Raw genomic sequence first — 57,468 nt, forward strand, 5'->3', positions numbered from 1 at the left:
CTTGGCCAGGATGGAGTCCGCCGTGCCCAGGTACTTTTGCCACTTGAGCTTGACCTTGCCGTCCACCCGGTGCGTTTCCCGGAGGTACCAGTAGGTTCTACCTTTAATGATTTTCTTGTATAAATGCGCCATATTGCATTGTGACAAATTAGGTTCTACATGTCAAGGCAAAAAGAAAGTATTCGTTAGAAAAATAACCGGTTGAATCAATGTATTGAAAGATTGGGGATAGGTTCTACAAGGGGGAGGGTTCAACGGATTGATTTTATTAAAAATAGCAGTTCATATTCCATTTAGCTCTGAAAGTCCTGTTTGGAAATGAAGGCAAAGGATAGGTGAATCGCCGGAGCAGGGCAAGCCCTGAAGCTACGGTCATTAGGTGATTCACCGGGACGCATAAACTTGCCGGACTTGAAAGGCTTGCCAGGCCGCCCTTATTGTCCTGGCGGACCCGGGCAATGTTTGCCCGGGCTGGCCGAAAAGGGGTGGTGCGTCTTTGCATCTTCGGGAAGGACGCTGGAGGATTTTGTTTCATTATTTACGCACAGCGTGTGCGGGGCATCGTTCAAGCGAATATCAAGCTGAAATAGCTTTAATTTCAATATCTTACAATATACACTCCCACGCAAAGCATGGGAACGAGCAAAATACATATCAAAGACACTGGGTCCCGGCTTGCGGGCGATCCTGAAATACGGATCGCCCTTGCCGGGATGACGGTCTTTTTTGCCCCCCTGCCACTCCATGGAAGATTGTTTTTCTCGTTCCTACGGTCCCCCACAGATTCTTCGGACCTTCCCCCCCTGGCGGACAGAAGGGACCATATTTGAAGGGCTTTCCACTCCAAAATCCCTGCGGCGTTCCACTTATCAGTCGTTTCCTGTGTTGGGTTTCGCGGAGCTCTACCCAACCTACGCCGCAGCAAGCAGAGCCGTAGGTTGGGTTAAGAAGTCCGGCTATGCGCTTCACCCCGGTTAAAACGGGCGTGGACTTCGAACCCAACATCAACCAGCCTGAGAGGAAGGAATCTACCCTAAGCAGCCTCTGTATGCACTCCCTCGAAAATCATTTGAACGAGCAAAGACGACGACGCTGGATTCCAGATTACTACACTCGGGAATGACAGGTTGGGAGATCAAACCCATGAGCGGGCGCAGCAAGCAATGCCCCTTCGAAGAACACAAAAACGCTGGGCTTCCGCGTTTGCGGGAATGACGATGATAAACTGCCCTGGCTTTGCGCGCAGCGCCATTTAAAAGTTTTGATCCAACTTTTTCAAAAGTTGGCCGCCGGAGGCACGCTTTTTAATTCATTTTCACCTGTCCGCCGCCGGAGGCACACTTTTTAATTCTTTTTCTTTGGATGGCATCTGAAGAGGAAGCAGGGGCTCGAAATCCGAGCCCCTGCTTTTTTATGACTGATTATCCGTAGTGAACGGACGCGCGTTGCTTGCAATCAGGACGCGCCGAGCAAGGGGGATCGGGGCGTCCAAGGCGCCGGGAAAACGGGATCAAGCGATTTCGGACAAAATGGGGGCAAATCATTTTATCCTGAAAACGCCCTAATCGATCCCGGGAATCGATAGGATCGAGCGGCCCGAGGGAGGGGAGGGCCGCCCCATCTTATCCGCTGACAACGTGAACTTCCCGGCTGCAACACTATCCGTCTTGTAAGGGGACGGGATGATCAGTCTTCCAGCACTCGCAGGCAGTCCTGAGGGAGGCGGAAGGTGCCCTTGCCTACGACGCTCACTTCCACAAGATCATCAGGATCGTTGATGGAAGCGTCGGGGTCCGTTATGATTCCATGGAGGCCGACAAAGCCGTCCATATACTGCTCCCAGCTTTCGTCCTTGGAGCATTGGAATATTTCCACTTTTTGTCCTTGTTTAAGGCTCATGGCGTTTCTCCGTGATTATGGGGGAGATTTTCAGAAACTGAATGGGCGCCGGTTTTCCGGGCGCAATTAACGCACAGATACATGGACGACACAGGAACGCCGCCCTGGCTGGCGCGGTTCTTGACGAATTCCAGATACCGTTCGGTTCCCAGGGGCTCCTTGCACATGGAGCATTGGACCAGGGGCGCCCGGTTCAAGCGGGTTCCGCACAGGCTCAGAACGCGCCAGCCGTCCTCGTCCCGGATCTGCATGGCGCCGTTGGGGCAGTTGGTTGCGCAGGCGCCGCACAGGATGCATTTTTCCTCAATTTTTCTAAAGTCCGTCTTTACGGGATGGTCGAAGTCAAAGTACCCGAGCTCCAGGGCGTTGACCTTCATTCTGTCCCGGCAGACTTCCACGCATTTGCCGCACCGCAGGCACACATCGCAGCGCAGGCAGCGTCTGGCCTCTTCCTTGGCCGCGGCTTCGTCAAAGCCCAGTTCCACCTGTTGAAAGGTGGTGCGGCGGCGATCCAAAAACAGCAAGGGCATTTCCGGCCGCTCCAGGGTCATTTTGGTTTCCGCCGAGGTTTGCAGGTGCGGAAGCATGCTTCTTCTCACCGGCACGGGCGGCGTTTTGGGCTGAGGCAGGCCGGAAAGATACCGGTCTATGCCCTGGGCCGCCCTCTTTCCGCCGCCGATGGCTTCGATGACGGTGGCCGGGCCGGTCACGGCGTCGCCCGCTGCAAAGACTCCGGGCATGGTTGTTTCCATGCTGACGCTGTTGACGCACAAGGTGTTCCTGTGGGTCCAGTCCACGGCCGTGAGGTCGGCCAGGCAGGAATCGTCCACTTTTTGGCCGATGGCGGCGATAATGGCGTCCGCCTCCATGACGAATTCGCTGCCCTCGATGGGCAGAGGCGCCATTCTGTCGGAGCCCGGCTTGGCGACCAACTCCGCCCTGAGGCATTTCAGCCCGGTTGCGCGGCCGTTTTCGCCAACCACCTCCACCGGAATGGTCAGGTAGGCGAAGTGGATGCCTTCCTGCTCCGCCTGCTCCACTTCCTCGTGATCCGCAGGCATGGCGTCTTTATCGCGCCGATAGGCGATGGTCACGCTGCGGGCGCCCAGGCGCAGGCTGGTTCTCGCCGCGTCGATGGCCACGTTCCCTCCGCCGACGACCACAACGTGCTTCCCCGGGGCATGCCTTTCACCCAGGGCCACGTCCTTTAAAAAGGCGATGGCGTCCCGGACTCCTTCAAAGTCCTTTTCGCCGGGAATGCTGAGGGAATAGGCCTCATGCGCGCCCACGGCCACGAAAAACGCCTCGTAGCCCTCTTCCTGCAAGCTGGCGAAGGTCACGTCGCGGCCGAACCGGGTGTTGAATTTGATTTCCACGCCCAATTCCTCGATCATGGCCACTTCCCGGTCGATCACCTCCCGGGGCAAACGATACCTGGGAATGCCCACCATGATCATGCCGCCGGCCACGGGCAGGTCTTCATAAACGGTTACCTGGTAGCCCATGACAGCCAGATAATAGGCGCAGGACATGCCGCCCGGGCCTGCGCCGATTACGGCGACTTTCCTGCCCTTGTCCGGAGCCTTGGGCGGATTGTTGTACGTGAGGGTGGAGAATGCCCGCTCCGCGGCGAATGCTTTAAGAGGCTTGATGGCCACGGGTTCGTCCATACGGCCCCTGACGCACATGAACTCGCAGGGGCGGGTGCAAACCAGGCCGCAAACCCAGGGAAAAGGGTTGTCCTTGCGGATGACGGATATGGCCTCGTCGTAACGGCCCATGCCGATCAGCGTAACGTAGGTCGGCACGTCAATGCCCGCCGGACAGGCCATCTGACAGGGGGCCGGCGCCAGGCGCACGCATTGGCCTGTGGGGCAGTTTTTGGTTTTTATATGGCTGGCAAAGGCTTCATGGTGCTCAAACAGGGCGCTTTTCAAATGCTGGCCCGTCTCGGAGCAGGAGGGATCGCCGTCCCATGCAGCCAGTTGCTCGGCCAGGCCTTCCAGGGCTTGCAGATGGTCCCGCCCCGCCCTGGCCCAGGCGATGTCCCGGATCAGTCCTAAAGCCTGCTCTGCAATGGTTCGGCATCGGGGATGGGACAAAACGCCCTTGTCCAGCCGTTCCCTTAATTCTATCAACGCCTCGCTCACCGGGCATGAGCCTGAATTCATAATCTTACTCCCTGAAGTGGATTCTCATCTGTCTTGTTTGCTGCAAACCGGTCCAACGTGAAATCAATCGCCCAACTCGGCTGCGGCCAGAGTCTTGGCGTAGTGCTGCCTTCTAACCGGTTCGATTTCATCCGCCTCGCCGAAATGCAGGCAGCCGGTAATGCACACGGTTACGCAAGCGGGCTGAAGGCCCTGGTCGATCCTGTCTATGCAGTAATCGCATTTGACCACCTTGCCCTTGCGTGCGGCCTTGTACCACTGGGGGGCGCCCCAGGGGCAGGCGGAGATGCAGGCTTTGCAGCCCACGCAAAGGGACTCGTCCACATACACGATTCCGTCGGATTCCCTGCGCTGCATGGCGCCGGTGGGGCATGCGGGAATGCACCAGGGCTTCTCGCAATGGTAGCACGGCATAAAAATATGGGAAGACCGGGCAAGATCTCCCGTCATGCGGGGCCCCACTTCCATTACCTGGCAAAGGCGGGGGCCGGGGGGCAGATCCTTGTTGGCCTTGCAAGCCACTTCACATGCGTGGCAGCCGATGCATTTTTTTGCTTCCTGGAGCAATACATACTTGCTCATACTTTCCTCCCAAAAATATTATGCTGGTGTAACTGTTACAAAGGTGTCGTGAAGCGCCGGGCTTCCGCCGATCTTATCCATGCGGCTTTCCTGAAGCGCCGCGTCCGAAGCGCCTTTTGAAAAACTCCGTTGAGACCTTTCAGCCTCGTGCCCAAAGCCATGCACCATAAACACAGCTTCCGGATGGATGCAATCGGTTACAAAGGCTTTGGAGACCGAGGCGCCCCGGCTGGAACGGATAGAGACTCTGCTTTCGTTCTCAATGCCCATTTCCTTGGCTTTGTCCTTATGAATCCAAACCGGATTCTCGCCCATGATTTCGTTCAGGTACACGTTATTTTGCGTGGACACGTGGGTGTGCAGGGCGGTCCTGCCGGTGATGAGCCTGAAGCTGCCCTGGTCCGGGCTGGGCATGGATTCGTAAGGCGGAAAAGAGGGAAATCCCGCATCCTCCAACAGGGAGGAAACAAATTCAATTTTCCCCGAAGGAGTTTTAATCTTCAGGCCGTCTTTCCTGTCCAAGAAAATGGGATCCTTGCAATAAGCCACAAAACCTTTGGCGTCGAAATCCTCCATGGTGAATCCCGTGGGCTCCAATTGCCATTTCACCAAATCCTCCATGGATTCGTAGGGGAAGTACTTGCCGATGCCCAGACGCTCTCCCAATTGCTTGAGAATCATGGCGCCTTCCCGGGTGTCGTATTTCGGCTCCACCGCCTTGCGCCGCAGGAACATCTGAGGCTTGGCGCCGTTGGCCTGCTGAATGCAATCCGTCCTTTCCAGGAAAATGGATTCCGGCAAAATAATGTCCGAGTACCAGGCTATGTCGCTGTAGTTAATGTCTATGGCGACGATGAGGTCCAGCTTGTCCAGCGCCTTTTTGGTCAGGGCGGTGTCGGGTATGGACATCAAAGGATCGAACCTGTATGCGATCAGGGCTTTGATAGGATAAGGATCTTCATTCAATATGGCGTGGGGCAGCATCTGCGGAGCCCCATGGTTTTTGTCGGGCAGGGGCAGGTCGGGCGTGCCCACCTTGTCAAAGCGGACCGGCTCCATGGGCGGGAAATCCTGCTCCGTCAATTTACGGGCCGCCTTGCCGCCCGCGTCGCCAGGCCCCTTTTTAAAGAAAAATCCCCCAGGGGTTTCAATGCTGCCCATGAGGGAATTCAAAATCATGATGGACCGGCGGAAATAAATCTCGTTTTCATGATGCGCGCCCCGGTAGCCGAAGTGAAAGACCACCTTGGGCATGTCCTTGCTGACTTCTCTGGCAAGAGCGGCAATGGATCGCGCCGGAATGCCGGTTTCCTTCTCAGCCCACTCCGGGGTGTAGGGTTGGACGAACTCACGAAGCTCCTCCAAGCCGGAAACCCAGCGATCCACGAACTCCTTGTTATACAATCCCTCTTTCAAAAGAACGTGAATAAGGGCGTAGTTAAGAGCCAAATCCGAGCCGGGACGAATCATCCAGTAGTGATCGGCCTTAACCGCCGTCTTGGTCACGCGGGGATCTATATAGGTGAGCTTGGCGCCGTTATCCATGGCCTGCAAAAGGGTGCGGACCTCCTTGACTGAAATGGATTCGAAAATGTTCCGGCCATACAACACAAAGCGCCTGGCGTTTTTGTAATCAATGCCCATTTGGGCGTCCGTATATCCGAACAGACTTCTGCAAGCCGTGTTAACCGAGCCTTTGCACAAGGAGTCGTGGGTGCAATGGTTGGGCGAGCCTAAAGCCTTGGTGAAGGTTTTGGAAACATGAGTCGCCAACTGGGTGCGCTCCGCCAGCACCAAGCTGCGGCCGCCGTATTGGTCGATCACGCCCCGGAGCTTTTCCGCAACATAATCCAGGGCCTCGTCCCAGCTTATGGGCTTCCAATTGCCCGAACCCCGCTCTCCTACGCGAATTAAAGGCGTTTGCAAGCGCTGGTCGTCATTCAGCAGCGCGGTTCCAGCGGCGCCTCTGGGGCACAAAGCGCCGTCAATCCCAGGCACGTGAGGATTCCCCTGAATAAACTTAACATGCCCGTTTTCCACATTCACTTTTATCGGGCAGCGCACGCTGCACATAAAACATAAGCTGTATACATCTTTTCCCATGACTCTCTCCTAAATCGTCGCTATCCACCAGGCCCCAGGACTTAAGGCCCGAGTTCAGCCAAATGCCGGAGAGCAACAGAGCAATAAGCGTACCAAGTATTTTGCCCCTCCCAAGAGGGCGAAAGCAGTCTCCATGCAACCATGCTCAACGATAAACTTCATATAATCAGATGATTACAATTCAGAAACAATTTAATATTACGCATACGCATTGCTCTCTTGTCTTTAGGCGCCATATTTTTCATGCACCCGGATATTTTTTTTGCTTATCCTTAACTAACTAAATTCTAAGGCTTTATTTATCTATGCATATTTTTTCAGGCGCCCCATCTCTCCAAATTGCGCCGCTCTCGCCTCCTTCAGTCCGCTGAATCAAAAATCCCCTTCAACCCCTGTAAGGTAAAAAAAATACATAAATACAGAGTGTTATCTATGGAGCATGAATCTCCTCTCATCCTTGGCACACCCCTTGCTCATCCTCACCGGAGCCCGGCGCTTCGGGCGAAATTTCATCATAAGACCCGAATGAAACGGGTGCAGAAGAAACGGAGGATTAAATGTTTCACAAAACGCAAAAGACATGGATGGTTTTGTTGCTTGTCCTGATCTTGGCGGCGGTGCTGATTCCTGCGACGGGAATGGCGGCGTCCCTGGAGGAAGCTATCGCCCAGGCCCCCAAGGGCGCAGAAGCGGGACAGATCGACATGCAAGCCGAGCCTGGATTTCTTGGAATTCCCGGAGCTCCGGCCCCCAGCCTGGTGATCGGCTTTCTGTGGGCTATCTGGGTGGGCTGGATTTTCTCCACGGTGGGCGCTTTCGGCGGCATCATGGCGGGCGTGGGCCACATTACGGTGTTCGGCCTGGCCGATTACGGCAAGGGCTTTAAAAAGACCGCTCCGGCCCTTAACAAGCTGATCACGGACAGCATCCGCGTGTCCAACCAATGGCTGGTGGGGTTGAGCGCCGCGGTTTCCAGCTTCAACTATTACAAGATGGGCCGTTTGGTGCTGCCTTTGGGCATCGCCCTGGCCATCGGCTCCGTGGCCGGCAGCGTGCTGGTGCCCTGGCTGACCGCAGGCAAGATCTCCCTGAAGGCCTACCTGGGCTACTTCGGCCTGATTGTCTTCGTCATCGGCGGGTTCCTGTTTTATGAAACCACCCCTCGCGGACAGTCCAAGAAAAAAGAAGCCAAGGCGGCGGCCGACGCGTTTGAAAAAAGCGCCATCAAGGGCGCTGAAAAATCCATGGACGCCTCTGACATGGGCGTCCAGGTGAAAAGCTGGAGCGCCAAAAAGGTGGAGTTTACATTCTACGGCGTGGAATTCTCCTTCAACCCCATCGTTCCCATTATCGGCGGCTTCTGCATTGCGGGTCTGGCCTCCTTCCTGGGAATCGGCGGCGGCTTTTTGTTCGTGCCCTTCCTGACCTCCATCGCCGGCCTGCCCATGTTCCTGGTCGCAGGAACTAGCGCCCTGACGGTGTTCGTTGGCATGGTTATCAGCATCTTCACCTACATGGTGGTTCAGGGCGTGACCATTTACTGGCCCCTCATCGGCGTGGAGCTGATCGGCATTTTCGTAGGTTCCATGATCGGCCCCCGGACCTCCAAATACATCCCGGACATCTGGCTGAAGCGCCTGTTTGTGGTCCTGGCCCTTTACGTGGGTCTGCGTTACACCACCAAGGGCTTCTTGGGATACAGCATTGTTCCTCCGTTCTGATCAAAAGCGCTATCGGCGGCCCGGGCCTATCCGGGCCGCCTCGACCCTTTTGATTTGAGCCGGCAACGCTGTTTTAACGTATAAAGGATTTTAAAAATGGAATGGCTTTATCAAGTATACCTCTTTCTGGATGGCTTCCTGATCGCCCCTTATAGAATCGTAGAGCCCCCCATCTTGGGCTTTTACCTGGGCACGGGCCTGCTGGCTTTGTACGCCGTTGTTCTGGGCGCCCTCACAAGCGAGGCCGCTATTTGGGCCAACGCCAGGAACCTGGAAGACCAAAGCCATGCCATGGTGCGCATGCACAACCTTTCCTTCAGGGCTTTGGCCGCCAAAAACAAAAAGGCCTTCAAGGCCGCCAACCACGAGGCTAACGACGCTTTCGGCAAGTACTTTTTTGCTTGGATGGCCAACGCCGCCGCTTCCCTGTGGCCCCTGGCCTTTGCATTGGGCTGGATGCAGTTGCGGTTTCAAGGCGTGCACTTTGCATTCCCCGGGCTTCCCATTGATCTCGGATTTGCCTTCCTGTTCCTGATTTGCTACATTTTAGCCAGCATCCTGTTTTCCAAGGTTAAAAAAAGGCTGCCGATTTTCGCCAAATCCGTTGCATTGTCAAAAATGGCCAGAGACCATGCCGATGAAATGGTTACCCTGGCCGATTTGCAGGCAAGCAAATAAACGCATAAGCCAGGCTAAAAACCGGATTCCCGGACCAGGAAAATGAAAAGAAAAGTCTTTTGGCTTGTATTTATTATAAGCCTTGTTTCGGCGTCCCCCGCGTGGGCCGTACAGGCTCACGGGGCGCCGGAAGGCTTGTATATCCACCAGTTCGCCCATGTTTTCTTTGCGGCGGCCATGGGGATATTCATGTATTGGCTAAAGGCTTCCGCCCTGACCACCCAGCCCGGCTGGCGCATGATTCGCTACTGCGCCCTGTTTCTGCTCCTCTGGAATATTGACGCGTTCGCCGCCCACTTTCTGGACGAAAATCTAGCCATCGTATCCTTTGAGCGCAACGGGCTGCTCCACATGAACCTAAGCTCTGAAACCCAAGGGCCTTTTCTGCCGGCGCTGTACTACTTTCTTAAAATGGACCACCTTTGGTGCGTGCCGGGCATGGTGTTTCTCTACCTGGGTCTGCGCAGGATTTTAGCGGACCAGCAGGCGAAGGAGTGAACGCCATGACCTTTCTCGTTCCATCCATGCCCGTGATCCTGATAGATTTTTTCGGGTCCATCGTCATGATCATTCTCAGTTTCATGTGTGTGGGCAAAGCCCAAAAACTTAGAGCCAGGGACGAACATAATATTGTCTGGACCTATCTTTTATGGCTTAGCTGGGGACTGGCGGTTTTCGCCGTATCCCGCTCCGGCGGACACATCATCAAACAATTACTGGTCATGTCCGGGCACACAGCCACGTGGGGGACATTGCGGCCGTACAGCGGCGCAATCAATACTTCCGTTTTTTTTGTCGCAGGCTCCGTGACCCTGTTTTTTGAGCGGGTTTTTCGAATCAATCGCCGTATTTTGGCCGATAAAGCCGAGCTTCAGGAATCCAAAGAGCAATTGTTGTACCTGAACCAGAACCTGGAAAACCTGGTCGCCGCCCGCACCCAGGCCTTGGCCTTGTCCGAGCATCGCTACCGCCGCATTTTTGAGGTTTCCAGAGACCTCATTCTGGTCACCAACCGAAACGGCGAGATCCTTGACTGCAATCCGGCCTCCAAAAAGGCTTTGAACTCCTTTGGAGACAATGACGCTGAGCATAAACCAAGCATTCAGCGCTCCTTTGACAACACCCGGCAATGGGACTCCATTCTCCAGGGCTTGGAGGAGAAAGGCTTTGTATTGAATGAAGAGGCGGTCCTGATGCGTCACGACGGCGCAACCATGCGGGTGCTCATTTCCGCCGGATTGGATCAGGGGGAGGACCAGACTCAGGACACCATCCATTTTCTGATCCGCGACATCGAGCAGAAAAAGCTCATGGAAGCCCGTATGGCGCAGGCCGACAAGCTGGCCTCCATCGGCGAACTTTCGTCAGGCATCGCCCATGAAATAAACAATCCCCTGGGAATCATCCTGGGCTACACCCAACTGCTTTTACGAAACGAAGATCCTGAAAACGAGCGCCACGCGGATTTGCGCATCATTGAAAAGCACGTCAAAAGCTGCAAGGTTATTGTGGAGGATCTGCTCAGCTTCGCCCGGGGCGGCGAAACCATGAAAGAGCCGACGGACCTGCACGAAGTGATTGACGAAGTCCTGCAATTTTTGCATCATGAACCCGGGCGGCAGGACCTGGCCATCGCCAAGGAGTACTCCCTGGACCTGCCCCTGGCCCACGTGGATAAAAAGAAAATCCGCCAGGTCATCATGAACCTGGTGATCAACGCCAGCCACGCCGTGGAAGGCCGGGGAAAAATCCTGCTGGCCACGGATTTCAACCCGGAAAAAGGGCTGGCGAGCATTTGGGTGAAGGACAACGGCCCGGGCATTCCCAAGCAAAACCTGGCCCGTATTTTCGATCCGTTTTTCACCACCAAGCCCACCGGCCAGGGCACAGGGCTTGGATTGAGCGTATCGTACGGCATCATCAAAAGCCACGGCGGGGACATCAGCGTGGAAAGCGCCCCCGGAGAAGGGGCGGCCTTTCACATCACCCTGCCGGTGGAACCGCTGGAATCGGACATTGAGGATTAATGGAAAGACGCCTGCTCATAGTGGATGACGAGCCCGACATGCTCCACCTGCTCAAACGCAGCCTTGAGCCGGACCTGAAATGCGCCGTGCAAACCGCCTCCTCCGGCCTGGAAGCCATGGAAATTCTGGGGCAGGAGCGGTTCGACCTCATTGTGGCGGACATAAAAATGCCCAAGATGGACGGCCTGGAGCTTTTGGAAAAGGTGCAGGCTCAATATCCGGACCAGACCATGGTCATGATGACCGGACACGGAAGCATCGACGTGGCCGTTCAGGCCATCCAAAAAGGCGCTTACGATTTTGTGACCAAACCCTTTGATCACGAGGCCCTGGTGGTCCGCCTGGAAAAAGCCCTGGAACGCAGCAGACTGATCGCGGAAAACCGACGCCTCGTCCGCTGGTGCGGCCAGCAGCGCGCCTTTGAAAACATGGTGGGCCAAAGCCCGGCCATGCAAACGGTGTTCGACACCATCAAGACCGTCTCCCAGACCGACATGACCGTGCTCATCACCGGCGAGTCCGGCACGGGCAAGGAGCTGGCCGCCCGGGCTATCCATTCCCTCAGCCCCCGGTCCTCCGGCCCTTTTGTGGCCATTAACTGCCCCACGGTGCCGGAAAACATCCTGGAAAGCGAGTTGTTCGGGTACAAAAAAGGCGCCTTCACCCACGCCTCGACCAGCCGTCAGGGTCTTTTTGAAGAAGCCAATGGCGGCACATTGTTCCTGGACGAAATCGGGGACGTGACGCCCTCCATCCAGACCAAGCTGCTGCGGGTTTTGCAGGAAAAGGAAATCAAGCCGTTGGGCTCCAACAAATCCCGTAAGGTGAACGTGCGCATTGTGGCCTCCACCAACCAGGATTTGCAAAAGCGCATTGACGAAGGCCTGTTCCGGGAGGATTTTTACTATCGCCTGGCCGTGGTGCCGGTGGTCATGCCGCCCTTGAGGGAGCGCAACGGAGACATTCCGCTCATCGCCGCCCATCTGGCGGCCAAGCATTGCAAGGATCTGGGCAAACTGCCTGTGACCTTGTCTCCGAACTTTGTAAGCTGGCTGGAAAATCAATCCTGGACGGGCAACGTGCGGGAGTTGGAAAACACCATCATCCAGGCCATTTTGTTTTCGGAAGAAGGAACGCTCGAGCCGCCCAAAACCGCGCCTGCTGCAACCCAGTCTCCATCCAGAATTTCCGTCCCCGACCTGTCCTCCCAATCCTACAAGGAAGCCAAGGAAAGCATCCTGGAGGCTTTTCACAGGAATTACCTGGGCGCCCTGCTCAAGGAAACCGGAGGCAACGTGACCCAGGCCGCCAGGAATTGCGGCATGGAGCGCCAGAATCTCCAGCAGATCCTCCGCCGCTACAACATCTCCGCCCAGGATTACCGGGATTAAGCACCGTTCTAAAGGCATTGCGGAACTGATTGGGCATTCCATCCGCGGGGCGTGAAATATGACCGCACCCCGCTAATCTTCCGCAATGGCCCTGGTTCCCCGTTTCCGGGGCAGCGAGTTCAGGGTACACGATCCTTATCTCAGCGCGCTTACTTGGATAAATCCGCGCTTTTGCCGAGATAAGATCATGTCCCTTATCTCCGGAAGATTCGAGACCTGCCACGGGCTCGGCAGGATCATTGACGGCATAACATTTTGATTTCTATAAACAATTACAGTTAAAAATGATTTTTTATAATAAACCTTCTCATCCCAGGTAATCTTTTTTTGAAAAACCAATAAGTTTCCGCTCACGCCTTCTTCGGATATATGAAATCCATTGGACCATTTTACAAAATAGCTGCACCCGATCCAAAATATCAGGCCCCCGATAACAAAATACAAGTCAATCACAGACAAAAGTTCAATAGGGAACTCCGAGAAGCGAGTCATCGCGACCATGACAACTGTAAACACGGAGTTTATCAGCAAGACTTATTTCAGAGAAAGCCTTACTGTGACGAAGTCTTTCATTATCAATCTCGTGGGTGTTTTTGAATATTCCAGAGCCCCTGACGCACAATTCGTAAAGGGGTCATCACCCGCTGTTTATCAATCCGGCGACTTGGTGCGTTTCATTTCGTCCACGCGCTGGTTGTAGAAGGCGATGACCTCCCGGCGGCGGAGCATGCCCAAAAGGATGCCGGCGTCGTTAACATCCACCACGGGTATGGCGTCGATGTTCTTGATGGTGAATTTTTTGAGGACCGAGTTGAGGTCGTCCTCGGGAGTGACGGTGATGATGTCGGATATGGCGATATCCTGCATAATCACAAGGGGTTCTATATGCTTCTCAAATAGGACAGAGCGCACGTCCGTGCTGGAGAATATGCCGGTCAGGCGCTTTTTTTCGTCCAAAACCGGGAAATAATGCTGCTTGGTGCCGGCGAAGAACTTCTTGAAATCCGAAAAATTCATCTGCTCGGGAATTCCCGGCGTTTCAATGATGGAGTCCTTCAAATCCTTGACCTTCATGGTCTGGAGGATGTCCACGAAAAAATCCCCGGCGTGCGCGGCCGATGCAATGGGGTTTTTCGGCTGCATGACGTAAATGGTCCACTTGCGCGAAACCAGATAGGACACGGTGCAGACCAAAAGGCTTGGCAGCAGCAGGTGGTAGGAGCTTGTCATTTCGGAGACGAAAATAATGGTGGATATGGGCGTGTTGGACACTCCCGTAAAAAAACCGGCCATGCCCACAATCACAAAGGCGCCGGGCTGGTCCACCCACCCCAATTGATGGAAGATCATGCCCACCACGCCGCCTATGGCCCCGCCGATGACCACCGAGGGGCCGAACACGCCGCCCGATCCTCCCGAGCCGATGGAAAACGAGGTGGTCAGGATTTTTCCGAAAGCCAGGATCAGCAAAAACCCGATGGTCGCCCTGGGATCGCCCGAGATGGCCCATTGGACGTATCCGTAGCCGAAGGCCAGGGTTTGGGGAAAGAAAAATCCTATGGCGCCCGTGCACAAACCGCCCAACACCGGCTTGAAATGATTGGGCAGGGCCATGCGTTTGAACACGCCGGTCACGCCGTAGAAGGATTTGACGTAAACCCAGCCGGCTGCCGCTACAATCAAAGCCAGCAGGGTGTATGGCAAAAGCTCCGCGGGATCGCGAAACACGAAATTAACAGGGGCTTTGAACAAGGAGCCCCAGCCATAGGTGAGGCAAAAGATGCAATAGGCAACCACGGAGGACAGCCCGGCGGGAAGAACCACTTCGCCTTCGATGTCCGGGTCCCGGTAAAGAACCTCGGCGGCGAACAAGGCGCCAGCCAACGGCGCCCGGAAGATGCTGCCTACGCCCGCGCCCATGCCGGCGGCCAGCATGATGCGCCGCTCCCGGTCCGAGAGTTTGAGCTTGGTAGCCAGGAAAGAGCCGAACCCGGCGCCGATCTGGGCGATGGGCCCTTCCCTTCCTCCCGAACCGCCTGTTGTGAGGGTGATGGCCGAGGCTAAAGTCTTGATGATGGGCACCCGCCCGCGGATGAAGCCGCCCTTGTTATGGTAGGCGTCTATGGCCGCGTCCGTGCCGTGTCCTTCGGATTCCGGGGCGAAGGTGTACACCAGCCAGCCGCTGAAAATGCCGCCGGCCGCCGGCAGGAGAAAGAGGATCCAACGGACCGGCTCTTTCACGCCCGGTCCGAACATGCGGTGGGACTCCCCGGCGGCGGCCGGAGGCCGGTACCCCGCCAGGGCGTCCAAAAAATATCGCATTCCCGCTTCGCATAAAAAATGAAACAGGATCGAGCCCAGTCCGGCCACTACGCCGATGGCCACGAACCGGGCCACCCATTTCATGGCGTAAGCGCCTTTGGGGTCCAGACGCGCCCCAAAGAATTTGCCGTCTTTGTTGGCCATAACGACCTTGGATTATCCTTTTTCCAAATCCTTGATTCCGGCCAGCACGATGTCGAAAAGCTCCTGCACGTCTTTTTCCTCCAGGCAGGAGAAGGCCACGCGCAAGTCCGTGGGACCGAGGGAAATCAGGCCTACGCCGTACTTGTCCAAAAGGTGCACGCGCAGGGTTTCCGCATCCACGGTTTTCAGCTTGAGGCACATGAAGTAGCCGGAGTTGAAAGGATACACGTCCCAGGCGCCGGCGAACTTGGGATCGTCCAACACCCTTTTGACCTCCACGGCGCGAGCCTGCAGGATATCCCTCTTTTGCTTGCGCTCTTCGTCGTAGGACTTGGATTCCATGGCCTTGAGCACAATGGACTGGGACAAATGCGAGGCGTTGGAAATGGAGCCGCGCACGGCGCCGGCGGTTTTCCGCTCCAAAGCGTTGTATACGGGCGCCGGGTCTCCGGGGATTTTCGTGCCGTAGGTGATGAATCCCACGCGCAGGCCCCAGACAAAGTCTTCCTTGGTGGCGCCGTCCAGTTTCACGGCGATGAGGTTTTCGCTGGCGTCGGCCAATTGGGCGAAAATGGATTCCTTGGCGCATGCGTCGTCATAGAACAGGCCGAAGTAGGCGTCGTCGGAGACGGCCAGGACAAAGGTTCCGGCTTCCGCAACTTCGGTCAAAATCTTGGCGATGGCTGCGGCTTCCTCCTTTGTCGGGGTGTAGCCCGAGGGGTTGTTGGGGAAGTTGAGCATGACCGTAATCTTATCGTTCTTGGCCGCTTCCTCCTTGACCTTGGCCTCAAAGGCCTCCAGGTTGAACCCGCCCTGATCGTTGAACAGGGTGTAATGGCTCAGGCGCACGCCGCGGCGCACGGAAAGAATCAGGTTATAGTTGCCCCAGAACTTGTCGGGCAGAACCAGCACGTCGCCTGCGTCCATCCACATATCGCCGAACACGCTGATGCCGTGGGTGATGGCCTGGGATACGATGGGCAGGCTGATGACCTTGCCTTGCAGGCTGGGGTTCTTTTGAAAAAGCAGCTTTTGCCAGGCCTGACGCAGCTCCGGGACGCCGAACGAAGGGGCGTACCTAAGAGCGGAGCGCGCGGGAATGCCGGTGACGGACTCCATAATGGAGGGGATATACATAGTCCGGCCTTCTTCCGTGGCAATGCCGATAGTTGCATTGAACTTATGGGCCTTTTCCTTGGCTTCGGCGCTTTGGGAAAGGATTCCCTTGGGGAAGAAAAGGTTTTTGCCGACGGAGCCGAGCATGGAAAGCACTTTGGGAGCGTTTTTTTCCAGGTCTTGGTTTAGTTCTGTTGCCAGGGGATTCATGGTTGATTTCCTTCTTTGTTTGTTTATGGTTACACGTCAAGGGCGTGGAACTAGTTTAAACCGGTATTTTGGCATGTACCCGGCCTTTTTTCAAGGATAAAACGGAATGCGCCCCTCCCCCCTTGGCGCCCGGTTGACGGATTACCCCTTCCTGGCGTACCATAAACCGGCCTGTCAGCCCCCCCTTTTTTCAAGGAATAACTATGAAAACCAACGACGATGAATTCTTCCGGGAAGCCGTGTCCAGAATTTGCGGGTCCGGCAATATTGAAAAAGCCCTCCAGGAATGCTTCTTCTTTTTAAAGAATTACATTCCCATGAACCAGGTGATCCTGAACATCTTTGACAACACCACCAACATGGCCGAGGCAGTGGTCAGGGTTTCCGACGACGGCATTTTATTGGACTCCATCATCATTCCCTACACCCGGCAGGTGAAAAAGGACATGGAAGCCTATACCAGACGCTCCAAAAGGGTGTGGATGGTCCGAAGGCTGGGGGACTACGAAGGCACCAGGCACATCGCGGAGAAATCCGGCACGGCGGACTTTCCCGGAGTCATCATGGATTTGGACCTGGACGGCCGGATCATCGGCAAACTGACCATCATCCACAGCAAGGAAACCCGGTTCTCCCAAGAGCATTTGCGGCTTCTGGAAATTCTGAACACGCCCTTTGCCTTCGCCCTGTCCCATCACCTTAAACAGCGTGAAATCCGCAGGCTCAAGGACATCGTCGAAGACAACCAGATGTACTACCAGGAGGAATTGAACCAGATTTCCGGCGGATTCGTCATCGGCGCGGACTCCGGCCTCAAACCGGTCATGGAAATGGTCCGGCGGGTGGCCCACCAGGACAGCCCGGTCCTTTTGATCGGAGAAACCGGGGTGGGCAAGGAGGTCATCGCCAAGGCTTTGCACCGGATTTCCCCCCGGAGCGACAAACCGTTTATCGGCGTCAACTGCGGCGCCATCCCCGAATCCCTCATGGACAGCGAGCTTTTCGGCCACGAAAAAGGCGCCTTCACCGGCGCCGCGGTCCGGAAAAGAGGCCGGTTCGAACGGGCGGACGGGGGCTCCATCTTTCTGGACGAAGTGGGGGAGTTGAAAAAAGAGGCCCAGGTGCGGCTGTTGCGGGTGCTCCAGGAAAAGGAAATCGAACGGGTGGGAGGTACGGAAACCCTGTCCATGGACATCCGGGTCATCGCCGCAACCCACCGCAATCTGGAGGAAATGATTCGGGACAAAATATTCCGGGAAGACCTCTATTTCCGCCTTAAGGTCTTCCCCATCTACATTCCGCCCCTCAGGGAAAGAATCCTGGACATCCCGGCCCTGGTATCCCATTTCATCCAGAAAAAATCCGTGGACATGAAGCTGGGCATACCCCCGTCCATCGCCCCGGGCCAGATAGACAAACTCATGGAATACCACTGGCCCGGCAACGTAAGGGAGCTGGAAAACGCCGTGGAACGGGCCCTTATCCTGTACAACGGGCAGCAGCTCCATTTTGACGGCCTGGAGGCCTCGGCCAGCGCCCCGCCGGCCAGCCCCCAGGAAGCCCCGGCGCCAGCCTCCCTGAACCTGGACGAAGCCATGGCCCGGCATATCACCCAGGCCTTAAAAAGCGCCCAGGGCAAAATCCACGGCCCGGGAGGCGCCGCCGAACTACTTGGGATCAACCCCATGACCCTCCGGCACCGCCTGAAAAAACTGGGCATTCCCTTTGGGCGCGCGGCCAGGGAGAACTACAGTCCTCCAAAGCCCTGACGCCAAGGCGCCTGCAAGCAACTGATCATATCCCGGGGTGAGTCCAAGAATGACGCTGGGTCTCGGCTTGCGGACGATCCTGAAAAGCGAGTCGCCCTTGCCGGGATGACGACTTTATAAAGGGGAAGGAGAGTTTTCGGGGCGCAAATCCATTTGTTGGGTTTCGCGCGTATGTTTCAGGCGTTAACCACTATTCCGGCTGGGGATGGACATCCTTCTTTGATAAAAGTTCGCAAACTCTACCCAACCTACCATTTTTATGGATAAAACTTAGGTTGGATAGAGCGCTTATACAGCTATTTGAAATAAAGAAAGTGCATCCCGCCTTAATCGATTTTAACATTTACGTCGCGGCCGCGAAACCCAACAACGCAGCACGGCTGCTACGGCCGCCATAATCCGTCATTCCCGTGACGGAAGGCGGAGGGATTGAGCTCTGGGAACATGACCCTATCTCTGTAAAAAGCCGAATTCTCAGGGCAATTTGGCTGAGATAAGGATCGTGTCCCCTCTAACTCCCCACTCCCGGAAGCGGGGACCCATCGTCCTTGAGGAAGGGTGGCTGAATATGGATAAAAAGTCATGAACGCGAATGAGCAAATTACTCGAGTGACCGTAACTTGGTATAAAGGTTTTGCAGCAAGTACGATTCAAGTATTAATGGACGCAAGCTCCTTGGCGTAGCGTATCTGCTTGTCCAGGTCGTACGCCCTTCTCACCACAACCTGATTGGTGGCGGGAGACCCGGCCGCATTGATGGTAAACGCCATGATGGTCCCTGCGGCGCGGGACGCCGCCAGATCCTGGATCAAGTGCAAAGCCCGCAGCCTTTCTTCCGTGGTGTATTTAGGATTGCCCCGCAAAGCCTTGTCCATGTACTTTCTTAACTCCGGGTTGTTCCAGTCCGCCTCCGTGGGCATGGTGGCGATCAGGCCGCCTGCAATATCGTGCAAATGCTCCATGTGCCGGCCCACTTTCGAACGGATGGCGCCCAAGCCGGAGTTGGCGATCAAAGGATCCGGCATCCACACACCGCTGGGATGGCGCTTGGCGTTCACCGCCGCCCCCAGGGCGCACCCGTACCCGGCTTCTCCGTCCATAATCATGCCGGTTATTTTTTCCTGGATGTGGGAAGCCCGGCCGCTCACGCCGTTGACGTCCGCGGCCAAAGCCGCCGCCCCGGCGAACATGTCGCAATGGCCGGCGCTGCAAGCGCACTTGGACTGGCGATGGAGGCACGCAAAATACATGGAAAGGTTTGCGGCCTGCTCCCATTCCCCGCACATAAATAGGTTTTCCTCGGGCACAAACACATTGTCAAAAATGGTCATGGCCTCCACGCCCAAGAACCGTGAACTCAGGGGGCTTTCCATGGACGTCTCCCGGGAGGGCCCCGGCGAAGGCCTGGCGATCATCTTGACGCCCTTTGCATCAATGGGCAGGGCGAAGGACACGGCAAAATCCTTGTCCTCTTTTCCCAGGGCCCGGCAGGGCGCCACAACAACAAATCGGGTGCAGGGTCCCATGGTGGTATGGAGTTTGACTCCGTTCACCACAACTCCGCCGGGCTTTCTCTCCACGATTCTCAGGTCCGTGGGCTCCGGCTGCCGGGAAGGTGGCAGGCTGCGGTCGCCCTTGGGGTCCATCATGCACCATGCAAAAGGAAGCCCGGTTTTATGAATTTTGATGATAAAATCCCTGTACCGGCTTAGGTAGTCCGTACCGTGCGCCGCGTCCACGTCGTGAATCATGGCCCAGGTGACTGAGAGCATATTGGAGCCGCAAGCGGAGCAAATCCGCCTGGAACTGACTTCACGAGTCAACTCCGCCTTGATAAACAGGTCCTCCTTTTCCTGCTGGATGTGCATGCCCAGCCGGGGAATATCCTCGCCGGATATGGGAGACCTGACCACCAGGCGGTCCTTTAGTTCTGGTTCGAACAGCAAATCGCACCCTGCCGCCAAATGGTGTACGGTCTGCCTAAGCAACGGGTGAGAGGCCACGTCCTCCACCCTTTCGCCCCGGATGTATATTTCGGGGGAAACTTCCTTAAAACTCTCGCGAAACTGCTCGCCGGTAAGAATTGCCATTGCATCCTCCTTTATGGAATTTTATACCAAGACAAATCAGCCTGATTCCTTGAATATTCCATAAAATAGAGCTAATTATAAAGGTGGATTTCAATAGTATAAAATTGCTATACTCTAAGTTGAAGAATCTTGCCGGAGGAGAACCAATGAACCGAACCGCCAGCCTCATAGAAACCCTCAAACAGTACCTCAAAGCCAGAGGAACCACCTACAAGGAGCTGGCTAATGATCTGAACCTGAGCGAGGCGGCCATAAAAAGGGCTTTCTCAAAAAATGCCTTTACACTAGAAAGGCTGGAGGAAATCTGCCGGATTCTGGATATTGATTTCTTCGACTTGGCCCTCATGAATAAGCAGAGTGAACAAAAAGCAGACAACATGCTGACCCTGGAACAGGAGCACATCCTGGCCCAGGACCTCAAACTGTCCTTCCTTCTTTATTTTCTGGTTAACGGCTGGCCCGTATCCCTCATCCGTGAGCAATACCAGTACTCGGAAGCCGAGGTGATCCAAATGCTTGCCAAACTGGAAAAAATAGGAGTGCTGGAGGTGCATCCCAACGACCGGGTGCGCGTGCAAATTAAATCAAACTTGTACTGGCAGCCTAACGGCCCCCTGAACGCCGTCTATCAACAGGCGTTCATGGACGATTTCCTGGACAGCCGATTCGGCAATTCAGGAGAATGCCTTGTGTTCAGCCCGGGGCAATTCTCCGAGGCGTCCCTGAAAATCATTCGAAAAAAAATAGACAATCTTATCAAGGAATACAATCAATTGGCTGAAATGGACTCGGCCCTTCCCATTCAAAACCGGCGCAGCACAGGCATGTTCATCGGCTTTCGCCCCTGGGTGTTCAGCCTCATCGCCGACTTGCGCCGTCCTAAGGAAAAGAAGAAGCCTGCCGGCGCATAGGAAACGCCCCGGCCTCCCCTCCTTTAGCCGGAAGAACGGAGGACTGCGCCCTCAAGATTAACACATGCGACAATAATTTCCGATAATTAACGTATAAGACAATTAAAACTAACACATATGTTAAACGATCCTGCATAACAGCGCCATCAACGCCCCAAATCATGATCCCCCTCCTGGCCTATACAATATATTCTGCATGCATTACCATTTGATTTCACAACATAAAAATAGCTAATTGAAAATTCTTCCGTGCAACAATCAACGTTCGGATGAATTTTTTACGGCACTGGCACGGCCCTTGCTCATTAGGAAGGACAAAACATCTCAAAGGAGGGGATCTCATGGGGAAAACCGTCGCCATTACAGGCGTGAACAGCTATTTTGCCTCCACGCTCCTGCCGCAACTGCAAGCCGACCCTGACGTGGAAAAAATCGTCGGAATCGACGTCACACCCTGGAGGGGCGGATTCAGCAAGGTGGAGTTCCATAGGGAGGATATCAGGAGCCAGGCCGTCGAGGACCTGTTCAAAGACGTGGATACGGTCTTTCACCTGGCTTTTGTGGTGAGCGAAATCCAGGACAAGAAAAAGACTTTTGACATCAATATTCAGGGCTCCAAAAACGTGTTCCAGGCCTGCGTGAAGAATCAGGTGCGCAAGGTGGTGTACACCTCCAGCAACACGGTGTACGGGGCGTACAAGGAAATCCCGCTCAACGTGGACGAGGAGCAGCCGGTCTACCGCAACAAGGAGAGCTACTACAACCAGAGCAAGGTGGACGTGGAGGCCTTCGCCCTGGATTTTTTCAAGGGTCATCCTGACATGGTATTCACCATCATCCGGGCGGCGCTCTTATTCGGGCCGCACACCAACAACATGTTTACGGACGTTTACAAAAGCAAAGTCACGGCCATGCCCCTGGGCAGCGTCGCCCACATCCATTACATTCACGAAGACGACCTGGGCGAGGCCCTGCACTTGGCTTTCACCCACGACTTGCCGGGCATTTACAACGTGGGCGCGGACGACGCCGTGTCCTCCTACTGGACCTTCAGAAAGGCCGGTCTCAAGGTCGTGCCCCTGCCTTTGTTCATGCTGAAGCCCATCGCGGACGCAGCATTCAAGCTGCGCATGCTGCCCGCCAGCTCCGGTTGGCTGGTGATCGCCAGCAACACCATATTTTCCAGCAACGCAAAATTCAAAAACGCAACGGGATGGAAGCCCAAATACACCTCGCGGGAAACCTTTCTCAGCTACCTGAAAGCCAACCAAAAAGTGAAGGAGGAAAAGCTCTCCCAGGCTTGGGTGGGCTTTTTATGGAAGCGAAATTACCTGCTGAAAGGCGCCATGGGGATTTTGAAAAATTCCATCCGCGCCACGAGCGTCCCGGGCATACGCAAAGTCATGCCTTGGATGGACGTGCAAAAAAACAGCTTCACCTACCTGCCTGTCAACGCAACCATGGAAGCCGCAAACGAGGTCATGCTGCCCCAGGTGGTCCACGATTATATTGATCAGGCCGACAACCTGATCATCATGACCAAGTGCGGATGCCGCTCCGCCCAAAACTGCCAGCATCACACTCACGAGGTCGGCTGCCTGTTCATGGGCGATACCACCCTGGAATTCCCCAAGGGAATCAGCCGCAAAGCCACCAGAGAAGAGGCGCACGCCCACGTGGAAAAGGCCATATCCGCCGGTTTGGTCCCCATGGCCGGCAAGGTGCGCGTGGACAACGACATCTTTTTGGTCAAGGACCGGCAGAAACTTCTGAGCGTGTGCTTTTGCTGCCATTGCTGCTGCATGATGACCTATTTCAAGCATATCCCGCCCGAACAGTTGGACCACGTCATGACGCCCGTGGAAGGCCTTTCCATGACGATTACGGACGACTGCAATGGCTGCGGCGCTTGCCTGGACACCTGCGGATTCGACGCCATCAAAATAGAAAACGGCAAGGCCGTCCAGACGGCCGCATGCCGCGGCTGCGGCCGCTGTGCGACCTATTGCCCCCTCGGCGCCGTGCACATTTCCTTGGACAATCCCAACGCCGTGGAAGACGTCAAAGCCCGGATTTCCCGTTACGTCAATGTCAAGTCCGCGTAACGGATTCAGGCCGACTTGCCAATATTCAGGCCACATGGATTTTTCGGGGCACGATCCTTATCTCAAAGGACATACCTGGAACGTGCATTGACAATGCAGAGATAAGGTCATGTCTCAAAAATCCTCAACCCCGCCCCAGCGAAACGGAGGAGTCGCCATGGAACCCTATATGTTCAAGCACAAGAAAAAAGGCCTTGGCATACACAACTGGATCAAGTCCAAAACCGCCATAAAGCCCGGGGAAAAGGGCATTTCCCAGGCCATTGTGTTCTTTAAGGCCGTAATCGCCGGAGGCAGGCTGACCCATTATCCCGTCCTTAGCTACCTGTACGAAAAAGCGATGTTCCTGCGCCCTTCCCGTAAGAAATTCACCAGCGGCGTGGCCCTGAACCTGAACGTGGATATCGCCGAAAATTCCAAGAATACCGCCATGCCCATCGAGTTGATCAAAAAGGCCGTGTCCGAAACCGCATACATCGCAATCATGCACCGCTGTTTTTGCCGATCCGCCCAGAACTGCAGCGACCATCCCCAGGATCTTGGCTGCATATTCATAGGAGAAGGCTCCAGGGCGGTGGTGGAAAAAGGCATCGCCCGAAAAGCCACCGTGGAGGAGGCCATGGAGCACATCGACCGGGCCGTTAAATCCGGCCTGGTGGGGCAATCCCTCTGGATCGAGGCCGAGCAATATCTCTGGGGCATCAAAGATGAAGACATGCACCGCTTTTTGGAGGTCTGCTTTTGCTGCCCCTGCTGCTGCACGGCCCTCAAATTGGCGAAAAACTCCCGGGACGATTTGCGGGACCGATTCCGCTCCATCGGCTGGAAAGCCGTGGTGGACGAAAACTCCCCAAAGGAGTGCGGCCGTTGCCAGGTGTGCACGACGGCGTGCCCTCTGGAAGCCGTAAGCAACACAAACGGCCGGGCCGAAATCCGGGAGGACCGGTGCATGGGATGCGGCATCTGCGCGGTCCAATGCCCCAACGACAAAATCCGCCTGCATGTCATGACGCCGCCCAAGGGGGATCTTAAGGATTACTTCTGGCAGCTTGACCTGGACCTTTAAACCATGAATCCGAAGTTCAACTCATAACAATAAAATATCAATGTAACTCAAGGAGCAATCAGCATGAGAGAAGCCGCCATAGTCGGGGCCGGCATGACGCCCTTCGGCAGACACCCGGAAAAAGGCATCAAGGACCTGGTTCGGGGCGCCGTGGAACTGGCCCTGGAAGACGCGGGCGTGGAGCCTGGAATATTGGAAGCCGCCTACGTGGGATCGGCCGCCCCCGGCCTCATGACCGGCCAGGAGCAGATCAAGGCCCAGGTTACGTTAAGCGCCATGGGGATCGACTCCATACCCATGTACAACGTGGAAAACGCCTGCGCCAGTTCGTCTTCCGCCCTGAACCTGGCCTGGACCGCCGTCAGCGCCGGAATATTCGACTGCGTTCTGGCCGTGGGATTCGAAAAGCTCTACGACGAAAACCGGCTCAAGTCCTACATGGCCTTGGGAACCGCCATGGATATTGAAATGGGCCAGAAATACATGGAGGATTTTCAGGAGAAGCTGGGTCTGACGGACAAGGTTTTTTCAGACGAAGCGGGCGCGAAAAAAAGCGTGTTCATGGACATGTACGCCTTTTATACCCGGCGTTACATGGAGCAGTACGGGCTGACCCAGGAGCATTTCGCCAAGATCGCGGTCAAATCACACAAGAACGGCGCGCTCAATCCCAACGCCCATTATCGCAAGGAGGTCACCCTGGATCAGGTGCTGAACTCCGGCGACGTGTCCTTTCCCCTGACCCGCATGATGTGCTCGCCCGTGTCTGACGGTTCGGCCGCGGTCATCGTGTGCAGCAAGGAGAAAGCCGCCCAAATCGCAAAAAAGCCCGTTTGGATCGAAGCCTCGGTCCTTGGCAGCGGCAAGCTGGGATATGACATGGACGACACTCTGACCCGGCGGGTGGGTTTGAAAGCCTTCAAAGCCGCCGGCATCACGCCCCAGGACGTGGACGTGATCGAAATCCACGACGCCACGTCGCCGTCGGAAATCATCGCGCTCATCGAATTGGGCGTCTGCCCGCCCCACGAAGCCCCCAAATGGATCGACGAGGGCTACATGGAGTTGGACGGCAAAATGCCCGTCAACACATCAGGCGGCCTGGCATCCAAGGGCCATCCCATCGGCGCCACGGGCCTGGCCCAGGTATACGAGGTGGTCAATCAACTGCGGGGAACCGCCGGAGAGCGCCAGGCGCAAAACAACCCAAAAATCGGAATGACCCAAAACGGCGGCGGAATTCTTGGGATAGACGGCGCCGCCATGGCTTTTCATATTTTAAAATCTTAAATATGGGGGTGCAAATATGGAACTTGGAGATCTGAATCGCGAATATTGGAACATGGACATCGAGACCAAGCTGAACACGCCTGAAATCAAGGAATTGCAGCTTGAAAAGCTCAAAAAGGCGCTCAAGTGGCAATACGAAAACACGCCGTTTAACCGGAAGCGCTTTGACAAGGCGGGCGTCAAGCCCGAGGACATTCAATCCTTTGAGGATTACGCCCAGGCCATTCCCGTGGCTGGTCAGGCGGATCTGCGGGAAATAATCCAGGAAGTGGGCCTGGACATGGACGCGCTCATGCGGGAGTTGTTCGGCCCGTCCCGCATGGACGACCTGTATTTGATCACCACCACCTCCGGCACCACGGGCATTCCCACGCCCTACCCTAATTTCCACGCGGGAATAAGGGAGATGAAGGAGCTTTTCCACAGGGTGGCATGGCGCATGGGCATGCGCCCCGGAGACCGGGTCGGCCTGTGCTTCGGCCTGTCCATGCACGCCGCGGGCACGCCCCAGATTTTATGGTTCCAGGATTTCCCCGGCATCACCATCGTACCCATCGGGGCCGAGGCCGGCACGGAGAAAATCCTCCAGTTCCTGAAGCTGTTCAAGGCCAACATCTTCACGGGAACGCCTTCCCTGGCCCTGCACCTGATCGAAAAATGCCCCGAGGTTCTGGGCCATCCGGTGAAGGATCTGGGCATCAAACTCATGATGCTGGGGGCAGAGCCGGGCGCAGGCATTCCGGAAGTCCGGCAAAAGCTGGAATCGGAATACGGCGCCAAGGTCTATGACGGCGGCGGCGGATACGGGTGCTCCTGCGACTACCCCATTTACCAGGGCATGCACTGGCTGGCCGATGACTTGTGCTACTATGAGTTGCTGGATCCCAAAACAGGGGCTTCCGTGCCCATGGAAAACGGCGCCACGGGCCTCATGGCGGCCACGTCTCTCAATCCCGCAGGCGCGGTGTGGTTTGACATGCGTTTCACCCTGAACGACATCCACCAGGTCTTCACCGATCCCTGCCCCTGCGGCAAAACCGGATTCCGGTATAAAATCGTAGGCCGGGCGGACGACATGCTTAAGGTCAAGGGCGTGCCAGTGTATCCGGCTTCCATTGAGGGCGTCATCCATTCCTTCCCCCAAGAGTTGACCGGCGCGTTCCGCATTGTCCTGGATGAGCCGCCCCCCAGGGTCGTTCCGCCGCTTAAGCTGAAAATCGAGTATACGGAAAACGTGCGCGAGGAAGAGCTTCCCTACCTGGAGGAAAAGGTCAGGGCCAAGATGAAATCCCTGCTTAAAGTCAATCCCGCCATCATGTGGCTGCAGCCCAACACCCTGGAAAGAGCGGTGAAGAAGACCCAGGTTTTGGAAAAAACCTACGAATAGGGAGGACCGAAACCATGTTGGAGAAGCACAAACACATCAGTTTTCCGCCCAAGACCGATTTTCCGGTTTTTCAGGTGGACGATGAAAAATGCATCGGCTGCGGGCGTTGCGTCAATTCCTGTCCGATCCAGCTATTGATGCTGAACAGCGACAAAAAAGCCCGGCCCAACGAACGCTACGATCACTTCCGGTGCATCTGCTGCCAGAACTGCGCGGCCTCCTGCCCCAATGACGCCATCACCATCCAGGGGGATTACCGGGTGCGCGAGGGTTTTTGGAAGAACGACAACCTGTTCGAGGGAGGCAAGACCTTTCCCGATCCCTTGTATTTTCGCAACGGCGCCAAGTATGAGGACTATGAAGATCAACTGACGGAAACGGAAAAGGTCATCTACAACCGCCGCAGCATCCGCTTATACAAGAAAAAAAAGGTGCCCAAGGAACTGGTGCACCGGGTCATCGAAGCGGGCAGGTTCGCGCCGTCGGCGGGAAATAACCAGCCCTGGAAGTTCGTGGCCATCACCAACCCGGACGTCATCGAGGAGATCGACCAGATCTGCAAAAAACGGGTGAAGCTATTCCCCCAAATGCTTATGCCCCGCCCTTGGGTGGATAAGCAGGTTCCGGGGGACAAAAACGCCAAGCCCAAAAAATGGCAGAAAACCCTCCACTACCTGCTCTCCCGCAAAACTCCGGGAGACGTGGATCAACGGGTCCTGGGCGGCATCAACACCATTTCGAGCGATCCCGAGTATCGGACCTTTTTCCGGGCGCCCGCCCTCATCATCCTGGCAAAGGACGTCAGGGGCATCGGCTCTCCGGACCTGGACCTGGGCATCTGCGGCCAAAACATGGTCCTGGCGGCCCATTCTCTGGGCCTGGGAACCTGCTGGGTCAGCCTCATCAAAGGGCTTACCTGGGACCATGGTTATGTTCGGAAGGTTTTAGGGCTGGAATACCCGTTCAAAATCCTGACCTCATTGACCCTGGGATATCCCGCAGGCCAGGTGGACAACATTGTTGCCAGGGAAAGGCAGCGGGTGAATTGGATCGAGTAGGGAAGCCCCCATGATCAGCCGTAGCCTCTCGGGCGGCTTTTGAATTTTGAGGGTACATAATCATTAGATATTGTTGGGTTTTGCAAGCTCCGCGCAACAAAACAATTGGGCATGATCTTGTCCCTATTCAAAAGCCTGCAACTAGGCGGCGGGAAAAAACTGCGCCAACGGCTTGGGCAGGGAATCGGGGGAAACGCTTTCCGCCTGATCGGTCATGTCCACGGAATTAAAGGTGTTGATGAACAGCACCGGCCCTTTGGTTTTGGGGGCCTCGTCCAGCACGGCCGCAAAGGTCTTGCCCGTATAGGTGGGGTCCAGTTTGATGCCTTCCAGGTCCCAGGCCATGCTCACGGCCCGCCGGCCCTGGAGCGTTTCATGGCCGTATCCCGGGCCGTATTGCCGGGAGTCGATTTCAAGGCTTCCTGCATTGGACCGGAATTCGGGAATTTTGGCGCCATGATATTTGAGCAGGGCGTGGGAACGCAAAGCCAGCCCCATCACCTTATTCCGGTTGGCCATGTATGTGGGCGTCACCCGCACCCCGTACACGCTGGTTTTCAGGCCGGCCAGAGAAAAGCCCAGGGTCAATCCGGCCAAAGTGCCGCAGGTGCCCGCCGCCACAAAGACCTTTTTTGGCCTGGGAAGGACCCCTTGGCTAACCTGGTCCGCGATTTCAAACCCGGCCTCCACATAGCCCAGGACGCCCCGGGAGTTGGAGCCGCCGGCCGGGATGTAATACCCGCCGGAATTCTGCACGCGGTGGGCGATGTAATACGACCAGACCGTTCCGGAAGCCCCGCCGCAGTAATCCATCTTGGCGCCCAGCGACGCAAAAAGACGCAGGTTTTGCAAAACATGCTCGTTCACCGGCTGATCCGTCAGCTTCAACACCACGTCCAGGCCCGCCTTTTTTCCGAACATGGCCGTGGCCAGCCCGTGATTGGTGCCTAAAGCCCCCATGGTAATCAATGCCTTGCTGCCCTTCTTCCGGGCGTGCGCCAGCAAAAACTCCAACTTGCGAACCTTGTTGCCTCCATAGATCGGAGAAGTGAGGTCGTCCCGTTTCACCCAGATATCAGCCCCGGCCTCCCGGCTTAAAGCATCCAGGCGCTCCACCGGCGTCGCCTGCTCCACCAGGGGAGTCCAAGGGATGGTTTTCTGCAGATTTTCGTGATGTTTGAACAACAGAGGAAGCTCTCTGTTCCGAGTTATTACAGGCATCTTGACCTCGCCGAATACGGTTTTTACATGGTATTTAGCTTTGAGTCTATAGCACAAGTGTTCGGCAATGTCAAATACCAGAGTATTAAAATCTTATAAGATACTGTATCTAATTAAAAAAAGGAAATAGCTCCAGGGCTTTAATCCAATTCCGTGGCGTCAAAAGCGGCGCCATGTCCGGGATATATTGTTTTCGCGCCCTTTTGCCGCAGCAAAGCCCAGCTTGTTTTCATGGCGTCCGGATCGTTTCCAAAAGGAGGAATGCGCCTTTTATAAAAACGCGGCATTTCGTTGTAGGCAAGATCGCCTACCATGGCGTGGCCGTCATGGGTCATGACGGAAATCGAGCCGGCGGTGTGGCCGGGCGTGGGCAGGACGTCCGCGTCAAAGCCCCAGGACGCTAAGGACATGGGCGACTCTATGGTTATATCCGGCCTGACGGCTTCAAATCCGGTCGCCCGCGCCAGCAGGCCCGGAAGCCGCCTGCCCAGACGAACGGCGGCCTTGGCAAAAGGAATGGTTCCGTCGGGGATCTGCCAGCGCCCACGCGCAAGGTCCCTGGCATCGGCCTCGTGCACGATCACCGGGCACCCGCTGCGCCTGACCATAGCGGCCAGGTTTCCCGCGTGGTCGAAATGCACGTGGGTGATGACAACCAGCCGGATCTCCTCAGGGGAGATGTCCAGGCGCTTCAATCGATTGAACAAAATCCGGTGCTTGCCGGGAAGGCCGGCGTCCACCATCAAGTATCCTTGCGTTCCTTTTAAAAGCCATACATTGGCGAAACCGGTGCGCAGCCTGATGATTTCCTGCATGATTGTATTCTCCGGAATATATAACGGGGTTGGAGGCCCTTGATTGGCTAAAAAAAGCACAGGTTATTTTTCATTGCAAGTCCAAAGGGCGGCCCCTCCCCGCAAAAAATAGAGGCCCCCCCCAGAAAAGCTCTAATTTCAAGAGCCCCCCACCAGAAAAAGGCTGAATCGCCCTCTGTTCGTCGCAAAAAATCTTGACAACTGAATATTTCCAAAATATATTCATTTTTAAACGCAGGGACGAATCCCGCTCCCCGCCCACTAAACACAGGACCCGACCGTGACCGGAAAAGAAAAAACCGAACTCCGAAAAACCCAAATCCTCCAAGCAGCCGCCAAGGTTTTCGCCGAAAAAGGCTTTCAGGAAGGGACCATTCCGGATGTGGCCAAAGAGTCGGGCGTTTCCGAAGCCTCCATTTACGAGTATTTCAGCAACAAGGAAAATCTTCTGTTTTCCATCCCCATGGAGGCCATGCAGCGTTTGAGCGAGAAGATTGATTTCCACCTTAAGCTGATTCGGGGCAGCGCGGAAAAGCTCCGGGCGATTTTATATCTTCAACTTCTTTTTTATATTGAAAACCGGGATTATGCAGCGGTTATCATGCTGATATTGAAGCAAAACCGCCGTTTTCTCGATACGGAGGCCCACCAGGCCATCCGCAAGCATTTAAAAACCGTGGACAAAGTGATCAGGGACGGCATGGAGTGCGGCGAGTTCCGGAACGACATGGATCCCTACCTCATTCGGTCCACCTGCCTGGGCAGCATGGAGCACGTGGTCACCAACTGGCTCATGCTCGGGCATCCCACGGACGAGGAGTTGTTGAAATGGGTGGATCCCATGCTGAACGCCCTTGTCCGGGGAGTGGGCGCGGGGAACGAACTGAACCAATGTCCCCTGAAGCACCTCATCGTCCCAGAGGACGTCGAGGCCTGACGACCAGCCCCCTCGTGTAGGAACGCCGACAATAATAATGGAGGGGCGGCATATTCCTAGTTGCAGCAAACACAAACTGGCGCGCCGAATCGCGGCCTGCCGCAATCCAAACGAGGTGAACCATGAGCGATGCAGTAAAAGCGCAAGAGTATTTTGGCAAGGAACATGACATGTTCCGCAAAGCCATCCGGGATTTTGTCAAAAAAGAGATCGTCCCCAATATTGACGAATGGGAAGAGCAGGGAGCCTTCCCCGTGGAGCTCTACAAGAAAGCGGCCGAACTGGGATACATCGGCCTGGGCTTTCCCGAAGAACTGGGAGGCCAGGGCGGGGATGTGTTTTTAACCATCGTCGCAGCCGAGGAGTTGATGCGTTCCGGCTCCGGCGGCTTTTCCGCCAGCCTGGGCTCCCTGGGCATCGCCCTGCCGCCCATTGTGGGCCACGGCACCCCTGAGCAGAAGGAAAAATTCGTCACGCCGGTCTTGAACGGGGATCGCATCGCCGCCCTGGGCGTGACCGAGCCTTCCGGCGGATCCGACGTGGCCAACCTGAAAACCACCGCCGTTCGGGACGGAGACCATTACGTGGTGAACGGAAGCAAGACCTTCATCACCAGCGGGACCAGGGCGCACCAGCTCACCACGGCGGTTCGCACCGGCGGAGACGGCCACAAGGGCATCAGCTTTTTGGTCATTGAGTCCGACACTCCGGGCTACTCCACCTCCCCGCCCATGAAAAAAATGGGCTGGTGGGCTTCCGACACGGCTGAAATCTACTTTGACAACTGCCGGGTGCCCGTTGAAAACCTCATCGGCGAGGAAAACAAGGGCTTCTACTACATTATGGAAAATTTCCAGACCGAGCGCCTGTCCCTGGCGGTCATGGCCAATGTCACCGCGCAGATGGCGCTGGAAGAGTGCGTCAAATACGTCAAACAGCGCGAGGTGTTCGGCAAGCCCCTGAACGCCTTCCAGGTGACCCGCCACAAACTGGTGGACATGGCCACGCTGATCGAAGCCAGCACCGAATTCACCTACCGGGTGGCCGCCAAGATGAACGGCGGGGTTCCCCAGATCAAGGAAGTTTCCATGGCAAAGAACTTCGCCTGCCAAGTCGCCGACAAGGTGACCTTTGATGCGGTTCAGATTTTCGGCGGCTACGGATACATGCGCGGACATCTGGTGGAAAGGCTTTACCGTGACAACCGCATCCTGTCCATTGGAGGGGGCGCCACGGAAATTATGAAGGAAATCATTTCCAATTTTATTATGTAACAAGGAGAGCGAAACCATGGGAAAATGGATGGACGGCTACCTGGAGAAACTGGAAGCCAAACGCCTGAAAAGTCAGCAAGGCGGGGGCCAGGATCGCCAGGAGGTGCAGCATTCCCTAAACAAGCTGACGGCTCGGGAAAGAATCGAGCTCTTGTTTGACAAAGGGACCTTTGACGAACTGGGCGCCCTGACCCGGGACGCCCGCCCGCCCCTGGACGGCAAAAAACGCCCCAGCCCGGGCGACGGCGTGGTCATGGGCGGGGGCCAAATCAACGGCCGCAACGCCCTGGCCTTTAGCCTGGACTTTACGGTCATGGCCGGCGGCCTTGGCAACGACGGCGTGTGGATGCTGGCGGACCTGGTGAAAAAAGCCGGGGAGAGGAACGTGCCCCTGATCGGCATGCTGGACTCCGCAGGCTCCCGGATCAGCGTCAAAGAGGGATACACCGGCCTTAACGGCCTTGGCCGTTTGTTCAAGTACATGTCTCAATATTCGGGCGTCAGCCCCCGGATCATGATGGTCCTGGGCCCCTGCACCGGCCCCCTTGCGGCTTTGCCGGTCATGGGCGACTTCCGGATTTTCAACGAAGAAAGCGCCTTTTTGTGGCTGGGCGGCGAAATGGAGTCCGACGAGGCGGGAACCGCGGAATTCCATATGGAGAAAAGCGGCCAGTGCGATTTTGTCGTGGACAGCGACGAAGACGCCATCGACAAAGCCAAGGAGCTTTTGACCTACATTCCCCAGAACTGCTGGGAAATGCCCCCTTTCCTGGATTCGGGCGACGACCCCGAACGCCGGGAGGAGGCCATCCTGGACGTCATGCCGGAAAACGTCAAGTTCACCTATGACGTGCACGAAATTATCGAATTGATCGTGGATAACGGCGAGTTTCTGGAAGTCCAGGAGGAGTACGCCACCCACCTGGTGACCGGCTTCGCCCGCATAGGCGGCTATCCCATAGGCATCGTGGCCAACAACCCGGACGAAATGAGCGGCGTCTTTGAAATCGACTCCGCCGACAAGTACGACCGGTTCATGAACTTCCTGGACTGCTTCAACATTCCCATTATCACCATGGTGGACTCCACGGCCTACGTGCCCGGCGATAAATGGGAGCGCCTGGGCATCATCCGCCACGGCGCCAAGAACCTGCATTCCTACTCCCACCTTACCACCCAAAAAATCACCGTGGTCCTGCGCCGCTCCTACGGCGGATCCAACATCGTCATGGGCTGCGCCCAGATGCACCCGGACGTGGTGTTCGGCTGGCCCTGCGGCGAGTTCGCCCCCACCGGGCCGGAATCCATTGTGGAAGCCATCTTCCATAAGGAGCTGGCGAAAGCCGAGGAAAAGGGCGGCAAGGAAAAACGTCAGGAATACTATGACATGCTCCTGGCTACGGTCAGGGAGCGGTTCAACATCATGCATCACTCCATGGACTGGACCTCTTATTATATGGTGGAGGAAGCCATCGACCCGCGGGACACCCGCGCCAAGATCTACCGCACCATCGTGGCCACCCTGGACAAGCATGAAGAGCTTCCTGAGAAGAAACGCTTCATCAAGCCGGCATAAAAGGAGAGAAACATGTCTGAACGAATGAACGAAGCAATTAACAGGCTTGCTGAAATACAAGAGCAAAACCTGCTGGGAGGCGGCCAGAAGCACGTTGACCGGCAGCACGCCCGGAACAAGATGACGGCCAGGGAGCGCATTGACGCCCTGCTGGATCCCGGCACATTTCTGGAAACCGGCTCCTGCGTAAACACCACCAGCGTCAGGATGGACGGCAGAACCACGGACGCCCCCTGCGACGGCGCCATTACCGGAACCGGCAAGGTGGACGGCAGGCTCATTGGCGTATACTCCAGCGATTTCACGGTCCTGGGCGGATCTCTGGGCGCCCAGCATTTGCAAAAATGCTCCGAATGGATCATCCAATGCACCAAGCTGGGCATTCCCATGGTCTGGCTGCTGGACTCTTCGGGAGGCCGCCTGGGCTACCAGGACGTCATGTTCGCCGGCATCGAGTGGTATTTCTGCACCATCTCCCGCAGTTCCGGCGTCGTGCCCCAGATCAACGTGCTCATGGGCCCCTGCATTGCAGGCCAGGCTTACGCCCCGACCCTGTGCGACTTCCTGCTCATGAGCCGGGAGACCGCCAACCTGTGGCTGGCCGGCCCCAGGCAGGCCAAGGCCGTCACGTCTGAGGAGATCGACAAGTCCGTGGGCAGCGCGGATTACCACGTAGCCCACTCCGGCACCTGCGACGTTGTCGGCGACAACGATGCGGAAACCATTGCAAAAACCAGGGAGCTGTTAAGCTATCTGCCTTCCAACTTCCGGGAAAAGCCTCCGGTCAAGGAAGCCCCCGCCGACTCCTTCTGTGACGTGGAAAAGCTCATGGAGCTGGTTCCGGACGATCTGTCCAAGACTTATGACATGCATGAAGTCATCAAGGTTTTGGTGGACGACGGCGATTTTTTTGAGGTCAAGGACCAATACGCCAAGAACCTCATCTGCTGCTTCGCCCGCATCGACGGCAAGCCCGTGGGCATAGTCGCCAACAACCCGGCCGAGCCCGGAAGCATCATGGAAATCAATTCCTGCGACAAATACTACCGTTTCCTCCAGGTGTTGGACGCCTTCAACATCCCCCTGGTGACTCTGGTGGACACCCCGCCTTACGTTCCGGGCGAGGAGCAGGAAGAAAAAGGCCTTTTACGCCACTTCGGCAAAATCGTGGATGTATACACCACCTCCACCATTCCCAAAATCAGCATTGTTCTGCGGGAAGCCTACGCCGACGCCGGCGCCATGATCATGGGCGTCTCCAAAGGCATGGGCGCTGACGCGGCCCTGGCATGGCCCATCGCCCAGTACGCCGTGGAAGCCTCGGAGCTGGATTACCGGGAAGTAGTCAAAGGCATGGAGGACGACGCCTACGAAGGCTACCTGAACTGGGGCCGGGAAAAAATCGACGTGTTCGACGTGGCCAGGGGCTTTACCACCCAGGTGGTGGACGAAATCATCCACCCCAAAGAAACCAGGAAAAGAATCATCCAATCTTTGGAGCTGTTCAAAAATAAAGAGGAAGAACTTCCCTTGAGGGCCAAGTGCCACGGCACAATGCCCTCGTAAAAGGGAAGCAAGGAACGGGGAGCGATAACCAGGCCGAGGCGAACCTCCCCGTTCCTTACCCTGGAATTCAGCCGCCGCCTAACCCCATGCCGGCGGATTCAGTGCAAACTTACTTGCATCGCAAGCGATAAAACTGTCAGGAGGCAACCATGGCAAAGAAAAAAGTCAAAGCAAAAATGTCCGGCGTTTTTTACAGAAGGCCCGCTCCCGAAGAACCCGCTTATTGCGAAGTGGGCGACGTGGTCAAGAAAAAACAGGTCCTGGCCCTGCTGGAAACCATGAAGGTCTTCCAGAAAGTCAAATCCACGGCGGACGGAAAGATCGTGGAAATCCTGGCTGAAAATGAACAGCCCCTGAAAGACGGGGATGTCATGTTCATCATCGAAACGGATTAATCCGCTTAAAAACATTTGGGGGGCATGTCCCCATTTCCCATCATTGGAGGGAGTACCGGGGACATGAACTTATCTCGGTATATTGAGATCAATTTTTTACACGGATTTTGAGATAAGTATCGTCCCCTGAACTTGGACTGACCTACTTAAACCGAAATCTGAGAGGCGACCATGTTTAAGAAAATTCTGGCGGCGAACCGGGGAGAGATCGCCCTGCGCGTAATCCGGGCATGCAAGGAGTTGGAAATCCCATGCGTGGCCGTGTATTCGGAAGCGGACGCGGAATCTCTGCACGTCCGGCTCGCGGACGAAAGCGTGTGCATCGGTCCCGCCATCAGCGCAAAAAGTTATTTAAGCATTGATAATATCATCCAGGCGGCCAAGGAAACCGGCGCCGACGCCATTCATCCCGGATACGGCTATTTGGCGGAAAAAAAGGAATTCGCCATCGCCTGCCAGGAAAACGGGATTACCTTCATCGGGCCCAAGCCAGACAACCTGGCTCTGGCCGGCGACAAAATCGCGGCGAAAACAGCCATGCAGAACGCCGGCGTTCCGGTTACGCCCAGCAGCCCGGGCGGCGTGGACACGGTGGCGGAAGCCAAGGAGTTCGCCAAGGAGATCGGCTATCCCATCATGGTCAAAGCCTCGGGCGGAGGCGGCGGCCGCGGCATTAAGATCTGCTACAACGACGAGGAAGTGGAAGAAGAATTTCCCATGGCCAAGATGGAAGGCCGCACCGCCTTCGGCAACGACGAAGTCTACGTGGAAAAATTCCTCACCAAGCCCCGGCACATCGAGTTCCAGATCCTGGCCGACAAACAGGGAAACGTCATCCATCTGGGAGAAAGGGAATGCTCCATCCAGCGGCGCTATCAAAAGCTGGTGGAAGAGTCCCCCTCCCCGGCCCTCACGCCCGAATTAAGGGCGGCCATGGGCCAGGCGGCCATCAACGCCGCCAAGGCCGTGGATTACGAAAACGCCGGAACCGTGGAATTCCTCCTGGACGGTGACATGAATTTCTACTTCATGGAAATCAACTCCCGCATCCAGGTGGAGCATCCGGTGACCGAGCTGGTCACGGGCGTGGACCTGGTCAAGGAGCAAATCCGGCTGGCCGCGGGCGGAACCCTGGATTACACCTTCGACGACCTGAACCTGCGCGGCTGGGCCATTGAATGCCGCATCAACGCGGAGGACCCGGACAAGTATTTCATGCCCAGCCCGGGAACCATCGAGGATTACAATCCGCCGGCGGGCTTCGGCGTCCGCCTGGACAGCCACCTGTACCAGGGCTACGAACTGCCGCCCTTTTACGACTCCCTGATCGGCAAACTGGTGGCCTTTGACCTGACCCGGGAAGGCGCCATCCAGGTAATGAAACGGGCTTTGAAAGAATTCATCATAGGCCCCATCAAGACGACCATCCCCCTGCATCTGATCATCATGGACGACGATGAGTTCAAGGCGGGAAATTTTGACACCAGCTTCATCACAAAGTACGTCCCGGAGGAAGATGACGACGATGATGATGATGATGATGACGACGATTATGATGATGACGACGATGATTAGGGCGCGTTAACCGAACCAGCAAGAGGCTGGACGACGTGGGGGTGCACGCTTATGCGGGAGAGAGCTTCGGCTTTCTCCCGTTTAACTGAAGTCACGATCTTAGGGGTAGGAAAAAAGCCTTCCTATGGGACTTCTTCATCGATAAAAGCAATCTTTTTAATAAAAATTGAGTGATCACATATCTTCCAGGGTCGCCCGCGCAACGAAATTGATAAACAAAAAATCACGGAAAGCACGGATGCCGCCGAAATTTCACTTCCGTATTTTTCCGCGTCTTCCGCGGCTATAATTATTTTTTTGTAAGTCCCAAAAGTTGCGTTACAGCGGGAAGCTGAGGCCGATGCTGATGTTCCCGTACCGGATCATGTCCACGTCCCCGAATCCCCAAAAATAGCAGGACTCCATCTGCAAGGAAAACTGATTGCCGGGAAACAGGATAATGCCCAGGCCGGCCTGGGCCGCGCCCCCGGAATTGCCGGACGTAAACCAGTCCCCTTCCTGCTCCTTGTTCTTGCTTTGCTTGACTTGCGACGCGAACAGGTTATGATTGCCGTAGGCCCATCCTCCGCCTGCAATGAAATAGGGCTTCCAGACCTCGCTGTCCAGACCCGGGGAGAGTTTGGCCACGAGCATGTACATATTTACGGAGCTTTCCAGCTCCAGGTATTGGGAAGTTTTCCAGGAAGGCGTGTCTCCGGCGACCTTGAAGTCAGGCAGCCAATGGAAATTGAACTCCGTTGCCAGGTATTTATTGTATCTGTATCCAACCTGTAGATAGGCGCCAAAGGTGTTGTCCGTGTTGTAATCCAGGTGGTAGGGATCGTCAATATTGAAGTTTTCAAAGGCGTATTGCGCCCCCAGCCCCAGATAATAAAAGTTGTCCGTCCTTATTTTGTCAGGCCAGTCCTCTTGGCGCAGATCGCCGGCCCACGCCCCGGCGGGCGCCAGCAGGCCCAAGGCCAGGACAAAAAGCAAAATCCATTTTTTCATGATTCCCCCCTCGTTGACAGCCCCTCCAGGCAAGGTCTGATTAAGCGGTTCAAGTTTGGTAGCGTGTAGCATATAACAATATAATTTTCAACGGCATTCGAATGCAAGGCGGGTTGGGCGTTCGCTTTAGGACGCGTCCTCGGTGGAAAAAATCTCCGGGGCGATTCCCCTGGCCTGCTGCTCCAATATTTTCAAGGCCATTGTTATCAGTTCTTCATTGGAATTCAGCCCGTAAATGGACTGCAGTTTGGGCAGCAATTCCAGGGTGTCTTTTTCAAAACCCAGGGTCAGGAACCGGCCTCCGGATTCCTCCAGTTGCCTCTTACTTTGCTCTTCCAAAAAAACCCGGGCCTGCTCTTTGATAAGATTGATGTTTGTACGCAGCGGCTGCAAAGGCGGCTTGGGCTTTTTGTCCGGCGGCAGGTATTTGATAAAGGCCCGGACAATCTGGGGCGGCGGCGGCTCCCCGAACTCTTCCATGAATGCGTTTTCCAGCTTGAGCAAGGATGGATCCGGACCGGTGATGACGGTTTTGGCCAAATCGATTTTCATTCCGCCATAGGGATCGGATTTCAAACTGTTACGGAGCTTGCGCTCCCTTGAAGTGACTTTCTTGCCCAAACCATTACTCCCTAGCCGGACCTGAGGCCGTCCAAAGCCCCTGCGTCCATGCTTTTCAACACAGGCTGCCGGCGCCGGAGGCGCCTCATAGATGCAGCAAAATGAAAAACATCATGATATTGACATCTTGAATAGAACGTCAACCAATAGAAAGAACAGTCTCCCCCCGCCCGCCTCTCTGGACGGTCTCTCAGGGGAGTTTAGACCCCCGTCTGATGTTTCCAAAGCAATAATGTTTAGGATATCACAGTTTATGCACAATTGGCAAGGCCGCCGGCGTGGGCTATCTCCCCGAAAAATCTTTTGTTCTTGATCCCGCAAGGCATTTTTACTAAACTGGCCTTTCAATTTTCTGCAGGAGATATCTTATGTGCGCCCAGGACAAATTGGATGATCAATTGACCATGGTGGACGGCATGCAGCAGGGCCAAACCGGTCAGCAGGAGCATACCGGCGCTCTGGACGACGCCCCAACCATGGTTGTGGAACCTTCCCCGGACACAATGGCCGGCCAGTCTCCCAGCGAACGCTTTGAAATTCTGGAGGAGTTGGGCCGGGGCGGTATGGGAGTGGTGTACAAGGCCCGGGATAAAAAGCTGGGCAGAATCATCGCCTTGAAATCCTTGAAGCCGGAAAGCACGGCCTCCAACAAGGCCGTGGAGCGCTTTTGGCGTGAGGCCAAAGCCATTGCCGCTTTGAGCCACTTCAACATCGTGGGGATCTACGACGTTCTGGAGCAGGGGCAGGCCTTGTGGATCGCCATGGAATTTTTACCTAACGGCAGCCTGAAAGACAAGGTTAAAAGCCAGGGCCCCTTGCCGCCCAAAGAAATTGCAAAGATCGGCCGTCAGCTTGCCGACGCCGTGGACCACGCCCACTCCCGGGGCATTTTTCACCGGGACATCAAGCCGGGCAACGTTCTGCTTTCCGAACGGGACACGCCCAAGCTGGGCGATTTCGGCCTTGCCCAGGAAATGAGCACCGCCGGCGACATGACCGTGGCCGGCGCCATGATGGGCACCATGTATTACGCCGCACCCGAACAAATGGCCAACGGCAGCAACGTGGACGCCCGCAGCGATATTTACAGCCTGGGGGCCACCCTTTATATGATCGCTACGGGCGAAGCGCCCCGGACCATCAGGCCGAACCGGATTCCCGAAGAAGTGCGGGGCATTATCTGCAAGTGCCTGGAAGAGCATCCGGACAAACGCTTTCAAAACGCCGCCGAATTGGCCAAAGCCTTTTCCACCGGAGAGTTCGCGGAGGCCCCGAAAAAAATCGGGCAGGCCTGCCCGGCGTGCGGCCACTTCAATCCCGAAACCCTGCGTTTTTGCCAAAAATGCGGAGGCGGGCTGGCCTCCTTATTCCGCAAATGCCCCAAATGCCGGGCCGAAAACCATATTAACGTGGAATATTGCGGAAAATGCGGCGAAAACATTCCCATGGCCTTCCTGGCCCTCAAGGCTAGAAAAGCCTCGGCCGACGGCCAGCCCCAGGCGGCCGCCAAAGCCTGGAAAGCCATCCTCGCCAAAGACCCGAAGCACCAGGAAGCCCGGGCCAACCTCATCCGGATTGTGGAAAACAACCGCAAAATCAAGGAAATGGCGAAGTTCGCCAAAGAGGCTTATAAACGGGGAGATAAGGAAAGCGCCTACAAGTGCTTCTGCCAGATTATAGAAATCGACCCCACCCTGGAAGAAGCCAAGAAAAAATGCGAAAGCATGAAGCCGGGCCTGGTCCAGCAACGCCTGGCCCGGGGCAGGACTTTTTTCTCCGCCAAAAAATACGAGCAGGCCTACAACCAGTTGCAGGGCGTCCTCGACCTGGATGAATTCAACCGGGAAGCCCTGGATCTGATGACTCAAGTCACGAGGTTCTACAAGCCCGCGGCGCCCAAGGTTCCCAAATCCGCCGTCCATGTTTCCATGGGATTGACCGGCTCCCGCAAGGTCAACAAAAAGGTGATGTCGTTCATTGCCATCAGTGTAGTGGTTCTGTTTATGACAATCATCATCAGCCTCTCCCGCAACGAGGACGGCAACTCCATGTTTGACGCCCAGGCGAAAAACGCGGCCGTCCAGGTGGACAAGGCGTTGAAGGCCGTTGTCGACACCCTGCCGGATCAGCCTGTCACCCTGGAATCCATTCTGTCCACAGGGGTGCAGTGGCCCCCGGCCGTCAGCGTCTCTGTTGACGACCCAGACCCTGAACATCCCAAAGTAATCGTGGTTCATGCAGCGGGTAAAAAGATGTTCATTGTGAACGGCACTGGCGAAATGAAGGAAGAGCCTTTTCAAATAGCACCCATCCAAACGCCTCGTCCGGCTGTGGATGAATAAGGCTTGTGATGTAAAATCGGGAATCAGGAGTTTAATATGCATTATAATCCGGGAGCTTGGCGCTTGGATGACGCCACCGTGGCCAGCTTGCTGAGCCGCGAGGATTTGGCGAGCCATTGGATTTTCGGACGGCAAATGACCGTTCACCCGGGTGAAGCCGCCCTTTGGATGAAGGACGGTAAAGTTGTGAAGGTCGCCTCCGAAGGGGAAAAAATGGTCTCCGGCGTCCTGGACCGGCTGAAAAGCCTGTTCTTTGCAGGAGGCCAGTTGACGGTCATCATGATGGACGTCACGGATATCACCCTGGATTTCCGGATCGGCGTGGACAAGGACATCGTCTTCGCCAACGACCCGGAGTTCTACGGCAAACTCCTGGACGCCTACGGGCGGAGCAATGAAAAAGAAGAAGACGTCACCACCCTGGTGGACCGCTACTCCAAGGATTTGGACTCGGAGCTGCAAAAACGCCAGGCCATCCTGACCCGGGACCGGGAAAGCGTGGCCTTTGACGTGCGGCTGACCTTTGCGCTTTTGCCGGAAAAGGGCCGGGATCTGTTCCCCCTGTTCGGCGCGAAAAACGCCCTGCAGCGCTATTATATCGAAAGCCTGGCGAGGCAGCAGTTGGAGGCCAAGCTCTTCGTCCCCACCTTGTCCCTGTATACGGGCGCTGAGCTGCGGCAAAACCTGGACATTTTGGCGGGAATCAATAAAAAGGCCCGCAAAAACCTGGAAGCATGGTTTTTGGAAAGGGGCATAAGCCTCAAGCGCCTGGCAATCAACCCCGCCCTGACCGGCGACGAACGCAAGGCCATTATCGCCAAGGAAAAAAAGGCCCTGGAGTCTGCAGCGGCGGACCGGCATCAGCACGATCTGGAAGAGCTGAACAGGGAGTTCGACCGGCTTGTTTTGCGTGAAAAACTGGCCGCCCAGGCCGTACAGGTCAAAGGCGAGACGGACAAGGAAAAGCAAAAAATCCTCCAGGCCACCTTTCTGGCCGACCAGGAAAAAAAGCTCTCCGCCGCACAAATGGCGGACCGGATCGAACGTATCCGCCTGGCCACCAAGCTGGAAGCCCAGAAAAAACTGAAGGAGCTTGCGGCTTTCGGCGTTAAGAAAAAATGGGAAATCGAAAAAGAGAAGATGGCGGCCGAGGCAGAGCTGGAAATGGATAAAATGCGGGTTCTGGCCGAGGAATACCGCAAAAATAAGGAACTGAAGGCGGAGCATAAACGCAAGGAACTGGAAATGCGCCAGGACGAAGCCAAAAAGGAACGGGAGCACGTGGAGCGGCTGCTGGAAATGGGCGCCCAACAAGGCGTGCTGACCGACGGCGCCATCCAGGAAGCCCTGCGCCAGCAAAGCATTCGCAAGGCCCTGGATCAGGGCGAGTCCGTTGGCCGGGCCTTTGGCGAGGCCCAAAATAGAGGGCTTCCCGGCCAGGAGGTTAAATCCCTGCCCGGCCAGCCTTCCATTTCCATTACAGGCCAGGGCCCCTTGCTGGTGAATACCGGCGGCCAAAACGGCGACGGATCGAAAGACCAAAGGGCGTTGCCGGACCCGGGCGGTTCCCGGTCCGCCGTCCCGGAGGCTTCCTACGTGGTTACCGTATGCCCCAAATGCGGAGAGGCCGTCCCTGACGGGTCGGCGTTCTGCGGCGTTTGCGGATATAAGCTGGACGAATAGGAGAACTGTATGGCCGCTTTTTCCCCGGTTAGGTTCGGGAAATATCTCTTGCTGGACCCCATTGCCGTCGGCGGCATGGCGGAGCTTTTTCGCGCCAAAATGATCGGGGACGCGGGTTTTGAAAAACTCATCGTGGTCAAAAAAATCCTGCCTCACCTGGTGCAGGAAAAGGAACTGGTGGAATCCTTTATTTACGAGGCCCGCTTGGCCGCGCACCTGCAGCACGAAAACATCATTCGGACCTACGATTTCGGCAGGATGCAGGACGATTACTTCATATCCATGGAGTTTTTGTTCGGCAAGAATCTCCGCTTCGTCCTGGAGCAGGCCAAGGCCAAACGCCTCTCCCTGGGAATGGGCAACATTCTCCACATCATGGCCCTGGTTTGCTCAGGCCTGGATTACGCGCACAGCTTGACGGATTTTGCGGGCAATGACCTTTCCATCGTGCATAGGGACATCAGCCCTCCCAATATTTTCATTACCTACGACGGCCACGTAAAGGTGGTGGATTTCGGCGTGGCCAAAGCCGCCAGCAAAAACTCCACCACCCAGCACGGGGTGATCAAAGGCAAGGTGGCATATATGTCGCCCGAGCAGGCCCTGGGCCAGGAGATCGACCACCGGTCCGACATTTTCGCCGTGGGCAGCATCCTGTATGAAATGGTCACGGGCAAAATGATGTACGAGGGCGAAACCATGCAGGTTTTGGCGAAGGCCCAAAAAGCGGAGTTCGAGCCCGCCGAAAACCTGGCCAACATCCCCAGAGGTCTGGCCATTGTGCTCAAACGGGCTTTGGCCAAGGACCGGGAGGAGCGCTACCAGACCTGCGGCGCCATGCAGGCGGGCCTGGAGGACGTCATGGTGGAATTGTCCGTGCGCCCGTCCCAACGCGGCCTGGCCAGCTACATCACCGCCCTGTTTGACGAGGAATTGCCCAAGGAACAAGCGCTCTTGCGTGAGGTGGCCGCAATCCAGGTCCAGGACGATCAACTGGTTCCCGTGGAAGAGGCCCCTCCGCCCAAGCAGCAGGAAGAGCCTTCCGAAAAAGTTCTGACGCTTAAAAAAGTCAGAAAGCCCGCCCCCACGGCTCCCTGCCCGTCCTGCGGCAAGCCCGCGGACCCGGACCTGGATTACTGCCCGTGGTGCGATGCGCCCATCAAGGGGGCGGCGCCTATCGCCCCGGCCCAGGCGACCATGGTTTCCTGCTTATCCTGCGGAAAGCCGGTCAAGGCCCATTACAAGGTTTGCAATTACTGCGGCGCCAATATGCAGGCGGGAGTCCCGGACAGGCCAGGGCAAAACCACCCGGCTGCGGGCGTCTCTCCAGGGCAGTCCGCCAACAAATTGCCGGTGGTGATCTACTTTAATGCAGGCAAGAAGATTGCGGAAAGAACCATGGATTTTCTGGAAATGGCTGTGGCCAACACCGGACCGGCGCCTGTCGAGGGGTTGAAGGTCGCCGTCCGGGGAACCCTCATCGCCCGCGTTCTGGAGGAAAAGCTGCCCTTCCCCCTGGAGCCGGGACGGCCTTACGCCCTGAACGTGCCCGGATTCCTGCCCCGTTGCGCGGGAAACGACTCCCTGCATCTTTCCGTGGAAGGACGCGGCAAGGACGGAGAGCCTTTTTTTTTACTGGGGACCATTCCCGTGGAAGTCTCGGCCAAAGACGAAGCCGCGCCCAACGTCAACGTAAACATCTCCGCCAAAGGCCCGTTGATTGTGGACCTGGAGGACGCCATTCCAGGGCTGACGGGCAAAAAGTCCAGGGAGGAGGATCCCTCCGCGCCCCAATGGATTCCCCTGGAGTTGCACCCGGACCTGGAGAAACAGGAAAGCGCCAGCCGGAAGTTTCCCCCGGCCTGCGTTTCCTCCCAGGCATGCGCTTTGGATGAGGCCGTGGCCTCCGCCATCCATGCAGTCAGCCCGGACGCAGCGCCCATGGCCGAATTCAGGTGCCCGGACGGCACGGTATACACCATCGTGCCCGGCGCTTCCTTGCTGCTGGGACGCAAGCGGGACATCAATCATGTTCCGGCCTTTTTATTCCCCGAAGAAGCCCACGAAGGGGAAAACGTCAAGGTCAGCCGCAATCATTGCCGGATTTTCGTCCGGAAAAACCGGGTTTTCATCCGGGACACCAGCTCCAACGGAACCTTTCTGGGCAAGGAGCGTCTTCCTTCCAAGGAAGACGTGATGCTCTCCACCGGAGAGTTGGTGGTGGTGGGCGGAGTCCTGGAAATGCGGGCGGATATTTTCACCAACGGCAAGGATATCATCGCCGTCAGGCTGAAACGCCAGAACAACAAAACCAACGAACGCTACATCCTGGCTCACGGACCGGTCCCCCTGGGGCCGGGGAGCGGCAACCCCATCCAGGTGGCGGGCGCCCCCAAGTTTTTAGGCGCCATCTATTACAATCCCCTGGCGGATAAATGGCTGTTCCGGCCTTTGGAGGGCTTTGCAGCCAACGGCAAGGACATGATCCTGCCGCCCAAAAAGGAGCTTTCCTTCGGCAAGGCCAAATGCCGGTTTAAAATTCTTCAGCAGGAATAAAGTCCCTGTTAATCGTTCGTTCTCGCCGGCCGCCTTCCCACCGAGCCTATATATATGGCGGCCAAAGCCAGAACGGCGCCAATAAGGCGCGCGGATCCTGCGGGAAGGTCGAAGAACAGGATGTCCCAGATAAAGGCCAGGGTGGGTTGAATCAGGATAACCAAGCCGGCCGTGGAGGCCGGGATTCCCGGCAGGCCCGTTGATATCAAAAGCCAGCCGATTGCCTGGGGGCCGATTCCGTAAACCACCAAAATCCAAAACCCGGTTGTCCCGCCTGTGGAAAACTCCGACCCCCTGAGCAGTGAGGTCGCCCCTACGAAAAAAGCCGTGGATAAAGAGAGCCAGGCCATGTTCGTGACCGCCGGGAGCTTGCCGGTCCGGCCTTGGCTGTTTCGCACCGCCAAAAGATACATGGAATACCAAAAGGCCGCGCCCAGGCCCCAGGCCACGCCGATAATCGTTTTTTGGGGCAAGGCTGAGACGTCCACGCCCACCAAAAGCCACAGGCCCGTAAAAGCCATGATAATGGAAGCCGCCAGGATGGGTGTGGCCTTTTCCTTGAAAAAAAGCACGCCCAACACCGCCAGGATTACGGCCTGGAAATTGGTGATGATGGTGGCCAGGCCCGGCCCCACATAGTTAATGCTGACATGCCAGAATTCCAGGTCCAGGGTGAACAGAATCCCGCACATGGCCATGATGGGGAGAAAGCCCTGGGCCTTCAAGGCTTTAAAGGGAGACTCCTTTCTGAAAATCGCCCAGGCCAGGAGGAACATTCCGCCGAAAAAGGTCCGGCCGAAGGAGCCTGCAGAGGGGGACGCCCCGGACAATTTAAACAGCACCGGCGAGAAGCTGATCATGACGCCGCCTGCAAAGACCTTTGCCATGGCGGCCAGTTCCGGGGATTTTTTTGGGGCGCCGCTGTTCACGAAGGCCTCCTGCACTTAGCCGATGGATTATTCCGGTTTCAAAACAATGTCGCCGTAATACGAAACAGCCTGATCGCCCGTGTTGTCCGAGTCGGTCATGATGGCGATTCCTGCGATGGTGGGCGGATCCTCGCCGAATGCGTTCCGGTAGTCTTCCAGGATGTTCCGCCGCTCCGAAACCCATTGGCCCAGATTTTCATCGCCGCTTTCCACGGCGATCATCTTCACCCTGTCGGAGAATGGATTGGGCGCAACCGTTCCCTTGGGCGCGTTGCTGGCCCAGATGTAATTGATGGCGCCGTGGGGCGGATATTCCCCGTATAGCACCTTGGCGGTTTTGTATTTGGCGCGATCCCAGAATCCCACTTTGGAGGGGTCGTATTTAAAGCTCACATAAACCCGAGCAGGATAGTCGTCCCCGCTTTTTTGGGTGACGTCCCCTTTTTCATACACGCCTGTCACCTTCCAGCGCCACTCCATGACGGGATACTGAGCCGGATCAATTTCCTTTTTGCAGATCATGCCGGATGAAGATCCCTTGCTTTCCGCCCGAACCACCACTGCGCCCTCGTCCTCCACCAGGGTGTATTGGGTGTGCTCCTCAATTTTAGGGAAGAACAAAGGCTCCCAACCCTGGGGAAAATCCCCGCCGGCCGAGGCCTTGGAAAAAAGGCCCAACTCCAGGGCCGGCAGGCTTGCAGCAAGCGTTCCGGCCAGTCCTGCGATAAAAAGGCCGAAAATCAAACTCATCCGAACAATATGTTTTTTTGTCAACATGGCTACGCCTTCCCGGCTGAAAAAATCAATCGTCCACATCCCCATTGCCGCCGGTGGAGCAATCCTCCAGCCCCTGGCGGTCAAGGATTTGAATCTCCCGCTTATCCACCTGAATCAAGCCCCGATCCTTGAGCCTGCCCAAAGACCGGGACAGGGTTTCGGGGATGGTCCCCAACAGGCTCGCCAGATGCGCCTTGGAAATATGCAGCACAACCAGGTCCAGGCTATTCTGCTCCGCAGCCATGTGCAAGATGTATCCGGCCACCCTGCCGTCCACTTCCTTTAAGGACAGGTTCTCCACCTGGACCGTAAACTCCCGCAGCCGCCGGGCCAACACCGCCAGCATATTCATGGCGATGGGCGGGCTTTGGTTGATCAACTCCACAATGCCCTTGCGGGAAAAATACAGGCATTTGGTTTTGATCAAAGCCTGGGCGTTGGCCGGATAGGAATCGCCGGAAAAAACCGGAACCTCGCCGAAAGGCTCACCCGGCCCGAATACATGGAAAATCTGCTCCTTGCCTTCGGGCGAAATCTTGTAAATCTTCACCTGCCCGTCCAGGGCCGCATAAAAGCCTTGGGCCTGATCCCCGTCGTAAAAGATAAACTGCCCCTTTTTAAAGGAGACTTCCGCGGCCATATTGCGGACGAGCCTGAGCTGATCCTCGTCCAGGCCGGCGAAGAACGGAATATGGGAAATGATTTCAAACACCTTATCCAGCGATTTGTCCAAGCCCAAAATTCACTCCCGCCAATATGAGAAAGTATCGGGCGCCTTTTCCCAGCGCCGTCCAGAACGTAAAGGCCAAAATATTCACGCGCAATATCCCTGCTACCACGGTAAGGGGGTCGCCCACAATAGGCGCCCATGCAAAAAACAAGGCGGGAGCGCCCCAGCGGGCAAAGACCTTTTCGGCCCGCATCAGGGGTTGGGACTCGTTGTCGACGTATTTTTTCAGGATAAAATTCCGGCCCCACCTGCCTGCATAATAGTTGACCAGGGCGCCCAGGGAATTGCCCGTGGTCGCGATGATAAATACCATGGCGGGGTCAAAGCCCGAGGCGGCCATGGCGGCAACGGCGGCTTCGGATCCCAAGGGAACCAGGGTGGCGGCCAAAAAGCTGACGACAAAAAGGCCTGCGTACCCGAATTGGATGAGTTGTAATTCGTTCATGGCCGCAAGCCTGTACTAGCAGGTAAGCATTTGGGACTGCGAAAAAAAGCCGCCTTTGGTTTTAGGGATGATCCAGCCAGGCGATGGTTTTTTCCAATAATTCGTCCTGGACGGATTGTTTGTCCCGGTCCGCGTTTTTAGGCAGTTTAAAAGAGTGGTCGCCGCCTTCCACGATTTCCAGGACCGGTTCCTTAGGGAGTTGGACGAGGTTTTTTTGCAGCGCGTCCAGGTCGCATAGGGAGTCCCGGGTTCCGGCGAAAAACAGGGTTGGAACGCTGATATCCTTAAAATGGGAGCTGCGGGGCTCTTCCTTTTTTCCCGGCGCGTGCAGGGGATAGCCGTAAAAAATCATGCGTTTGGGATCTATGTCGCCTGAGGCCTGAAGCTGGGAAGCCACCCGGCCGCCCATGGACTTGCCCGCAGCGATCATATTCTGAGGCCGGAAATTGGGATGGTTTTTCAGGTACTTGAATGCGGCGATCCAGGCCTTTTCCAGGGTTTTCTGGCCGTCTGGACGCTTTTTGCCTTCTTCGCGGTACGGGAAGTTAAAACGCATGACCAGATGCCCTTGTGCGGCAAGGCCCTCCGCCAAATTGGCCAGCATGGAGTGGTTCATGTCGTTCCCGGCGCCGTGAGCAAGCACCATGGCCCATTTTTCAGGCCTGAATCCGGCTTCCGGCGCGTTGATCACAACCGACACGGGTTTGGAGTCCGGGATTTGCATCTTTGCCTGGATTTCAATGACTGACACCGCCTACCTCCTGATTGTGAGATAATACGAGAAGAACAGCATCTTATTTATTCATTACAGGCCCCTGCTTGTCAATTCCGTAGAGGCTCAATGGCGTGAAAAAATGCAGGAAAGATAAAAATGGGGATTAAAAAGAGGTAGGCGCGTCGGCTTCCATATGCCCGGCCCAGGAGGAGTAAAAAGGCGGGGGGGCGACCAGGGACAAGGCCGCGTATTGAGATATGTTTTTCACCGGGGTAAGCTCCACCTTGAAGTCTGGGGGCAGCATCACGCTGTCTTTGGCCAAGGCACGGACCATCTGGGCGATGTTCTCCACATGCCAGGGATTTTTAATGGCTACGCCCTCGCCGATGCCTATAATCTTTAAGCCCAACAATTGGGCGGCGCTGACCGCGCAAAGGGCGACGGCATAAGCCGCCAGGTTTGCAATAAACATGGACAGGCCGTCCGTCCCGGCTCCGGCCAGCTCCATGACGGCCTCCGCGCTGACCGTCCGTCCATTTAGCTGAGATGTCCTGACCAGTTCAGTCAAATTCAGTTTTTCGCCGTCCATGAAGGAAGCGTTGCACTGGTTAAAAAACCGGCTCAGTTCTTCCAACTGGGAGTCGTCTTTGATGGAAAGCAATTTCCGCGCGCAGGTTTGAATCCCCCTGCCTGACGCGAAATTCTCGGCGCAGGCCGTTTTGCGTCCGGCGCTGCAACCGCACTTCTGCCAAAGCAGATTCGGGATAAACCCCATGGGAACATGGCCGATTTCCAAGGGAGCGGAGAAGCCGGGAACGCCGAAGCCGAACCCGGTTCCCAGGATGAAATAGCCGGTCTTTGCCGGAGGGATTTTCCGCTTGGCCTTATACCAGACGCCCTGGGCCGTCGCCGCGGCCGTTCCGTCATTAGCGGCCCGGACGGGGCAACCCTCATCATAGTAAGGCGCCGTTTCCGCGAAAACAGGGGCCTTTCCATCCCACACCAAAACCCCTTTTCCTCCGCCCGATTCCTGGGCGAAGCATAAGGGCGTGTTGCCGCCCAGGATGAAAATCTTTCCGCCCTGCTCCCACGTCCTGCCGCACAAACTCACGCCTTTGGCGGCGATCCTCCCGCCGTTCATGACCGATCCGGAATGCTGAAGAAAGGCGGCTTCCTGGTGTTCCAGATACAGCCTGACTCGTTTGCTTCGGGGTTGGACGTCCAAAAACACGTCGCAGGCGTATTGGGCCGGGACGTCTTCCATTTTTTCCGATATCAGAAGAAAAGGACTGTCAAAGCGTTGGTGGGCGACGACTTTTCCGGTTTTGTCGGCCAGGGAAAAATCCAGTTTGGTGCCGCCCACGTCCACGCCCAAGTAATAATCCATACTCCCCCAATTCGATGAATGGCCCTAAGGGAAAATCATCCCGCATTGGCCACGATCTGGGCCATGCCGTCGGGAACCTGTCGCCACCAGGCGGCCTGAGGAAGCGCCTCCGCGGGACTGAAGCGCTGCCCCATCAGGGGAACCGCCAAGCGCACCCCCTTGGCCTCGGCTGCGGCCGAAACCCGTTCTGCAGGCTCGTCCCAGGAGTGCAGGCTCAGGTTAAACTTGCCCCAATGGATGGGCATGAGCGTTTCGCCCTGCAAGTCCAGATGGGCCTGCACGGTCTGTTCGGGCGCCATGTGGATCAACGGCCAGTACGGGCTGTACGCTCCGCATTCTATCATGGTCAGGTCGAATGGGCCGAATTTTTCGCCGATCTCCTTAAATCCGTCGAAATATCCCGAATCCCCGCCGAAAAACACCCTATCCTTTTCGCCCTGGATCACCCAGGAGCACCACAAAGTCCGGTACGCGTCCAGCCCGGCCCTGCCGGAAAAATGCCGGGCGGGCATGGCCGTATAGGTTACGGGTCCGAAAGTGAAGCCCTGACGCCAGTCCAACTCCACGATGCGTTCCTTGTCAATTCCCCATCTTCCCAGATGAGCCGCCACGCCAAGAGGAACGAAAAACCTGGCGGTCCGGCCTTCCAGAGCCATGACGGCCCCGTAATCCAGATGATCGTAATGATCGTGGGAAATCACCACGGCGTCGATGGCGGGCAGATCTTCTATATTCAAAGGAAGCTCTTCGTTAAACTGCTTGGGGCCGGCGAAGGCCACAGGAGACGCCCTCTTGCCAAAAACCGGATCGGTGAGGATCACCTGGCCGTCCATCTCAATAAGCGCCGTGGAATGCCCCAGCCAGGTGACGCGCAACTCCTCCGGGGCGCCTTGGCCGATGGCCTTGGCATCCACCTTCACAAAGGGCAGAGGATGCTCAGGAACCCGGTTATTGTCCGTAAAGGCGAATTTCCAGAACGAAACCACGGATCCCCAAAATGACTCCTGGATGGGGGTTTCCAGAGGGTTGAAAAACTTTCCGTCCTTAAAATGGTCCGATTCCCTTGTCATAGTAAGCCCATCCCCTTCGCCCCTGGCCCCCAGTTGGGGCGCGCAGGCGTAAAAAGCCGCCGCCGATCCCAATAAAACCGTCAATACAAACAGCGCCCCCATGGTTCTCCTCTTCATGCCCATTCTCCGGGTTCATCCTTTATTGTTGAAAATTTAAACTACCCAGTGTAGTTTTATGGTAATATAACACGGAATCCGAGCAAGTAAACCTTTAAGTTTACTTTTTTGAGAAAATAAAATGAAACTGACGGAGAAAAAAAGAGCGGACATCCTGGAGGCGGCGGTGGCGGAGTTCAAGGCCGGGGGCTTTCAGGGAACGAGCATGGACCGCATAGCCTCCACGGCCAAGGTTTCCAAGCGGACGGTGTACAATCATTTTGCCAGCAAAAAGGAATTGTTCCGAGCCATCCTGGTGGAGCTGGTCAAACGGGGCGCCCAAGCCCCGGGCCAGGCTTACGACCCGGAGCGCCCATTGGATGAGCAGCTTTTTGAAATCGCCAATCAGGAACTGGCCTTGTTTTCCTCCCAGGATTTTATGGATCTGGCCCGGGTCACCCTGGCGGAATATATTTTAACGCCCGAACTGGCCCGCCGGGCCTTTGACGAGATGAACGACAAGGAACTGGGCGTGCATGCCTGGATTCGCCAGGCTGCTGAGGATGGGCGCTTGCGAGCGGCGGATCCTGAAATGGCGGCCCATCAGTTTTTGGGTTTGATCAAAACGTTTACAGTCTGGCCCCAGCTTGTGGGGGGGCAGCCCCTGCTTTCCTCCGGGGAGGCGGAACAGGTCATTCGCTCGGCCGTGGCCATGTTTTTGGATCATTACGGGGTTGAATAGGACCTATCTGTTTTCACGCAGAAAACGCCCTTTGGAAATGGCTTCCAAAGGGCTTTTTTTCGTAATATGCGGTCAGGTTCCGGATCACGCCATGACGGTTTCAAACGGCTCCGCCATGTTGTACCCGATGTCCAGGGCTTTTTGGTTCATCTCCAAAAAGCCTTTGGGGATGCGGGTTTCCAGCACTTTCATGATGGACTCCGGCTTGACGATGCGGATGATCCGGGCCACGGCGCCCAGCATGCACACGTTGTAGACGATGGGCTTGCCGATTTCATCCATAACGGCTTCGTACATGGGCAGCTGGATGGGAAGGGCGTCCACCTTTTTTTCCGTAGCCACATATTTGGGATCCGAAACCAGGATCCCCCCCGGCCTCAGAATCGGATAATTGAGGGAATACGCTTGCTGGGTCAGAGCCACCAGCAGATTGGGCTGCAGCACATTGGGGAAGAGGATTTCGGTCTTGGAAATAATCACGTCCGCGCGGGTGGATCCGCCCCGGGCCGCGGCCCCGTATTTTTGGGACTGCACCGCAGACATGCCTTCGTAGAGGGCTGCGGCTTCCGCAAGAATCACCGCGGCCGTGATAACGCCTTGTCCTCCTGAACCGGAAAACACAAGATTATGTCGTTGCATGTTATGCCCCTCCCTTTGCCCGTTCAATGATCTTGTCGTATTCGGCGCAATATTCAGGCAGGTTTTTTTCCACAAAAACGCCGCGCTCGATGAGGTCGGGATTTTCCTGCTTGGCCTTGGACCCGATGGGAGTGGTGATATCCTTGAACCGTTTGATCATATCCGGCGCTTCGCCCAGCTTGTTCTTCCTGCCGTAATAAGTGGGGCATTGGGTCATGATCTCCACCACGGAAAATCCGTCGTGCAGGATGGCGTCGTGAATCATCTTGGTGCATTCCTGGGCGTGGAAGGCCGTGGATCTGGCCACATAGGTGGCGCCGGCGGCCTTGGCGATCTCCACCACGTCAAAACTGCGGTCGATGCTGGCGTACGGGGCGGTGGTGGCCATGCCTCCGATCCCGGTGAGGGGTGAAAACTGGCCGCCCGTCATGCCGTAAATTTTATTGTTCATGACAATGGCGGTCATGCCGATGTTCCGGCGGGCGGCGTGAAGAAAGTGATTGCCGCCGATGGCCAAGGCGTCGCCGTCGCCCATGGGCACGATCACGTTCAGCTCGGGTTTGGAGAGCTTGACGCCCGTGGCAAAGGCCAAAGCCCGGCCGTGCAGGGTGTGCAGGCTGTGAAAGTCCACATACCCGGAAATCCGGGCCGAACATCCAATGCCCGAAACCATGACGATTTCGTTTTTGGAAAGGCCCAACTGCTCCACGGCCCTAAGCAGGCTGTTCAACACGGTTCCGTGGCCGCAGCCCGCGCACCACATATGAGGGAAAAAACGCTCGCGAATATAATCTTTAAGGGCCATGGCTTACACCCCCTTTCCCTGGATAAGACGGAGTATTTTTAAAATGTCCGGAGGCGTGATGTATTCGCCGTCCACCCGGTTGGCCAAAAACACGTTGTCCGGGCTGTCCACGGCCTTTTTCACTTCGTGAACGATCTGGCCGGTGTTCATCTCCACCACGATCACGGATTTCTTCCCGGCGCAGCAATGCTTCACCACGTCCGCCGGAAAGGGCCACAGGGTTTGAAGCTCCAAAAGCCCCAGCCTTTCGCCCCGCTGCCTCCGGTCCTTGACCACGTGGAGGGCGGACCTGGCCGAACAGCCGTAGCTCACCATAACCCTTTCCGCGTCGTCCAGGTAATACTCCTTGTAACGGGCCAGGACGTTCACCCGGTTTTCTATTTTGTCGATCAAGTGCCGGATCAGGTCATGGACCATTTTGGGATCGGAAGTGGGGAATCCCCACATGTCGTGATACAGGCCGGTGACGTTAAACCGGTGCACCCCGCCGAAATCGGACATGGGAAGGCGGCCGTCCTCCCTGGGCAGGTAGGGGTGATAGTTCACCCCTTCCCGCACATTAGTGCGCAGCCTTTCCACCAGGGGAAGCTCTCCGGGCTCGGGGATTTCCAGCTTTTCCCGCATGTGGCCCACGGTTTCGTCCAGCAGGAGAATCACCGGGGTCCGGTAGGTTTCGGCGATGTTGAAGGCTTCCACCGTCATTTCAAACACATCCTGGTGGCTGGATGCGGTCAGGGCCACGATGGAGTGGTCCCCGTGCACGCCCCAGCGCGCCTGCATGACGTCTCCCTGGCTGCCGTGGGTGGGCAGGCCCGTGGACGGCCCCCCGCGCATGACATTGACGATCACGCAGGGGATCTCCGCCATGATGGCGTATCCCAGCCCCTCCTGCATGAGGGAGAAGCCCGGCCCGCTGGTGGCGGTCATGACCTTATGGCCCGTGAGGGAGGCGCCTACTATGGCGCATATGGAGGAGATTTCGTCCTCCATCTGGATGAACTTGCCCCCGGCCGCGGGCAGGCGCATGGCCATGCCTTCCGTGATTTCACTGGACGGCGTGATGGGATACCCTGCGTAAAACTGCACTCCGGCGTATAGGGCGCCTTCCATGCACGCTTCATTTCCTTGTACGAATTTTACCTGTCTGCTCATTTTTCATCCTGCTCCGTGATGATTTCAATGGCAAGATCCGGGCAGCGCATCTCGCACAGTTTACAGGCGATGCAGTCCTCCGGCCTGACGGCTGCGGACTTTTCCTCTGCATCCATCTCCAGGACCTTTTTGGGGCAAAGCTCTACGCAGATGCCGCAGCCTTTGCACCAGTCTCTATTGATCCTGTGTTCCTTGAGTTTGGCTTTAGCCATGTGCCGCTCCCATGAATGGTGGTTGGTAAATCTTAATAATTATCTCTCTCAGGTAAATCCATATCACACCCCGCCTTGTCCTGGCAAATTTGATGGTGTGCATTTTTTGTTCCTTTTTTGGGCGTGCGGCCCGGGAATCCTGTTTTCGTCCGACCGTTTCAGCGCGTCATAATAAGGCTCCGCCTTGGGTTTTAATCAAAAAGGTTGCAATGGAGCCCGCCGCCCTGTATATTTTTTTCTCCAGATATAGTCAGGTAAGAGGGGTGCACAAACATTCATTAGAGTATTCGCCCAACCTTGGGGGCGGATAGGGGGAGCTGACTAGCAATGCATGAGATAAACAAAATACTATTTGTAACCGACCTTACGGCCAATGCAGCCCATGCCTACCAATACGCCTTGACCATGGCGGAGCGCTTCGGCGCCGCCATCGTGGTCATGCATGTGATGGAAGGCACGGCGTCCTTGAACGAAGAGGCCCTGGGCAAATGGATAGGCAAACGCCGCCTGGACGCTATGAAAGACAAGGCCAAGGAAGAGGCCAGGGACGCTTTGATCGGCAAAAAGCGTGAGCACGAAATCATGCAGGAAGCCCTGGAAAATTTCTGCACGGAAGTGGGGCAGGCCTGCCCCGATGATTCCAAAGTCACGTCGGACGCCATTGTCATCACGGAAGGCAGAGTGGTGGACGGCATTATCGATACGTGCAAAAAACAAGACTGCGACATGATTGTCATGGCCCATCCGGTCAGGAGAGTCATTGACGAACCTCTGTTCGGGGCCACCACCAGGGGGGTGCTGCGTAAAAGCATCAAACCGGTGCTGCTTGTTCCGCCCGAACAATAAACACGTCATTTTTTTGGAGGGTTTTATGGTCAGGACTGAAATCAGGCTGTTTTTAACAAACAAGCCCGGAGAGCTGGGGCGTTTATCCAACCTGTTGTCTGACAACGGCATCAATGTGGACGCCCTAACCATACAGGACGCCTCGGACTACGTGAAGGAGCTTTTCAAGGCCAGGGGCAAATCCATCCGCCGCATCGCTTCGGCGTCCAACTACAACTCCATGCAAAAGGATTCGGTGGAGTACGCCCTGATTCGCCTGGTTGTCAGCGACACGGACAAGGCCGTGGATCTGCTTTCCAGGGAGGAATACCTGTTTGACTTCATTCCGGTCATCGCCCTGGAAATGAAAAACAAGCCCGGAAGCCTGGCCGAGTTCGCCAACACCCTGGGGGAACAGGGAATCAACATCAATTACGTTTACGGATCAGCCGTTCCGGGCACGGGCAACGCCTTGTTTGTGTTCAGCCCCGAGGACATCGATCAGGCCATCAAGATTTTCAAGGAATAGCGGCTCAAAAAGACAAGTTGTTTGCCAGCGACCGAAATATAAAAAGGGCGGGGAGACGATCTCTCCGCCCTTATTGGTTGCGCAGAATGCTTGGAGATTTCCGGGAAGCGAGCTCATTGGAAACCGGGAGCCCGATAGTCAATTAAATGACAATCCGGCAGAATCCTAACGCCGCTTGCCGCCCCGGCAGCGCATGGGCACGGTCTTGCCGTCCCGCTCCTCATAGACCTGTATGGCGTGCACCCCGGCGCCCGAACTGCCCCCCAGAATAAAGGTCACCAAAAACACATGGCCTTCGGCGCAAATGGTTTTCACAAGCCATCCGTTGAGCTCCGAAGGCAGCTTGTCCTCGCTAAGGATTTGAATGTCGTCGGCGAAGGCGCAGCAACTGCCCGCCAAGTATAACAGCACGACAAGAAAAATGAGCATTCTCTTCATGAAATCACCCCCACTTGATTAAAATAATACGGGATTCCCCTAAGGCCCAGGATGGTGAGGCCATCTTGCATGAAAAACCCGTTTCTGTCAAGGCGCATGCCCGGCATTTGCATTTGCCCTTTCTAAAATCCTGACATGGCATAAAGCCTGCACTTTTCTTCCCTCACAAGCGAACAGCCGCCAAGGAGATTTTTTCATGACGCCGGGAGACATTCTGAAGAAGTGCCATTCCCTGGCCGTGGCCAAGACGCGGGAAATGGGAGAGGACTATGCGGAGCTGGTCTTTTTCCGGAAAGATCTGGATAAATGGAGCCAGGTCCTTTCCGAAAGCCTGGGGCCTGCGGCAAAGGGCGAAAACTGCACGCCTTCCAAGGAGCAGCAGGGAT

General features: G+C 56.1%; 49 protein-coding genes (1 of these 49 only partly in view). 25 read left to right on the top strand and 24 right to left on the bottom strand.

The window, feature by feature from the left end; genetic code table 11:
- Positions 1 to 434: 434 nt before the first annotated feature.
- The 5 genes from BUE18_RS27595 to BUE18_RS18560 form a co-directional block, all read right to left on the bottom strand.
- Positions 435 to 746 carry a hypothetical protein gene (locus BUE18_RS27595; protein ID WP_139264798.1) on the bottom strand — a complete coding sequence of 104 codons (312 nt, stop codon included), beginning with the start codon at positions 744 to 746 and terminating at the stop codon, positions 435 to 437.
- A gap of 940 nt (positions 747 to 1,686) precedes the next feature.
- A complete protein-coding gene (locus tag BUE18_RS18545; RefSeq protein WP_015947288.1) occupies positions 1,687 to 1,899 on the bottom strand; it encodes a hypothetical protein in 213 nt (70 codons plus the stop codon).
- The gene (locus tag BUE18_RS18550; RefSeq protein WP_073477679.1) at positions 1,896 to 4,070 is read right to left on the bottom strand and encodes an NAD(P)-binding protein; all 2,175 of its coding nucleotides are present in this window, start codon (positions 4,068 to 4,070) and stop codon (positions 1,896 to 1,898) included. The genes BUE18_RS18545 and BUE18_RS18550 overlap by 4 nt, the downstream gene beginning before the upstream one ends.
- 63 nt (positions 4,071 to 4,133) lie before the next feature.
- Positions 4,134 to 4,652 carry a 4Fe-4S dicluster domain-containing protein gene (locus BUE18_RS18555; protein ID WP_073477680.1) on the bottom strand — a complete coding sequence of 173 codons (519 nt, stop codon included), beginning with the start codon at positions 4,650 to 4,652 and terminating at the stop codon, positions 4,134 to 4,136.
- 18 nt (positions 4,653 to 4,670) lie between these two features.
- Positions 4,671 to 6,755 carry a molybdopterin-dependent oxidoreductase gene (locus BUE18_RS18560; protein ID WP_073477681.1) on the bottom strand — a complete coding sequence of 695 codons (2,085 nt, stop codon included), beginning with the start codon at positions 6,753 to 6,755 and terminating at the stop codon, positions 4,671 to 4,673.
- Positions 6,756 to 7,312: 557 nt separating this feature from the next.
- On the opposite strand from BUE18_RS18560, the gene BUE18_RS18565 reads away from it, so the two are divergent.
- The 5 genes from BUE18_RS18565 (at position 7,313) to BUE18_RS18585 (ending at position 12,572) form a co-directional block, all read left to right on the top strand.
- Positions 7,313 to 8,476, top strand: a complete 1,164-nt coding sequence (locus BUE18_RS18565; protein ID WP_073477682.1) for a sulfite exporter TauE/SafE family protein — start codon at positions 7,313 to 7,315, stop codon at positions 8,474 to 8,476.
- Positions 8,477 to 8,572: 96 nt separating this feature from the next.
- Positions 8,573 to 9,154 (top strand): hypothetical protein, encoded by a 582-nt coding sequence (locus tag BUE18_RS18570; RefSeq protein WP_073477683.1) that lies wholly within the window; start codon positions 8,573 to 8,575, stop codon positions 9,152 to 9,154.
- Positions 9,155 to 9,196: 42 nt separating this feature from the next.
- Positions 9,197 to 9,652, top strand: a complete 456-nt coding sequence (locus BUE18_RS18575; protein ID WP_073477684.1) for a hypothetical protein — start codon at positions 9,197 to 9,199, stop codon at positions 9,650 to 9,652.
- Between the two features lie 5 nt (positions 9,653 to 9,657).
- Positions 9,658 to 11,181, top strand: a complete 1,524-nt coding sequence (locus tag BUE18_RS18580) for a two-component system sensor histidine kinase NtrB (RefSeq protein ID WP_073477685.1) — start codon at positions 9,658 to 9,660, stop codon at positions 11,179 to 11,181.
- Positions 11,181 to 12,572: a sigma-54-dependent transcriptional regulator gene (locus BUE18_RS18585; RefSeq protein WP_073477686.1), complete on the top strand. Its 1,392-nt coding sequence runs from the start codon at positions 11,181 to 11,183 to the stop codon at positions 12,570 to 12,572. The genes BUE18_RS18580 and BUE18_RS18585 overlap by 1 nt, the downstream gene beginning before the upstream one ends.
- A gap of 651 nt (positions 12,573 to 13,223) precedes the next feature.
- Here BUE18_RS18585 and BUE18_RS18595 read toward each other — a convergent pair.
- Both BUE18_RS18595 and BUE18_RS18600 read right to left on the bottom strand, forming a co-directional pair.
- Positions 13,224 to 15,038 carry a chloride channel protein gene (locus tag BUE18_RS18595; protein ID WP_073477688.1) on the bottom strand — a complete coding sequence of 605 codons (1,815 nt, stop codon included), beginning with the start codon at positions 15,036 to 15,038 and terminating at the stop codon, positions 13,224 to 13,226.
- Positions 15,039 to 15,050: 12 nt separating this feature from the next.
- Positions 15,051 to 16,364 (bottom strand): aminotransferase class I/II-fold pyridoxal phosphate-dependent enzyme, encoded by a 1,314-nt coding sequence (locus BUE18_RS18600; RefSeq protein WP_073477689.1) that lies wholly within the window; start codon positions 16,362 to 16,364, stop codon positions 15,051 to 15,053.
- 203 nt (positions 16,365 to 16,567) lie between these two features.
- Here BUE18_RS18600 and BUE18_RS18605 point away from each other — a divergent pair, with 203 nt between their 5' ends.
- Positions 16,568 to 18,133, top strand: coding sequence for a sigma-54 interaction domain-containing protein (locus BUE18_RS18605; RefSeq protein ID WP_073477690.1), 1,566 nt, complete (start codon positions 16,568 to 16,570; stop codon positions 18,131 to 18,133).
- A gap of 650 nt (positions 18,134 to 18,783) precedes the next feature.
- On the opposite strand, the gene BUE18_RS18610 is transcribed toward BUE18_RS18605, so the two are convergent.
- Entirely contained in the window at positions 18,784 to 20,223 is a 1,440-nt protein-coding gene (locus BUE18_RS18610; protein ID WP_073477691.1) for a 4-hydroxyphenylacetate 3-hydroxylase N-terminal domain-containing protein, read from the bottom strand.
- Positions 20,224 to 20,369: 146 nt separating this feature from the next.
- On the opposite strand from BUE18_RS18610, the gene BUE18_RS18615 reads away from it, so the two are divergent.
- The 6 genes from BUE18_RS18615 (at position 20,370) to BUE18_RS18640 (ending at position 28,040) form a co-directional block, all read left to right on the top strand.
- Positions 20,370 to 21,134 carry a helix-turn-helix domain-containing protein gene (locus BUE18_RS18615; protein ID WP_073477692.1) on the top strand — a complete coding sequence of 255 codons (765 nt, stop codon included), beginning with the start codon at positions 20,370 to 20,372 and terminating at the stop codon, positions 21,132 to 21,134.
- A 341-nt stretch (positions 21,135 to 21,475) separates the two neighbouring features.
- A complete protein-coding gene (locus BUE18_RS18620) occupies positions 21,476 to 23,239 on the top strand; it encodes an NAD-dependent epimerase/dehydratase family protein (protein ID WP_073477693.1) in 1,764 nt (587 codons plus the stop codon).
- Between the two features lie 157 nt (positions 23,240 to 23,396).
- A complete protein-coding gene (locus BUE18_RS18625) occupies positions 23,397 to 24,305 on the top strand; it encodes a 4Fe-4S binding protein (RefSeq protein ID WP_073477694.1) in 909 nt (302 codons plus the stop codon).
- Positions 24,306 to 24,368: 63 nt separating this feature from the next.
- A complete protein-coding gene (locus tag BUE18_RS18630) occupies positions 24,369 to 25,595 on the top strand; it encodes a thiolase family protein (protein ID WP_073477695.1) in 1,227 nt (408 codons plus the stop codon).
- A gap of 16 nt (positions 25,596 to 25,611) precedes the next feature.
- A complete protein-coding gene (locus BUE18_RS18635; protein ID WP_073477696.1) occupies positions 25,612 to 26,982 on the top strand; it encodes a phenylacetate--CoA ligase family protein in 1,371 nt (456 codons plus the stop codon).
- A gap of 14 nt (positions 26,983 to 26,996) precedes the next feature.
- Positions 26,997 to 28,040 carry a nitroreductase family protein gene (locus tag BUE18_RS18640; RefSeq protein WP_073477697.1) on the top strand — a complete coding sequence of 348 codons (1,044 nt, stop codon included), beginning with the start codon at positions 26,997 to 26,999 and terminating at the stop codon, positions 28,038 to 28,040.
- A 141-nt stretch (positions 28,041 to 28,181) separates the two neighbouring features.
- On the opposite strand, the gene BUE18_RS18645 is transcribed toward BUE18_RS18640, so the two are convergent.
- Together BUE18_RS18645 and BUE18_RS18650 are read right to left on the bottom strand one after the other, a co-directional pair.
- Complete coding sequence (locus BUE18_RS18645) at positions 28,182 to 29,261, bottom strand: 1-aminocyclopropane-1-carboxylate deaminase/D-cysteine desulfhydrase (protein WP_083611134.1); 1,080 nt, start codon at positions 29,259 to 29,261, stop codon at positions 28,182 to 28,184.
- Positions 29,262 to 29,401: 140 nt separating this feature from the next.
- Positions 29,402 to 30,076, bottom strand: a complete 675-nt coding sequence (locus BUE18_RS18650) for an MBL fold metallo-hydrolase (RefSeq protein ID WP_073477699.1) — start codon at positions 30,074 to 30,076, stop codon at positions 29,402 to 29,404.
- Between the two features lie 280 nt (positions 30,077 to 30,356).
- On the opposite strand from BUE18_RS18650, the gene BUE18_RS18655 reads away from it, so the two are divergent.
- The 6 genes from BUE18_RS18655 to accC all read left to right on the top strand — a co-directional run bounded on the left by BUE18_RS18655 (position 30,357) and on the right by accC (position 37,399).
- Positions 30,357 to 31,013: a TetR/AcrR family transcriptional regulator gene (locus BUE18_RS18655; RefSeq protein ID WP_073477700.1), complete on the top strand. Its 657-nt coding sequence runs from the start codon at positions 30,357 to 30,359 to the stop codon at positions 31,011 to 31,013.
- A gap of 122 nt (positions 31,014 to 31,135) precedes the next feature.
- Entirely contained in the window at positions 31,136 to 32,287 is a 1,152-nt protein-coding gene (locus tag BUE18_RS18660; RefSeq protein WP_073477701.1) for an acyl-CoA dehydrogenase family protein, read from the top strand.
- Positions 32,288 to 32,303: 16 nt separating this feature from the next.
- Complete coding sequence (locus tag BUE18_RS18665) at positions 32,304 to 33,863, top strand: acyl-CoA carboxylase subunit beta (RefSeq protein WP_083611135.1); 1,560 nt, start codon at positions 32,304 to 32,306, stop codon at positions 33,861 to 33,863.
- A gap of 12 nt (positions 33,864 to 33,875) precedes the next feature.
- Positions 33,876 to 35,429: an acyl-CoA carboxylase subunit beta gene (locus tag BUE18_RS18670; RefSeq protein ID WP_073477702.1), complete on the top strand. Its 1,554-nt coding sequence runs from the start codon at positions 33,876 to 33,878 to the stop codon at positions 35,427 to 35,429.
- Positions 35,430 to 35,578: 149 nt separating this feature from the next.
- A complete protein-coding gene (locus tag BUE18_RS18675; protein WP_073477703.1) occupies positions 35,579 to 35,824 on the top strand; it encodes an acetyl-CoA carboxylase biotin carboxyl carrier protein in 246 nt (81 codons plus the stop codon).
- 171 nt (positions 35,825 to 35,995) lie between these two features.
- Entirely contained in the window at positions 35,996 to 37,399 is a 1,404-nt protein-coding gene (gene accC, locus BUE18_RS18680) for an acetyl-CoA carboxylase biotin carboxylase subunit (protein ID WP_073477704.1), read from the top strand.
- Positions 37,400 to 37,717: 318 nt separating this feature from the next.
- Here the strand turns inward: accC and BUE18_RS18685 are convergent, their stop codons facing one another.
- A complete protein-coding gene (locus BUE18_RS18685) occupies positions 37,718 to 38,389 on the bottom strand; it encodes an outer membrane beta-barrel protein (RefSeq protein ID WP_073477705.1) in 672 nt (223 codons plus the stop codon).
- Positions 38,390 to 38,515: 126 nt separating this feature from the next.
- Positions 38,516 to 39,010, bottom strand: coding sequence for a hypothetical protein (locus tag BUE18_RS18690; RefSeq protein WP_073477706.1), 495 nt, complete (start codon positions 39,008 to 39,010; stop codon positions 38,516 to 38,518).
- A 368-nt stretch (positions 39,011 to 39,378) separates the two neighbouring features.
- Here BUE18_RS18690 and BUE18_RS18695 point away from each other — a divergent pair, with 368 nt between their 5' ends.
- The 3 genes from BUE18_RS18695 to BUE18_RS18705 are packed head-to-tail and all read left to right on the top strand — an operon-like array spanning position 39,379 to position 45,591.
- Positions 39,379 to 41,352, top strand: a complete 1,974-nt coding sequence (locus BUE18_RS18695) for a serine/threonine-protein kinase (protein WP_073477707.1) — start codon at positions 39,379 to 39,381, stop codon at positions 41,350 to 41,352.
- Between the two features lie 36 nt (positions 41,353 to 41,388).
- Entirely contained in the window at positions 41,389 to 43,035 is a 1,647-nt protein-coding gene (locus BUE18_RS18700; RefSeq protein WP_073477708.1) for a zinc ribbon domain-containing protein, read from the top strand.
- A gap of 9 nt (positions 43,036 to 43,044) precedes the next feature.
- The gene (locus BUE18_RS18705; RefSeq protein ID WP_073477709.1) at positions 43,045 to 45,591 is read left to right on the top strand and encodes a protein kinase domain-containing protein; all 2,547 of its coding nucleotides are present in this window, start codon (positions 43,045 to 43,047) and stop codon (positions 45,589 to 45,591) included.
- Positions 45,592 to 45,599: 8 nt separating this feature from the next.
- Here the strand turns inward: BUE18_RS18705 and BUE18_RS18710 are convergent, their stop codons facing one another.
- The 7 genes from BUE18_RS18710 to BUE18_RS18740 all read right to left on the bottom strand — a co-directional run bounded on the left by BUE18_RS18710 (position 45,600) and on the right by BUE18_RS18740 (position 51,761).
- On the bottom strand, positions 45,600 to 46,520 hold the full coding sequence (locus BUE18_RS18710) for a DMT family transporter (RefSeq protein WP_083611137.1): 921 nt from the start codon (positions 46,518 to 46,520) through the stop codon (positions 45,600 to 45,602).
- A 27-nt stretch (positions 46,521 to 46,547) separates the two neighbouring features.
- Positions 46,548 to 47,297 (bottom strand): DUF3047 domain-containing protein, encoded by a 750-nt coding sequence (locus BUE18_RS18715; RefSeq protein ID WP_244549341.1) that lies wholly within the window; start codon positions 47,295 to 47,297, stop codon positions 46,548 to 46,550.
- 25 nt (positions 47,298 to 47,322) lie between these two features.
- Complete coding sequence (locus tag BUE18_RS18720; RefSeq protein ID WP_083611139.1) at positions 47,323 to 48,036, bottom strand: Crp/Fnr family transcriptional regulator; 714 nt, start codon at positions 48,034 to 48,036, stop codon at positions 47,323 to 47,325.
- Complete coding sequence (locus BUE18_RS18725) at positions 48,011 to 48,472, bottom strand: YqaA family protein (RefSeq protein ID WP_073477711.1); 462 nt, start codon at positions 48,470 to 48,472, stop codon at positions 48,011 to 48,013. The genes BUE18_RS18720 and BUE18_RS18725 overlap by 26 nt, the downstream gene beginning before the upstream one ends.
- 61 nt (positions 48,473 to 48,533) lie before the next feature.
- Positions 48,534 to 49,223 carry an alpha/beta hydrolase family protein gene (locus BUE18_RS18730; RefSeq protein WP_073477712.1) on the bottom strand — a complete coding sequence of 230 codons (690 nt, stop codon included), beginning with the start codon at positions 49,221 to 49,223 and terminating at the stop codon, positions 48,534 to 48,536.
- Between the two features lie 127 nt (positions 49,224 to 49,350).
- Positions 49,351 to 50,574, bottom strand: coding sequence for an ROK family protein (locus BUE18_RS18735; protein ID WP_073477713.1), 1,224 nt, complete (start codon positions 50,572 to 50,574; stop codon positions 49,351 to 49,353).
- Positions 50,575 to 50,609: 35 nt separating this feature from the next.
- The gene (locus tag BUE18_RS18740; protein WP_244549342.1) at positions 50,610 to 51,761 is read right to left on the bottom strand and encodes an MBL fold metallo-hydrolase; all 1,152 of its coding nucleotides are present in this window, start codon (positions 51,759 to 51,761) and stop codon (positions 50,610 to 50,612) included.
- A 121-nt stretch (positions 51,762 to 51,882) separates the two neighbouring features.
- Between BUE18_RS18740 and BUE18_RS18745 the strand changes: the two genes are divergently transcribed.
- Complete coding sequence (locus BUE18_RS18745) at positions 51,883 to 52,482, top strand: TetR/AcrR family transcriptional regulator (protein WP_073477715.1); 600 nt, start codon at positions 51,883 to 51,885, stop codon at positions 52,480 to 52,482.
- Positions 52,483 to 52,566: 84 nt separating this feature from the next.
- Here BUE18_RS18745 and BUE18_RS18750 read toward each other — a convergent pair whose 3' ends face one another.
- Genes BUE18_RS18750 through BUE18_RS18765 form a run of 4 tightly spaced genes read right to left on the bottom strand, consistent with a single transcriptional unit; the run spans position 52,567 to position 55,290 of the window.
- Positions 52,567 to 53,121: a 2-oxoacid:acceptor oxidoreductase family protein gene (locus BUE18_RS18750; RefSeq protein ID WP_073477716.1), complete on the bottom strand. Its 555-nt coding sequence runs from the start codon at positions 53,119 to 53,121 to the stop codon at positions 52,567 to 52,569.
- A 1-nt stretch (position 53,122) separates the two neighbouring features.
- Positions 53,123 to 53,926 carry a 2-oxoacid:ferredoxin oxidoreductase subunit beta gene (locus BUE18_RS18755; RefSeq protein WP_073477717.1) on the bottom strand — a complete coding sequence of 268 codons (804 nt, stop codon included), beginning with the start codon at positions 53,924 to 53,926 and terminating at the stop codon, positions 53,123 to 53,125.
- 3 nt (positions 53,927 to 53,929) lie between these two features.
- A complete protein-coding gene (locus tag BUE18_RS18760; protein ID WP_073477718.1) occupies positions 53,930 to 55,078 on the bottom strand; it encodes a 2-oxoacid:acceptor oxidoreductase subunit alpha in 1,149 nt (382 codons plus the stop codon).
- Complete coding sequence (locus BUE18_RS18765; protein WP_073477719.1) at positions 55,075 to 55,290, bottom strand: 4Fe-4S dicluster domain-containing protein; 216 nt, start codon at positions 55,288 to 55,290, stop codon at positions 55,075 to 55,077. The genes BUE18_RS18760 and BUE18_RS18765 overlap by 4 nt, the downstream gene beginning before the upstream one ends.
- 327 nt (positions 55,291 to 55,617) lie before the next feature.
- On the opposite strand from BUE18_RS18765, the gene BUE18_RS18770 reads away from it, so the two are divergent.
- Together BUE18_RS18770 and BUE18_RS18775 are read left to right on the top strand one after the other, a co-directional pair.
- Positions 55,618 to 56,136: a universal stress protein gene (locus BUE18_RS18770; RefSeq protein WP_073477720.1), complete on the top strand. Its 519-nt coding sequence runs from the start codon at positions 55,618 to 55,620 to the stop codon at positions 56,134 to 56,136.
- A gap of 25 nt (positions 56,137 to 56,161) precedes the next feature.
- The gene (locus BUE18_RS18775; RefSeq protein WP_073477721.1) at positions 56,162 to 56,644 is read left to right on the top strand and encodes an ACT domain-containing protein; all 483 of its coding nucleotides are present in this window, start codon (positions 56,162 to 56,164) and stop codon (positions 56,642 to 56,644) included.
- Between the two features lie 165 nt (positions 56,645 to 56,809).
- Here BUE18_RS18775 and BUE18_RS18780 read toward each other — a convergent pair whose 3' ends face one another.
- Positions 56,810 to 57,082: a hypothetical protein gene (locus BUE18_RS18780; RefSeq protein WP_073477722.1), complete on the bottom strand. Its 273-nt coding sequence runs from the start codon at positions 57,080 to 57,082 to the stop codon at positions 56,810 to 56,812.
- A gap of 196 nt (positions 57,083 to 57,278) precedes the next feature.
- On the opposite strand from BUE18_RS18780, the gene BUE18_RS18785 reads away from it, so the two are divergent.
- On the top strand, positions 57,279 to 57,468 hold the 5' portion of the coding sequence (locus BUE18_RS18785) for a hypothetical protein (protein WP_073477723.1). The gene runs 137 nt beyond the window's last position; the window shows 190 of its 327 coding nt (coding positions 1-190); the start codon lies at positions 57,279 to 57,281; its stop codon lies off the right edge, out of view.

The sequence above is a fragment of the Desulfatibacillum alkenivorans DSM 16219 genome (assembly GCF_900142135.1).
Classification (GTDB): Bacteria; Desulfobacterota; Desulfobacteria; order Desulfobacterales; family Desulfatibacillaceae; genus Desulfatibacillum; species Desulfatibacillum alkenivorans.

What these genes read in the sequence shown, in the direction of transcription:
- BUE18_RS27595 (WP_139264798.1), bottom strand. Translation starts at nt 746, where the DNA reads ATGGAGTGGCAGGGGGGCAAAAAAGACCGTCATCCCGGCAAGGGCGAT.
- BUE18_RS18545 (WP_015947288.1), bottom strand. Translation starts at nt 1,899, where the DNA reads ATGAGCCTTAAACAAGGACAAAAAGTGGAAATATTCCAATGCTCCAAG.
- BUE18_RS18550 (WP_073477679.1), bottom strand. Translation starts at nt 4,070, where the DNA reads ATGAATTCAGGCTCATGCCCGGTGAGCGAGGCGTTGATAGAATTAAGG.
- BUE18_RS18555 (WP_073477680.1), bottom strand. Translation starts at nt 4,652, where the DNA reads ATGAGCAAGTATGTATTGCTCCAGGAAGCAAAAAAATGCATCGGCTGC.
- BUE18_RS18560 (WP_073477681.1), bottom strand. Translation starts at nt 6,755, where the DNA reads ATGGGAAAAGATGTATACAGCTTATGTTTTATGTGCAGCGTGCGCTGC.
- BUE18_RS18565 (WP_073477682.1), top strand. Translation starts at nt 7,313, where the DNA reads ATGTTTCACAAAACGCAAAAGACATGGATGGTTTTGTTGCTTGTCCTG.
- BUE18_RS18570 (WP_073477683.1), top strand. Translation starts at nt 8,573, where the DNA reads ATGGAATGGCTTTATCAAGTATACCTCTTTCTGGATGGCTTCCTGATC.
- BUE18_RS18575 (WP_073477684.1), top strand. Translation starts at nt 9,197, where the DNA reads ATGAAAAGAAAAGTCTTTTGGCTTGTATTTATTATAAGCCTTGTTTCG.
- BUE18_RS18580 (WP_073477685.1), top strand. Translation starts at nt 9,658, where the DNA reads ATGACCTTTCTCGTTCCATCCATGCCCGTGATCCTGATAGATTTTTTC.
- BUE18_RS18585 (WP_073477686.1), top strand. Translation starts at nt 11,181, where the DNA reads ATGGAAAGACGCCTGCTCATAGTGGATGACGAGCCCGACATGCTCCAC.
- BUE18_RS18595 (WP_073477688.1), bottom strand. Translation starts at nt 15,038, where the DNA reads ATGGCCAACAAAGACGGCAAATTCTTTGGGGCGCGTCTGGACCCCAAA.
- BUE18_RS18600 (WP_073477689.1), bottom strand. Translation starts at nt 16,364, where the DNA reads ATGAATCCCCTGGCAACAGAACTAAACCAAGACCTGGAAAAAAACGCT.
- BUE18_RS18605 (WP_073477690.1), top strand. Translation starts at nt 16,568, where the DNA reads ATGAAAACCAACGACGATGAATTCTTCCGGGAAGCCGTGTCCAGAATT.
- BUE18_RS18610 (WP_073477691.1), bottom strand. Translation starts at nt 20,223, where the DNA reads ATGGCAATTCTTACCGGCGAGCAGTTTCGCGAGAGTTTTAAGGAAGTT.
- BUE18_RS18615 (WP_073477692.1), top strand. Translation starts at nt 20,370, where the DNA reads ATGAACCGAACCGCCAGCCTCATAGAAACCCTCAAACAGTACCTCAAA.
- BUE18_RS18620 (WP_073477693.1), top strand. Translation starts at nt 21,476, where the DNA reads ATGGGGAAAACCGTCGCCATTACAGGCGTGAACAGCTATTTTGCCTCC.
- BUE18_RS18625 (WP_073477694.1), top strand. Translation starts at nt 23,397, where the DNA reads ATGGAACCCTATATGTTCAAGCACAAGAAAAAAGGCCTTGGCATACAC.
- BUE18_RS18630 (WP_073477695.1), top strand. Translation starts at nt 24,369, where the DNA reads ATGAGAGAAGCCGCCATAGTCGGGGCCGGCATGACGCCCTTCGGCAGA.
- BUE18_RS18635 (WP_073477696.1), top strand. Translation starts at nt 25,612, where the DNA reads ATGGAACTTGGAGATCTGAATCGCGAATATTGGAACATGGACATCGAG.
- BUE18_RS18640 (WP_073477697.1), top strand. Translation starts at nt 26,997, where the DNA reads ATGTTGGAGAAGCACAAACACATCAGTTTTCCGCCCAAGACCGATTTT.
- BUE18_RS18645 (WP_083611134.1), bottom strand. Translation starts at nt 29,261, where the DNA reads ATGCCTGTAATAACTCGGAACAGAGAGCTTCCTCTGTTGTTCAAACAT.
- BUE18_RS18650 (WP_073477699.1), bottom strand. Translation starts at nt 30,076, where the DNA reads ATGCAGGAAATCATCAGGCTGCGCACCGGTTTCGCCAATGTATGGCTT.
- BUE18_RS18660 (WP_073477701.1), top strand. Translation starts at nt 31,136, where the DNA reads ATGAGCGATGCAGTAAAAGCGCAAGAGTATTTTGGCAAGGAACATGAC.
- BUE18_RS18665 (WP_083611135.1), top strand. Translation starts at nt 32,304, where the DNA reads ATGGGAAAATGGATGGACGGCTACCTGGAGAAACTGGAAGCCAAACGC.
- BUE18_RS18670 (WP_073477702.1), top strand. Translation starts at nt 33,876, where the DNA reads ATGTCTGAACGAATGAACGAAGCAATTAACAGGCTTGCTGAAATACAA.
- BUE18_RS18675 (WP_073477703.1), top strand. Translation starts at nt 35,579, where the DNA reads ATGGCAAAGAAAAAAGTCAAAGCAAAAATGTCCGGCGTTTTTTACAGA.
- accC (WP_073477704.1), top strand. Translation starts at nt 35,996, where the DNA reads ATGTTTAAGAAAATTCTGGCGGCGAACCGGGGAGAGATCGCCCTGCGC.
- BUE18_RS18685 (WP_073477705.1), bottom strand. Translation starts at nt 38,389, where the DNA reads ATGAAAAAATGGATTTTGCTTTTTGTCCTGGCCTTGGGCCTGCTGGCG.
- BUE18_RS18695 (WP_073477707.1), top strand. Translation starts at nt 39,379, where the DNA reads ATGTGCGCCCAGGACAAATTGGATGATCAATTGACCATGGTGGACGGC.
- BUE18_RS18700 (WP_073477708.1), top strand. Translation starts at nt 41,389, where the DNA reads ATGCATTATAATCCGGGAGCTTGGCGCTTGGATGACGCCACCGTGGCC.
- BUE18_RS18705 (WP_073477709.1), top strand. Translation starts at nt 43,045, where the DNA reads ATGGCCGCTTTTTCCCCGGTTAGGTTCGGGAAATATCTCTTGCTGGAC.
- BUE18_RS18715 (WP_244549341.1), bottom strand. Translation starts at nt 47,297, where the DNA reads ATGTTGACAAAAAAACATATTGTTCGGATGAGTTTGATTTTCGGCCTT.
- BUE18_RS18725 (WP_073477711.1), bottom strand. Translation starts at nt 48,472, where the DNA reads ATGAACGAATTACAACTCATCCAATTCGGGTACGCAGGCCTTTTTGTC.
- BUE18_RS18735 (WP_073477713.1), bottom strand. Translation starts at nt 50,574, where the DNA reads ATGGATTATTACTTGGGCGTGGACGTGGGCGGCACCAAACTGGATTTT.
- BUE18_RS18740 (WP_244549342.1), bottom strand. Translation starts at nt 51,761, where the DNA reads ATGAAGAGGAGAACCATGGGGGCGCTGTTTGTATTGACGGTTTTATTG.
- BUE18_RS18745 (WP_073477715.1), top strand. Translation starts at nt 51,883, where the DNA reads ATGAAACTGACGGAGAAAAAAAGAGCGGACATCCTGGAGGCGGCGGTG.
- BUE18_RS18750 (WP_073477716.1), bottom strand. Translation starts at nt 53,121, where the DNA reads ATGCAACGACATAATCTTGTGTTTTCCGGTTCAGGAGGACAAGGCGTT.
- BUE18_RS18755 (WP_073477717.1), bottom strand. Translation starts at nt 53,926, where the DNA reads ATGGCCCTTAAAGATTATATTCGCGAGCGTTTTTTCCCTCATATGTGG.
- BUE18_RS18760 (WP_073477718.1), bottom strand. Translation starts at nt 55,078, where the DNA reads ATGAGCAGACAGGTAAAATTCGTACAAGGAAATGAAGCGTGCATGGAA.
- BUE18_RS18765 (WP_073477719.1), bottom strand. Translation starts at nt 55,290, where the DNA reads ATGGCTAAAGCCAAACTCAAGGAACACAGGATCAATAGAGACTGGTGC.
- BUE18_RS18770 (WP_073477720.1), top strand. Translation starts at nt 55,618, where the DNA reads ATGCATGAGATAAACAAAATACTATTTGTAACCGACCTTACGGCCAAT.
- BUE18_RS18775 (WP_073477721.1), top strand. Translation starts at nt 56,162, where the DNA reads ATGGTCAGGACTGAAATCAGGCTGTTTTTAACAAACAAGCCCGGAGAG.
- BUE18_RS18780 (WP_073477722.1), bottom strand. Translation starts at nt 57,082, where the DNA reads ATGAAGAGAATGCTCATTTTTCTTGTCGTGCTGTTATACTTGGCGGGC.